Origin of the sequence: Paraburkholderia sp. BR10937 (assembly GCF_040965695.1) — a bacterium.
Lineage (GTDB): Bacteria > Pseudomonadota > Gammaproteobacteria > Burkholderiales > Burkholderiaceae > Paraburkholderia.
In genome coordinates this window covers 1-57,671 of sequence record NZ_JBFRCL010000026.1, presented here as the reverse complement: position 1 = coordinate 57,671, position 57,671 = coordinate 1, and the positions used below count along the sequence as shown (strand labels likewise).

At 66.2% G+C, this 57,671-nt stretch carries 48 protein-coding genes and 1 riboswitch (1 of these 49 running past the window's edge); of the genes, 26 read left to right on the top strand and 22 right to left on the bottom strand.

The features are described 5' to 3' along the window. The 3 genes from AB4Y44_RS21895 to hrpA all read right to left on the bottom strand — a co-directional run. Positions 1-506 carry the 5' portion of a sterol desaturase family protein gene (locus AB4Y44_RS21895; protein ID WP_368700880.1) on the bottom strand. 553 nt of this gene lie to the left of the window's left edge, so the window shows 506 of its 1,059 coding nt (coding positions 1-506); it begins with the start codon at positions 504-506; the stop codon falls past the left edge of the window. A gap of 17 nt (positions 507-523) precedes the next feature. Further along, entirely contained in the window at positions 524-1,549 is a 1,026-nt protein-coding gene (locus tag AB4Y44_RS21890; RefSeq protein ID WP_368700879.1) for a beta-propeller fold lactonase family protein, read from the bottom strand. A 145-nt stretch (positions 1,550-1,694) separates the two neighbouring features. Continuing rightward, positions 1,695-6,260, bottom strand: coding sequence for an ATP-dependent RNA helicase HrpA (gene hrpA, locus AB4Y44_RS21885; RefSeq protein WP_368700878.1), 4,566 nt, complete (start codon positions 6,258-6,260; stop codon positions 1,695-1,697). Between the two features lie 23 nt (positions 6,261-6,283). Between hrpA and argA the strand changes: the two genes are divergently transcribed. From argA to proP, 3 genes are all read left to right on the top strand, one after another. Continuing rightward, a complete protein-coding gene (gene argA, locus AB4Y44_RS21880) occupies positions 6,284-7,675 on the top strand; it encodes an amino-acid N-acetyltransferase (RefSeq protein ID WP_133181507.1) in 1,392 nt (463 codons plus the stop codon). 42 nt (positions 7,676-7,717) lie between these two features. Then, positions 7,718-7,993 carry an oxidative damage protection protein gene (locus AB4Y44_RS21875; RefSeq protein WP_028204208.1) on the top strand — a complete coding sequence of 92 codons (276 nt, stop codon included), beginning with the start codon at positions 7,718-7,720 and terminating at the stop codon, positions 7,991-7,993. 671 nt (positions 7,994-8,664) lie between these two features. After that, complete coding sequence (proP, locus tag AB4Y44_RS21870) at positions 8,665-10,122, top strand: glycine betaine/L-proline transporter ProP (RefSeq protein WP_342923664.1); 1,458 nt, start codon at positions 8,665-8,667, stop codon at positions 10,120-10,122. A gap of 65 nt (positions 10,123-10,187) precedes the next feature. Here the strand turns inward: proP and AB4Y44_RS21865 are convergent, their stop codons facing one another. The 5 genes from AB4Y44_RS21865 to AB4Y44_RS21845 all read right to left on the bottom strand — a co-directional run bounded on the left by AB4Y44_RS21865 (position 10,188) and on the right by AB4Y44_RS21845 (position 13,917). Then, the gene (locus AB4Y44_RS21865) at positions 10,188-10,676 is read right to left on the bottom strand and encodes a metallophosphoesterase family protein (protein WP_342923663.1); all 489 of its coding nucleotides are present in this window, start codon (positions 10,674-10,676) and stop codon (positions 10,188-10,190) included. Positions 10,677-10,717: 41 nt separating this feature from the next. Further along, positions 10,718-11,092: a cupin domain-containing protein gene (locus AB4Y44_RS21860; RefSeq protein ID WP_342923662.1), complete on the bottom strand. Its 375-nt coding sequence runs from the start codon at positions 11,090-11,092 to the stop codon at positions 10,718-10,720. A gap of 10 nt (positions 11,093-11,102) precedes the next feature. Then, complete coding sequence (locus AB4Y44_RS21855; RefSeq protein ID WP_342923661.1) at positions 11,103-12,506, bottom strand: FAD-containing oxidoreductase; 1,404 nt, start codon at positions 12,504-12,506, stop codon at positions 11,103-11,105. A 346-nt stretch (positions 12,507-12,852) separates the two neighbouring features. Next, positions 12,853-13,062, bottom strand: coding sequence for a hypothetical protein (locus tag AB4Y44_RS21850; protein WP_342923660.1), 210 nt, complete (start codon positions 13,060-13,062; stop codon positions 12,853-12,855). Between the two features lie 240 nt (positions 13,063-13,302). Further along, on the bottom strand, positions 13,303-13,917 hold the full coding sequence (locus AB4Y44_RS21845) for a glutathione S-transferase family protein (protein ID WP_368700877.1): 615 nt from the start codon (positions 13,915-13,917) through the stop codon (positions 13,303-13,305). A gap of 433 nt (positions 13,918-14,350) precedes the next feature. Between AB4Y44_RS21845 and AB4Y44_RS21840 the strand changes: the two genes are divergently transcribed. The 9 genes from AB4Y44_RS21840 (at position 14,351) to AB4Y44_RS21800 (ending at position 23,686) form a co-directional block, all read left to right on the top strand. Further along, positions 14,351-14,599 carry a hypothetical protein gene (locus AB4Y44_RS21840; protein WP_042264780.1) on the top strand — a complete coding sequence of 83 codons (249 nt, stop codon included), beginning with the start codon at positions 14,351-14,353 and terminating at the stop codon, positions 14,597-14,599. 464 nt (positions 14,600-15,063) lie between these two features. Beyond that, complete coding sequence (locus tag AB4Y44_RS21835) at positions 15,064-15,336, top strand: hypothetical protein (protein WP_028204216.1); 273 nt, start codon at positions 15,064-15,066, stop codon at positions 15,334-15,336. Between the two features lie 1,017 nt (positions 15,337-16,353). Next, on the top strand, positions 16,354-17,421 hold the full coding sequence (locus tag AB4Y44_RS21830) for a LacI family DNA-binding transcriptional regulator (RefSeq protein ID WP_368700876.1): 1,068 nt from the start codon (positions 16,354-16,356) through the stop codon (positions 17,419-17,421). 187 nt (positions 17,422-17,608) lie between these two features. Further along, a complete protein-coding gene (locus AB4Y44_RS21825; protein ID WP_368700908.1) occupies positions 17,609-18,652 on the top strand; it encodes an ABC transporter substrate-binding protein in 1,044 nt (347 codons plus the stop codon). Between the two features lie 20 nt (positions 18,653-18,672). Continuing rightward, entirely contained in the window at positions 18,673-19,497 is an 825-nt protein-coding gene (locus AB4Y44_RS21820; RefSeq protein WP_133181524.1) for an ABC transporter permease, read from the top strand. A gap of 70 nt (positions 19,498-19,567) precedes the next feature. Then, positions 19,568-20,470 (top strand): ABC transporter permease, encoded by a 903-nt coding sequence (locus tag AB4Y44_RS21815; RefSeq protein ID WP_368700907.1) that lies wholly within the window; start codon positions 19,568-19,570, stop codon positions 20,468-20,470. Then, the gene (locus tag AB4Y44_RS21810) at positions 20,467-21,507 is read left to right on the top strand and encodes an ABC transporter ATP-binding protein (RefSeq protein WP_368700875.1); all 1,041 of its coding nucleotides are present in this window, start codon (positions 20,467-20,469) and stop codon (positions 21,505-21,507) included. Before AB4Y44_RS21815 ends, AB4Y44_RS21810 begins: the two co-directional genes overlap by 4 nt. A 22-nt stretch (positions 21,508-21,529) precedes the next feature. After that, positions 21,530-22,357 carry a phosphodiesterase gene (locus AB4Y44_RS21805; protein ID WP_368700874.1) on the top strand — a complete coding sequence of 276 codons (828 nt, stop codon included), beginning with the start codon at positions 21,530-21,532 and terminating at the stop codon, positions 22,355-22,357. Between the two features lie 114 nt (positions 22,358-22,471). Further along, positions 22,472-23,686 (top strand): MFS transporter, encoded by a 1,215-nt coding sequence (locus AB4Y44_RS21800; RefSeq protein ID WP_368700873.1) that lies wholly within the window; start codon positions 22,472-22,474, stop codon positions 23,684-23,686. A gap of 17 nt (positions 23,687-23,703) precedes the next feature. Here AB4Y44_RS21800 and AB4Y44_RS21795 read toward each other — a convergent pair whose 3' ends face one another. After that, positions 23,704-24,243: a DUF892 family protein gene (locus AB4Y44_RS21795; RefSeq protein ID WP_342923654.1), complete on the bottom strand. Its 540-nt coding sequence runs from the start codon at positions 24,241-24,243 to the stop codon at positions 23,704-23,706. Between the two features lie 56 nt (positions 24,244-24,299). Beyond that, the gene (locus tag AB4Y44_RS21790) at positions 24,300-24,461 is read right to left on the bottom strand and encodes a DUF1328 family protein (RefSeq protein WP_028204224.1); all 162 of its coding nucleotides are present in this window, start codon (positions 24,459-24,461) and stop codon (positions 24,300-24,302) included. A gap of 170 nt (positions 24,462-24,631) precedes the next feature. Between AB4Y44_RS21790 and AB4Y44_RS21785 the strand changes: the two genes are divergently transcribed. Then, positions 24,632-24,769, top strand: coding sequence for an entericidin A/B family lipoprotein (locus tag AB4Y44_RS21785; protein ID WP_042264962.1), 138 nt, complete (start codon positions 24,632-24,634; stop codon positions 24,767-24,769). 157 nt (positions 24,770-24,926) lie between these two features. Here AB4Y44_RS21785 and AB4Y44_RS21780 read toward each other — a convergent pair whose 3' ends face one another. Beyond that, complete coding sequence (locus tag AB4Y44_RS21780; protein ID WP_368700872.1) at positions 24,927-25,820, bottom strand: EamA family transporter; 894 nt, start codon at positions 25,818-25,820, stop codon at positions 24,927-24,929. 795 nt (positions 25,821-26,615) lie between these two features. Here AB4Y44_RS21780 and AB4Y44_RS21775 point away from each other — a divergent pair. From AB4Y44_RS21775 to AB4Y44_RS21755, 5 genes are all read left to right on the top strand, one after another. Continuing rightward, on the top strand, positions 26,616-27,023 hold the full coding sequence (locus AB4Y44_RS21775) for a GreA/GreB family elongation factor (protein WP_342923652.1): 408 nt from the start codon (positions 26,616-26,618) through the stop codon (positions 27,021-27,023). 97 nt (positions 27,024-27,120) lie between these two features. Continuing rightward, a riboswitch (TPP riboswitch) is annotated at positions 27,121-27,250 on the top strand. A gap of 104 nt (positions 27,251-27,354) precedes the next feature. After that, positions 27,355-29,286, top strand: coding sequence for a phosphomethylpyrimidine synthase ThiC (thiC, locus tag AB4Y44_RS21770; protein ID WP_368700871.1), 1,932 nt, complete (start codon positions 27,355-27,357; stop codon positions 29,284-29,286). A gap of 212 nt (positions 29,287-29,498) precedes the next feature. Then, a complete protein-coding gene (locus tag AB4Y44_RS21765; RefSeq protein ID WP_368700870.1) occupies positions 29,499-29,720 on the top strand; it encodes a glycine zipper 2TM domain-containing protein in 222 nt (73 codons plus the stop codon). A gap of 329 nt (positions 29,721-30,049) precedes the next feature. Then, positions 30,050-30,430 (top strand): hypothetical protein, encoded by a 381-nt coding sequence (locus tag AB4Y44_RS21760; RefSeq protein WP_368700869.1) that lies wholly within the window; start codon positions 30,050-30,052, stop codon positions 30,428-30,430. Between the two features lie 232 nt (positions 30,431-30,662). Then, a complete protein-coding gene (locus AB4Y44_RS21755; RefSeq protein WP_368700868.1) occupies positions 30,663-32,261 on the top strand; it encodes an L-lactate permease in 1,599 nt (532 codons plus the stop codon). A gap of 110 nt (positions 32,262-32,371) precedes the next feature. Here AB4Y44_RS21755 and bamC read toward each other — a convergent pair whose 3' ends face one another. Then, complete coding sequence (bamC, locus tag AB4Y44_RS21750) at positions 32,372-33,610, bottom strand: outer membrane protein assembly factor BamC (protein ID WP_342923647.1); 1,239 nt, start codon at positions 33,608-33,610, stop codon at positions 32,372-32,374. A 388-nt stretch (positions 33,611-33,998) separates the two neighbouring features. Here bamC and AB4Y44_RS21745 point away from each other — a divergent pair, with 388 nt between their 5' ends. Both AB4Y44_RS21745 and AB4Y44_RS21740 read left to right on the top strand, forming a co-directional pair. Further along, complete coding sequence (locus tag AB4Y44_RS21745; protein ID WP_368700867.1) at positions 33,999-34,472, top strand: DUF2844 domain-containing protein; 474 nt, start codon at positions 33,999-34,001, stop codon at positions 34,470-34,472. After that, entirely contained in the window at positions 34,469-35,752 is a 1,284-nt protein-coding gene (locus tag AB4Y44_RS21740; protein WP_368700866.1) for a DUF3443 family protein, read from the top strand. The genes AB4Y44_RS21745 and AB4Y44_RS21740 overlap by 4 nt, the downstream gene beginning before the upstream one ends. A 131-nt stretch (positions 35,753-35,883) precedes the next feature. Here the strand turns inward: AB4Y44_RS21740 and AB4Y44_RS21735 are convergent, their stop codons facing one another. Continuing rightward, a complete protein-coding gene (locus AB4Y44_RS21735) occupies positions 35,884-36,462 on the bottom strand; it encodes a hypothetical protein (protein ID WP_342923644.1) in 579 nt (192 codons plus the stop codon). Between the two features lie 120 nt (positions 36,463-36,582). Here AB4Y44_RS21735 and AB4Y44_RS21730 point away from each other — a divergent pair, with 120 nt between their 5' ends. Beyond that, positions 36,583-38,334: a VRR-NUC domain-containing protein gene (locus AB4Y44_RS21730; RefSeq protein ID WP_368700865.1), complete on the top strand. Its 1,752-nt coding sequence runs from the start codon at positions 36,583-36,585 to the stop codon at positions 38,332-38,334. Beyond that, positions 38,331-40,610: an ATP-dependent DNA helicase gene (locus tag AB4Y44_RS21725; protein ID WP_368700864.1), complete on the top strand. Its 2,280-nt coding sequence runs from the start codon at positions 38,331-38,333 to the stop codon at positions 40,608-40,610. Before AB4Y44_RS21730 ends, AB4Y44_RS21725 begins: the two co-directional genes overlap by 4 nt. Before the next feature lie 73 nt (positions 40,611-40,683). Here the strand turns inward: AB4Y44_RS21725 and AB4Y44_RS21720 are convergent, their stop codons facing one another. Beyond that, positions 40,684-43,536 carry an AAA family ATPase gene (locus AB4Y44_RS21720; RefSeq protein WP_368700863.1) on the bottom strand — a complete coding sequence of 951 codons (2,853 nt, stop codon included), beginning with the start codon at positions 43,534-43,536 and terminating at the stop codon, positions 40,684-40,686. Here AB4Y44_RS21720 and AB4Y44_RS21715 point away from each other — a divergent pair. Beyond that, a complete protein-coding gene (locus AB4Y44_RS21715) occupies positions 43,535-43,729 on the top strand; it encodes a hypothetical protein (RefSeq protein WP_368700862.1) in 195 nt (64 codons plus the stop codon). The two genes, AB4Y44_RS21720 and AB4Y44_RS21715, sit on opposite strands and share 2 nt — an antisense overlap. A 295-nt stretch (positions 43,730-44,024) precedes the next feature. Here the strand turns inward: AB4Y44_RS21715 and AB4Y44_RS21710 are convergent, their stop codons facing one another. The 5 genes from AB4Y44_RS21710 to xylA form a co-directional block, all read right to left on the bottom strand. After that, positions 44,025-45,224 (bottom strand): sugar ABC transporter permease, encoded by a 1,200-nt coding sequence (locus tag AB4Y44_RS21710; RefSeq protein ID WP_368700861.1) that lies wholly within the window; start codon positions 45,222-45,224, stop codon positions 44,025-44,027. After that, entirely contained in the window at positions 45,221-46,774 is a 1,554-nt protein-coding gene (xylG, locus tag AB4Y44_RS21705) for a D-xylose ABC transporter ATP-binding protein (RefSeq protein WP_368700860.1), read from the bottom strand. The genes AB4Y44_RS21710 and xylG overlap by 4 nt, the downstream gene beginning before the upstream one ends. 81 nt (positions 46,775-46,855) lie before the next feature. Continuing rightward, the gene (gene xylF, locus AB4Y44_RS21700) at positions 46,856-47,884 is read right to left on the bottom strand and encodes a D-xylose ABC transporter substrate-binding protein (protein ID WP_133181567.1); all 1,029 of its coding nucleotides are present in this window, start codon (positions 47,882-47,884) and stop codon (positions 46,856-46,858) included. A 195-nt stretch (positions 47,885-48,079) separates the two neighbouring features. Continuing rightward, a complete protein-coding gene (xylB, locus tag AB4Y44_RS21695; protein WP_368700859.1) occupies positions 48,080-49,570 on the bottom strand; it encodes a xylulokinase in 1,491 nt (496 codons plus the stop codon). Positions 49,571-49,675: 105 nt separating this feature from the next. Further along, on the bottom strand, positions 49,676-50,998 hold the full coding sequence (xylA, locus tag AB4Y44_RS21690; RefSeq protein WP_368700858.1) for a xylose isomerase: 1,323 nt from the start codon (positions 50,996-50,998) through the stop codon (positions 49,676-49,678). Positions 50,999-51,308: 310 nt separating this feature from the next. Between xylA and AB4Y44_RS21685 the strand changes: the two genes are divergently transcribed. Together AB4Y44_RS21685 and AB4Y44_RS21680 are read left to right on the top strand one after the other, a co-directional pair. Then, complete coding sequence (locus AB4Y44_RS21685; protein WP_069268209.1) at positions 51,309-52,520, top strand: DNA-binding transcriptional regulator; 1,212 nt, start codon at positions 51,309-51,311, stop codon at positions 52,518-52,520. A 58-nt stretch (positions 52,521-52,578) separates the two neighbouring features. After that, positions 52,579-53,679, top strand: a complete 1,101-nt coding sequence (locus AB4Y44_RS21680; protein WP_368700857.1) for an aldose epimerase family protein — start codon at positions 52,579-52,581, stop codon at positions 53,677-53,679. A gap of 16 nt (positions 53,680-53,695) precedes the next feature. Here the strand turns inward: AB4Y44_RS21680 and AB4Y44_RS21675 are convergent, their stop codons facing one another. The 3 genes from AB4Y44_RS21675 to AB4Y44_RS21665 all read right to left on the bottom strand — a co-directional run bounded on the left by AB4Y44_RS21675 (position 53,696) and on the right by AB4Y44_RS21665 (position 55,739). Then, complete coding sequence (locus AB4Y44_RS21675) at positions 53,696-54,556, bottom strand: 3-hydroxybutyryl-CoA dehydrogenase (RefSeq protein WP_368700856.1); 861 nt, start codon at positions 54,554-54,556, stop codon at positions 53,696-53,698. 185 nt (positions 54,557-54,741) lie between these two features. Next, entirely contained in the window at positions 54,742-55,062 is a 321-nt protein-coding gene (locus AB4Y44_RS21670) for a DUF190 domain-containing protein (RefSeq protein ID WP_342923633.1), read from the bottom strand. 107 nt (positions 55,063-55,169) lie between these two features. Continuing rightward, positions 55,170-55,739, bottom strand: coding sequence for an acyloxyacyl hydrolase (locus AB4Y44_RS21665; RefSeq protein ID WP_342923632.1), 570 nt, complete (start codon positions 55,737-55,739; stop codon positions 55,170-55,172). 637 nt (positions 55,740-56,376) lie between these two features. Between AB4Y44_RS21665 and AB4Y44_RS21660 the strand changes: the two genes are divergently transcribed. After that, positions 56,377-57,671 (top strand): MFS transporter (locus AB4Y44_RS21660; protein WP_368700855.1); only part of this gene is annotated, 1,295 nt, incomplete at its 3' end.

Below are 57,671 nucleotides of genomic sequence, written 5' to 3'. Positions count from 1 at the left end.
AGCCGGTGATACCAGTAGCTGAAGAAGTCGAGCACCACGAGGTAGATCGCGAACGCCACGAGCGGCTGCGTGGTCACGCCCGGCCAGAGATTGTCGAGGTCCACCGTCTTCGCGCCCATGAGCCGCAGCGCGCCCTGCGCACGGTCGAAGAACGGCTGCATCGTAAAGAAGAACAGCAGGTTCAGAATGCCGAGGCGCGTGACCCACGTGTAGAGCGCATCGACGCCCACGCCCTTGCGGTCGCGCCACTTCTCCGCGGGCACGAGCGCTTCGAGCGGGCGCAGCAGCGCGTACATCAGGCCCACTTCGAGCAGGCCCACGATCACCCAGTACAGCGCGTCGTAGGTGTCTTCGTCCACGTTCATCATGCCGATGCGGAAGAGCAGCGGCTGAATGACGTCGATGTAGAGGAGCGTTTGCAGCCAGGAGACGAGGTCGTCTGCCGACGCGACCACGGACTGCCCCGCGTGCGCGACGACGGCCAGCAACGACGCCACCATATCCATGCGCGCGCCCCGCTGCCTTAAGCCCCGTTCGGCGCCGTGACGGGCGCGCGATCGTAGAAGTAGATGCCATGCGGCGAGCGGCCCACGGCGATGGTCTTGATGAGCTTCCTCGTTTGCATGTCGATGAGGCCGATGTGCTTCGCGAAACGGAACGTCACCCACAGGTAGCGCTTGTCGGCGGTCAGCTCCATGTCGTCGGGGCCGGGCATCAGGCCGCTGATCTCGCCGGTCTTTTCGAGCGTGTCCTCGTCGATGATGCTGATGACGTTCGCCACGCGGCTCGACACCAGCACGTGGTGGCCGTCGACGAGCGAGCGGAAGTTGTGCGCGGCCTTGCCCACCTGGATCGTCTTGACGATCTTCTGGTTGCGCCAGTCCACCACCGCCACGTAGTCGGCGCCCGTCATGCCGACGAGCAGGTACTTGTCGCCGGGCGTGAGCCACAGGCCAGCCGGTGCGGCGCCGACCTTCATCTTCCAGAGCACCTTCTGCGTCGGCAGATCGACCGCGGCGATTTCGCCCGACACCTGCAGCGAAACGAACACGGTGCGGCTGTCGTTCGTGAACGCCAGGTGGCTCGGCATGGCCGAGAGCGGCAGGCGTTTGGCGAGCGTGATGTTGCTGCCGCCCGCGTAGTTGTAGATGTCGAGGCGGTCGAGGCGCAGGCCCGTGGTCACGAACCACTTGCGGTCGGGCGAGAAGCCGAGCTGGTACGGGTCTTCGACGTTTTCGACCCAGCGCTGCGGCTTGCCGGTTTTCGGATCGACGAACAGGAGGTTGTTCGACACCGAGTTCGCGACGATCAGCGAGGTGTTGTCCGGCGTGGGAAAGAGGTGATGCGGTTCCTTGCCCGTGGGCACGGTGCCGACGACTTCGTGCGTCTTGTCGTCGATGAGGCTCAGCGTGGCTTCGCCCGAATTCAGGACGATGATGTTGTTCGCGTAAGCGGCCGTGGAGGCAAAGGTGGCAACCGTCGCTGCGCAGGCGAGCGCAAACATTGCGGCCTTGGCGGCGACGCGGCTAAAAGTGTTGTTGTTCGGCATGAAGAATCGTTCCCGGGCAGATTCGTGATTGTAGAACGTCTACCCGCACGCAAGGTTGACGTAGGGCCCTTGAAATATGCAAGGGGCGCAATCAAGCGCCCCTTTTTCGAACCATTCGTACAACTGTTATGGCCCGCAATGCGCTTTATCGCTGCATCGATTCCCATACCTTGTGGAGGCGCTTGACCGAGACCGGCATCGGCGTGCGCAATTCCTGCGCGAAGAGCGAGATGCGCAGCTCTTCGAGCAGCCAGCGGAACTCCGAAAGACGCGGATCGAACACGCCGCCGCGCTGCGAGAGCGCGCGCTGATACTGCTGCGCGAGCGGCTGGAATTCGGCGGCCTGACGCGCGTCGCGTGCGGGGTCCGCGCGCAGCTTGTCAATGCGCAGCGCGACGCCCTTCAGGTAGCGCGGGAAATGCACGAGCTGCGCATAGGGCGTCTCCAGAATGAAGCGCTTGCTGATGAGCGCGTCGACCTGCGCCTGCATGTCCGCTGCGGGCGCGCCAAAGGCCTTGGCCTGCACGAGCTTCTTGGCCAGCGACGCATATTCGGCAAGGATCTGCCCCACCAGACGCGCGATTTCCTGCGCGAGCAGCGAGAGACGTCCGCGGCCTTCGTCCTTGCGTGCGTGGAAGCTCGCGTCGTCGTCGGGCAGCGGGTCTTGCAGGCAGGCGCGGTCGAGCGCGAGTTCGACCAGCTGGTCGCGCAGCTCCTCCTGCGTGGCGCGCGCCATGAACTGCATCGCCATCTCGCGCAGACCCGGCAGGTTCTTCTCCAGGTAGCGGATCGGCTCGCGCAGCTGAAGCGCGAAGAGCCGCCGCAGCCCCGCACGATGGATGCGCGCGGCCTCCTCCGGCGAATCGAACACTTCGACGTCGCAATGCGTGCCCCGATCGACGAGCGCCGGATAGCCGAACAGCGTCTGTCCGCCGCGGCGGATTTCCAGCAGCTCGGGCAGCTTGCCGAAATTCCACGTCGTGAGGTTTTCGTAGAGCGCCGTGGCAGGCGCGGCGGCGCCCGGCGAGGGTGTGTGCGGCGCATTGCTCTTCTGCGGCGCGTTGCCGGTCGCATCGCGCTCGACCTGAGCGTTCTGCGGTGCCTCACCGCCCTGCGCGCGCGTTTCCAGCGCCGCGAGCGCCGTCGCGCTCGCGAGCTTCTGGAATTGCTGCTGCGCCTGCGCGCCGAGTTCCGCGCGCAGTTGGGCGAGGTTGCGGCCCATCGCGAGCTGGCGACCGTGCTCGTCGATCACCTTGAAGTTCATGAAGAGGTGCGCGGGCAGCGTTTCCAGCTTGAAGTCGGCTGACTTCAGGGCGATCTGCTTTTGCTCACGCACGTCGGCAATCAGCGCTTCCATGAGCCCGCCCGCGCCGAACCGCTCGCCGCCCACGCGCTCCACGAAGCCGGCCGCGTATTCGGGCAGCGGCACGCAGTGGCGGCGCAGCTTCTGCGGCAGCGACTTCAGCAGCAGTTGCGCCTTCTCCTTGAGCATGCCCGGCACGAGCCATTCGCAGCGGCGCGCATCGACCTGGTTGAGCGCGTAGAGCGGCACCGCGAGCGTCACGCCGTCGCGCGGCGAGCCCGGCTCGAAGTGATACGTGAGCGCCATCGCCACGCCCGACATCGTCATGCGCTTCGGGAACAGCTCCGTCGTCACGCCCGCCGCTTCGTGGCGCATCAGGTCGTCGCGAGAGAGATACAGCAGACGCAGCTTGTCCTCGGGCTCGCCGCCGTTCCTCACCTCGTCGCGATACCAGCGCTCGAACGCCGCGCCCGAGTAAATGCCTTCGGGAATCGCCTGATCGTAGAAGCCGTAGATCAGTTCGTCGTCGACCAGCACGTCCTGGCGGCGCGACTTGTGTTCCAGTTGCTCGATATCGGCGAGCAGCTTGCGGTTGTGCGCGAAGAACGCGAACTTCGTGTCGAACTCGCCTTCGACGAGCGCGCCGCGAATGAAGAGTTCGCGCGCACGCGCCGCGTCCTGCCTGCCGAACGCCACGCGCCGGCGTTGATAGACCGGCAGGCCGTACAGCACGCCGCGCTCGAACGCGCTCACCTGCGCCGCGCGTTTTTCCCAATGCGGCTCGGAGAGCGATGTCTTCAGCAAATGCGCGCCGACCTTCTCGAGCCACTCGGGTTCGATCTTCGCGATGCAGCGCGCGTAGAGGCGGCTCGTCTCGACGAGTTCCGCGGCCACCACCCAGCGCCCCGCCTTCTTCACGAGCGCCGAGCCCGGCCACAGATGGAACTTGATGCCCCGCGCGCCGAGGTAGTGCGGCTCGTCGTCGGCCTTCAGGCCGATATTGCCGAGCAGGCCCGTGAGCAGCGCGTGATGGATCTGCTCGTAGGTTGCATCGGCTTCGTTGATGCGCCAGCCATGCTCGCGCACCACCGTCAGCAATTGCGAATGCACGTCGCGCCACTCGCGCAGACGCAAGTGGGACAGGAAATTCGCGCGGCACGCATCGAGCAGCTGGCGGTTGGACTTCTTGTGCGCGACGGCCTCTTCGAACCAGCCCCAGATCTTGAGCCACTGGAGAAACTCGGAGCGCTCGTCGGCAAAACGGCGATGCGCCTGATCCGCCTGCTCCTGCGCCTCGATCGGCCGGTCGCGCGGATCCTGCACCGACAGCGCGCTCGCGATGATGAGCACTTCGCGCAGCGCCTGCTCGTCGCGTGCGCCGAGAATCATGCGGCCCACGCGCGGATCGAGCGGCAGGCGCGCGAGTTCGCGGCCGAGCGGCGTGAGCGCGTTGTCGTCGTCCACGGCGCCGAGTTCGTTGAGCAGCTGGTAGCCGTCGGCGATCGCGCGGCCCGGCGGCGGCTCGATGAACGGGAACGTCTCGATCGCCGTGAGATGCAGCGATTTCATGCGCAGAATCACGGCGGCGAGCGACGAGCGCAGGATTTCCGGATCGGAAAAGCGCGGCCGTGCGATGAAATCCGCTTCCTCATAAAGCCGGATGCAGATGCCGTCCGCGACGCGTCCGCAACGGCCCGCGCGCTGGTTCGCCGCCGCCTGCGCAATCGACTCGATCTGCAGCTGCTCGACCTTGTTGCGATACGAATAGCGCTTCACGCGCGCGAGGCCCGTATCGACCACGTAGCGGATGCCCGGCACCGTGAGCGACGTTTCGGCCACATTGGTCGCGAGCACGATGCGGCGCGCGTTCGACGGCTTGAAGACGCGCTCCTGCTCCTGCGCGGACAGCCGCGCGAACAGCGGCAGGATTTCCGTGTGCGGCGGATGATGCTTGCGCAGCGCTTCGGCGGCGTCGCGAATCTCGCGCTCGCCGGGCAGGAACACGAGCACGTCGCCGGAGCCTTCGCGGCAGAGTTCGTCGACCGCATCGACGATGGCTTCCATCAGGTCGCGATCGGTGTCGCGTTGCGACTTCGCACCTTTTTCGCGGCCCGTCGTGCCCTGCGCGTTCTTCACCGCCGGACTGTCTTCCTGCACCGGCCGATAGCGCACTTCGACGGGATACAGCCGGCCGCTCACCTCGATCACCGGCGCGGGCTTTTCCTCGCTGCCGAAGTGGCGCGCGAAGCGATCGGCGTCGATGGTCGCCGACGTCACGATCAGCTTGAGGTCGGGCCGGCGCGGCAGAATCTCCTTCAGATAGCCGAGCAGGAAGTCGATGTTCAGGCTGCGCTCGTGCGCCTCGTCGATGATGATCGTGTCGTAGGCCTTGAGCAGCGGATCGGTTTGCGTCTCCGCGAGCAAAATGCCGTCGGTCATGAGCTTGACCGAGGCGCCCGGCGAGAGATTGTCGGTGAAGCGCACCTTGTAGCCGACCACTTCGCCGAACGGCGTATTGAGTTCGTCGGCGATGCGCCGCGCCGTGGCCGAAGCCGCGATCCGGCGCGGCTGCGTATGGCCGATCAAACCCGTACCGCCCGCGCCGAAGCCGCGGCCCAACGCGAGCGCGATCTTCGGCAACTGCGTGGTCTTGCCCGAGCCCGTTTCGCCGCTCACGATCACGACCTGATTCTGTGCAATCGCACGCGCGATTTCTTCGCGGCGGCAGGAGACCGGCAGCGCTTCGGGGAACGTGATCGGCGGGACCTTGTTCGGCTCGACGTTCGTGCGTGGTGCACGCTCCTGGCGTTCGGCGCGCGACGGGCGTTCACGTTCGCGTTCACTGCCTTGGCGCGGCGCGTGTTCTGACTTCGGCTTCGCGGGTCGATGCTGATTCGGCGGGTTCTGCGGTTTCGCCTGCTTCGGAGGTTGCTGCGCGCGCGGCGGTTGATTGCGCGGCGCCTCCGCGCGCGCGCCGTGCGATTCGCTCGGGCGATCTCGTGACTCGTTGCGCTGCGCCGGGCGTCGATCGTCGCGTGGCTTGCCCGGCTGCGCGGCGCCGCGCTGTGTGCGCGGTTCGTCTCGCGATGGCAATTGTGACTGCGTCTGCGACGCTGCCTTCGTTTCGCTTACCTGCTCGGCGCGCTGATCCGGGCGCTGCTCCGCGCTCGGCGGCGTCTGCTGTTGCGCCTGTGGTTGCTTCTGCTCCGCACGCTTGTCCTGCACGCGCGCACCGCCCAGCGCGCCGCCGCCCATCAGCGCGGCAAGCTTGTCCGTCGACGCGAGTTTTTGCCCGTCGCCATACTTCTGCGCCGCGCTTTTCGCTTTCGCGCCGTCCTGCGCCGTTTCCTTCCCGGCCGGGGTGTTGCTGCCCTGCGCCGAGGCAGGTCTTTTGGGTACATTCGACATGGGGGCGCATTATAATCCCGGGCATGAATTCCCAAACCGACCTCGTCCCCGCCACCGCCAGCGCGCCGGCCTCCGCCGCCGCTGCGGATTCCGACTCGCAGATCATGGCGCAGCACGCGCAGTTCGTCGACTGGATGCGATCGGTCGCGCCCTACATCCACGCGTTCCAGGGCAAGACTTTCGTCGTCGGTTTCGGCGGCGAGGTCGTGCACCAGAACCTGCTCAACGCGCTCGTCGCCGACATCGCGCTCCTGCAGGCCATGGGCATCCAGATCGTGCTCGTGCACGGTTCGCGCCCGCAGGTCGAGGAGCAGATGAGCCTGCACGGCGTCGAGTCCGAGTTCTCGCACGGCATGCGCATCACCAATGCCCGCGCGCTCGAATCGGCGAAGGAAGCGGCCGGTGAAGTGCGTCTCGACATCGAGGCCGCGATCAGCCAGGGTCTGCCGAACACGCCGATGGCGCACGCTCACATCAGCGTGGTGTCGGGCAACTTCGTGACGGCGCGGCCGGTCGGCATTCTCGACGGCGTGGACTTCCAGCACACGGGCGTGGTGCGCAAGATCGACGCCGATTCGATCCGCCACTCGCTCGCGAGCCGCAAGCTCGTGCTGCTTTCGCCGCTCGGTTTTTCGCCCACGGGCGAGGCGTTCAATCTGTCGATGGAAGACGTCGCGTCGGCGGCGGCCATCGCGCTGCGCGCCGACAAGATCATTTTCCTCACGGAAACGCAGGGCCTGATCGACGAGGAAGGCGAGCTGATCCGCGAAATGTCGCTCGACGACGCCTACAAGCTGCAGGAAGGCGGCACCGTGCTCGGCGACGAGGGCTTCTACCTGAAGCACTCCATTCGCGCCTGCCGCGGCGGCGTGGGCCGCGCGCACATCATTCCCTACGCGCTCGACGGCAGCGTGCTGCTCGAACTGTTCCTGCACGACGGCGTGGGCACCATGATCTCGTACGAGAATCTGGAGAGCCTGCGCGAAGCCACGCCTGACGACGTCGGCGGCATTCTCACGCTGATCGAGCCGCTCGAAACCGACGGCACGCTCGTGCGGCGCGGGCGTCACCAGATCGAGCGCGACATCGACCACTTCTCGGTGATCGAGCACGATGGCGTGCTGTTCGGCTGCGCGGCGCTCTACGCGTATTCGCAGGAGCGCATCGGCGAAATGGCGTGCCTCACGGTCTCGCCCGAAGCACAGGGCTCCGGCGACGGCGAACGCCTCTTGCGCCGCATCGAGCAGCGTGCACGGGCACGCGGCCTCACGCGCATTTTCGTGCTCACCACGCGCACCGAACACTGGTTCCTGAAGCGCGGCTTCGTCAAGGCAACGGTCGACGACCTGCCCGAAGACCGCCGCCGCCTCTATAACTGGCAGCGCAAATCGCTCGTGCTGATGAAACAGCTCTGAGCGCGCCGCCACCCACACATACGACTACAGGAGAAGCACAGCATGGCCCGTATGATCCAATGCGCGAAGCTCGGCAAGGAAGCCGAAGGCCTCGACTTTCCGCCGCTGCCGGGTGAGCTCGGCAAGCGCATCTACGAAAACGTCTCGAAAGAGGCATGGCAGCAGTGGCTCAAGCAGCAGACCATGCTCATCAACGAGAATCGCCTGAACATGGCCGATCCGCGCGCGCGCCAGTACCTGATGAAGCAGACCGAGAAGTTCTTCTTCGGCGAAGGCGCCGACCAGGCTTCGGGCTACGTGCCGCCGACCGAAGGCTAAGGCCTTCCGCTGCGCACCGGGATCTGTCCCTGAGCGCACGAACACAGCAGATCGCCCCGCAAAAACCGCGCCCCCGGCGCGGTTTTTTTATGCGCTTCATGCGCTTTCCAGGGCGCGGAAACGGTTCCATCGAAACGAAGCAATCCCCCGCCCCATGGGGCTTCCAGCCCGCGCACCGAATCCCCGCAGATGCCGGGGTTTGCGTGATCTTCCGTTATCGTGCTAACATGTGGGCTCGTTCAACAGGCATTAGCCATCAATTGCATTCGGCAGGCGGCCCAAGCGGCACCCCGGCACCCAAAACGCCACTATCCCGAATGCGCATATGACAAAAGGAACGCACCGCCACGCGGGCTTCTTTTTCGTTTCAGCGGCGTTTGACCAGGCAACCCGAGGTACCTCGTGCCGGTCCAGCGTCCTCATGCGACCTGCCCCCCATCCACGGCCACGCAGGCGCAACGTTAAACACAATTTGTCCGAGTGTCGTTTCGCGACACTTCAGCATTGCTTTCGTGCGCCGCTCGCCTTGTGCGATGCACCATCGGCCCGCCCTCGTCCTTGACGCAACGTGGCGTGCCGTGCGCGAATTGTCGCCGCTATCGCGAAACGGTACTCTCCGGCAACCGTGGCGGGCCCACGTGGGTTCGTCGCAGTCATTGGAGATGCAGACCTTGACCGCTTCCACTTCCGGCGCGTCGGCCCAGACCGACCTCACCCTCGACGACATCACGATCGTCGATAAAAGCCTTCTCAAACGCGCCGTCGGCGCCATGGCACTCGGCAATGCCATGGAATGGTTCGACTTCGGCGTGTACAGCTACATCGCCGTCACGCTCGGCCAGGTGTTCTTCCCGTCGAGCAGCCCTTCGGCGCAGCTCATCGCCACGTTCGGCACGTTCGCGGCCGCGTTCCTCGTGCGCCCGATCGGCGGCATGGTGTTCGGGCCGCTCGGCGACCGCATCGGCCGCCAGCGCGTGCTCGCGATGACGATGATCATGATGGCCTGCGGCACCTTCGCCATCGGCCTGATTCCCTCGTACAAGTCGATCGGCATTGCCGCGCCGGCGCTGCTGCTCGTGGCGCGTCTGGTTCAGGGCTTCTCGACCGGCGGCGAATACGGCGGCGCGGCGACCTTCATCGCCGAATTCGCCACCGACAAGCGCCGCGGCTTCATGGGCAGCTTCCTCGAGTTCGGCACGCTGATCGGCTATGTGTTCGGCGCGGGCACGGTTGCCGTGCTGACCGCCGTGCTCTCGCACCAGCAGCTGCTCGACTGGGGCTGGCGCGTGCCGTTCATGATCGCGGGCCCGCTCGGCCTCGTGGGCCTCTATATCCGCATGAAGCTCGAGGAAACGCCCGCGTTCAAGCGCGAAGCGGAACTGCGCGAAGCCGAAGAGCACACGCGCCCGAAGCTCACGCTGCATTCGCTCCTCACGCAGCATCTGCGCCCGTTCCTGCTGTGCGTGGGTCTCGTGCTGATCTTCAACGTGACCGACTACATGGCGCTGTCGTACCTGCCGAGCTACCTCTCGGCGACGCTGCACTTCAACGAGACGCACGGCCTCTTCCTCGTGCTGATCGTGATGGTGCTGATGATGCCGATGACGCTCGCGTTCGGCCGCCTGTCCGACGCCGTGGGCCGCAAGCCCGTGATGCTCGCGGGCTGCGTGGGCCTGATCCTGCTGTCGATCCCCTCGCTCACGCTGATCCAGACGGGCGCGCTCGTGCCGGTGTTTTTCGGCCTCCTGATTCTCGGCGCGCTGCTCTCGTGCTTCACGGGCGTGATGCCCTCGGCGCTGCCGGCGCTGTTCCCGACCGCGATCCGCTATGGCGCGCTCGCCATCGGCTTCAACGTCTCGGTGTCGCTGTTCGGCGGGACCACGCCGCTCGTGGCGGCATGGCTCGTCGAGCACACGCAGAATCTCATGATGCCCGCGTACTACCTGATGGGCGCGGCGGTGATCGGCATCGTCTCGGTGCTGGCGCTGCATGAAACGGCGCGCCGCCCGCTGCCGGGCTCGGCGCCGAGCGTGAGCACCAAGGCGGAAGCGCACGCGGTGCTGCGCGGGGTGCGACTCGCGCGCGAACTCGACGAGGAATACGCCGTCGCCAACGCCGTGCGCGCCTGATACGGCACCACTGAAACGCAAAAAGGCCAGCTTCGTGCTGGCCTTTTTCTTGCGCGCGCTGAGTGCTATTCGACGAGCTTGACGTGTTCGACGTCCAGTGCGCCCTTGCTGCCGATCGTCAGCATCGCCGCCGAGATCGGCAACTTGAAGCGGCGCGGCCCCGCGCTGCCGGGGTTCACGTACAGCACGCCCTCGCGCGTTTCGAGCGCGGGTTTGTGCGAATGCCCGCTCACGACCACGGCAATGCCATCGGCTGCGGGATCGCCCTGCAGGTCGGGCAATTCGTGGACCACGGCAAGCCGGACCCCAGCCAGCGCGACGGTGGTCTGCACCGGCAACGCCTCGGCCCACGCGCCATGATCGTTGTTGCCGCGCACGGCGGTGAGCGGCGCGATGGCCGCGAGCGTGTCGAGCACGCGCTGATCGCAGATGTCGCCCGCATGCACGATGGCGTCCGCGCCCTCGACGAAGGCGAGCAGTTCCGGACGCAGCAGATTGTGCGTGTCGGACACCAGGGCAATACGTAGCGGAGGTAGCGGATGTTTCGCGGACATGGCGTTGCGTTTCGGTTGCATCCTGCCGATTATCGCCGCGCTCACGCCTCGCCGTCGCCTTCCTCAGGCGCTGCGCCGATATACACCGCGAGCCACACGCTCGGCACGGTCGGATCGGTCCACGACACGCGATGACGGCGATGCGCCGGGATGTGCACGTAGTCGCCCGGCAGCAGGCGTCGCGGCGGCTGTGCCGGGTCCTCGAATTCCAGCGTCGCCGCGCCGGCAAGAAGCGCCACCCATTCCTCGCGCGCGTCGTCGTACCAGAAGCCCGGCGGGCTCGCCTGCCCCGTGGAGACGATGCGCTCGATCAGCACCCCGTCACGCGAAACGAGCGTGTCGAAGCGCTCTTCCTCGGCGTTTGCGTCGATGCCTGCGAAGAGATTCCCAAATGCAACCGTGTTCGGTTCGTTCATGCCAATGCGCTCATTCAAGAGGTTTCAGGCCGTCGAGCAAGGTTGGCACCAGCTCGCTCACGGTCGGGTGGATGTGCATCGCGTATTGCAGCGTCGTGTACGGCGCGTCGGCCGTCATCGTATCGATGAACGTGTGGATCGCCTCGTCGCCCTCGATGCCGAAAATCGCCGCGCCGAGAATCCGTTGCGTCTGCGGGTCCACCAGCGCCTTCATGAAGCCGTCCGTCTCGCCGCGTTCGCGCGCGCGGCCCACACGCGACATCGGCATGGTGGCGATCAGCGCGGGATTGCCGCGCTCGCGTACTTCGCGCTCGCTCATGCCGACGCGCGCGAGCGGCGGATCGACGAACACCGCGTAGGCGGGAATGCGGGTGTCGGCGCTGCGCGCCTTCCCGTCCAGCAGATTCGCCGCGACGATCTGAAAGTCGTCGTATGAAGTGTGCGTGAACGCGCCGCGGCCGTTCACATCGCCAAGCGCCCAGATGCCCTGCACGTGCGTGCGCAATTGCCCGTCCACGGCGATGAGCCCGTGGGCGTCGCGCTCGATCCCGGCGGCGTCCAGCCCCAGATCGTCCGTGTTCGGCAGGCGCCCGGTCGCAAAGAGCAGATGCGAAACATCGAGCGGACCGCTGTCGAGCGCGATGCGCACGCCCACCTGGCCATCCAGCGGCGCAACGCTGCGCGGCTCGGCGCCGAAACGAAATTCCACGCCTTCGCGGGCGAGCACGTCCTGTACCGCGCGCGAATAATCCTCGTCCTCCCGCGCGAGCACGCGCTGCCCGCGCACGAGCACCGTGACGCGGCTGCCGAAGCGGCGGAACATCTGCGCGAATTCGAGCGCCACGTAGCTGCCGCCGCAGATCGCCAGATGCTCGGGTAGTTGCTCCAGCGCGAGCAGCGTCGAGTTGGTCTCGTAGCGAATCGTGTCGACGCCGGGAATGGCAGGAATCAGCGCGCGCGTGCCCGTGTTGATGAAGATCTCGGGCGCTTCGAGATCGACCTGCGCGCCGTCGTGCGCAGCCACGCGCACCGTGTGTGCGCCCGTGAAGCGCGCGTGCCCCTTGAACACGGTGACGTTCGGCGCATGGCGCAGCCACTGCTCGACGCCATCGCGCGACGCCCCGATGATGCGCTCCTTGCGCGCCTTCACGAACGCGAGATCGACGCGAACGTCGCCCGGCTGCGCGCCCTTGCCAATCTGCACGCCGAAGTCCGCCGCATGGCGCGCGACGTGCGCGGCACGCGCGCAGGCGACATACGCCTTGGTCGGCGTGCAGCCCACGTTCACGCAGGTCCCGCCGAATGACGCGCGCTCGATCACCGCGGTCTTGCGGCCGCTCTTGCCAAGCCGCACCGCGAGAGGCGGGCCGCTCTGCCCCGTGCCGATCACGATCGCATCGAAACGTTGTGCCATGCCGCTCTCCTTTGCCGTTGACGCGAGTTGAGCCGCGAGTCGCGAAAGGCGGCCGATCGCGCCATCTTACGCGCGACGAATGGCCATCGCCCGCAGCGTGATTCTGCGATTCGGGTACGCATCGGCGTGTCTTCCCAAGCGGAACGAGCGCGCAAAAAAAAGAGCCGCCTCGCACGTCGAGGCGGCTCACAGGGTGACGTCACAACAGCAAACGGGCGAAGCCGCTGCGCGTCAGGGGGATCGTGGAACGCCAGGCGCGCTTGCGTCGGGCGTTCGGTGAATCTGTGACTGGAGATTCAGTCGTTAGAGTTTGGGGAAGCTGACTGCGCGTGCAATCAGCACACAATCAGTGCACACAATCGGTGGCCGCGGATTCTCCGTGGCCCGCGTTCCAGAGTTCGCGCGAGCGCAGGAATGCGGCGCGCGCGCCGCGCGTCGCCATCATCAGTCCGACTTGCCCCATGTTGAAGTCGTGCGACACCATCAGCTGCATCAGGTCCACCATCGGCAGGACCAATGCTGGCTGATATAACTGTCGTTCGATAAAGGATTTCATGACCGCTCCCGCTGCATGCCCCGCGTCCTCCTGACGCAAGGTCATTCGATGGTTGTGATTGTAGGAATGCAGCGTGCGCTGATAAATGGGCCGCCAGCGAAGTCACTTGTCGAAAATCGCAAACAATCGACCCGAATGCGGATGCAGGGGGTGCGGCGGCGGGCCCACCGGGCCCGCCCGGCATCGCGCGCGGCCGCGCCACGCGGTGCTTTGCGCGAATCCCGGCCGTGCGGACGCGCTTCAGTCGAGCGGCGTGGCAACGAATTCCGGCAGCGTCTCGGCGCGTGTGGAAAGCGCGGCAATCGCCGGATATCGGGCGGGATCAGCGCAGCCGGGCAGCATGAACTGGTTGAAACGCCACGCAACGGCCGCGGTGATGTCGGCCTGGGTGATGCGGCCCGCGCACAGCCAGCCGTCGCGGCCCGCAACGAGTTGGTCGAGTACGGCCCAGGCCGCGTGCATCTGGGCGTTCACGCGTTCGAACCACGGCTCGTGCTGGCGCTCGGCGGGGCGCAACTGGCGTTCATAGACCTGCTGCACCGTCTTTTCCATGGCCGCGAGCGCGAAACCGTTCACGCGCAGCGCGAAGGTCCGCTCCTGGGTCTCCTCCGGCATGAGCCGCCGCGCGGCGGGCACTTTGCGGTCCAGACAGTCGAGGATCAGCGTCGAGTCGATCAACTGGGTGCCGTCGTCGTCGATGAAGGTCGGCGCCTTCACGACGGGATTGATCTGAGCAAATTCATCGTACTGCCGAAATACCGAAATGCTGCGGTGCTCGAACTCGAGCCCAAGCACATGGAGCGAAATCGCGACGCGACGCACATAGGGGGAGTCCATCATGCCGATCAACTGCATGGGTTCACCTCGCACAAAAAAAAGGGATCGGACGTCGATCTTGCAGGAAGCCCCACCGCATTTCAAGACACGTTGAGCCCACCCGGATCGGCGTCATGCCGACGCGGCGCGTTGTGCAAAAACACACCGTGTCGATGTGCCACGTCGGGCTCGCCGCACAACGGGGCTACATTTGTTAGCAGACGTCGAATCTGACGCGTCGCGGCATTGTTGCGACGCAGCGCCCCGCCCTGCGTACCGGCGCTTTTTTATCGTGCCGCGCTGCTCAAGGCGCAGCGGTGCGCGCGGTGCAAGCGCAGGACGCCGAAGCATCACGCAGACCGCATGAAAGCGGGTTTTTGCGCGCCACATGTGCTGCAGTGCATCGCCGGGAAACTCCTGGATTCGGACGCCGAACGGCTGAGATAGTCTCAATGCACAAGGAGACGAAATCATGAGACAGGCATTCAATGTTGGTGTTGTCATCGTCCTCGCCCTCCTCCTCGCGAATCGTGCCATGACACGTGTGCAGGCTCACGAGGCTGGCTCGCTCACCTGTGCCCAGGGCTCCGCACTCGTCAAGGCCGAAGCACTCGTGCGCGGATTCGGCGAACGCGGCGCGAGCGCCCAGAGCGAAAACTTCCTCTCTTCCTGTCTCGTTTCGGGCCAGGGTCAAGTCGGCGACCTGATCGCCCACGACTGAGCGCCCTGCGCGCCGCGACCGCCGAGGCGCATTTCGCGGCGCGGGCACCGTTCAACGGCGAGGCGCGTGGCACCAGGCTCGCTTGCGGCGCCCGGTGCGCGCTCGTGACGAACCTGCCCAATGCCGTACATCATCCAGGCCGGACAGGCTCACACGCCCGCCGCTGCGGACCACTGCGTCCGCGGCCGCCCCGATTACCGGCCCGAATTCAACGCCTGGCTGCGCATCGCACCCGGGCGTCGCCCCGGGCGCCTTTACCGGTAAATTCACGCGCTGCCTGCTGGAAACCGGCTCGCCCGTGGCCGCCATGTGGGCGAAGTTCGCCGCCACACTCCCCGAAATCGATACCCGCGCTGGGGCGGCTCGGTCGCTCCCGCCCGACGACGCCAGCGCCAAGGCGCACCGATGCGGGTTGCCAATGTCCCGGGTTGGCGGCGAGAATGCTCGCGGACCACGGAGAATCTATGAAAGGTTGCATCCTGTTGTTTGGAGTCAGCATGCTGGCGGCGTGCACATCGGTGACGGCCGTCAATTCGAGACAGGATGGCCATCTCACCGTCACGAGCCGCGCGCGCTGGGATCTGGTTTCGTGGAACCACGTGCGCGCAGCCGGGCTCAGCGAAGCCGAAGACTACTGCGAGAAACAGAAGAAGCAGTTGCACACGGTCGAGATCCACAGCGAAGGCCTGCGCGGCGTGACGTCCCAGACAGTAGAAGTCATCTTCGACTGCATCTGATGGGGGGCCGCACAGTCTTCTCGCTCATCCGCGCCAAACGGGCGTTGCAGCCCGTTAGCGCGCTGTTGCAGACGAAATTGCTCGCGATAGCGCAATAGTTTGTTGTCGTTCACCCTGATACTCAAAACGCATGACAGCGCTAAACTGACGATACATTTTGTTACGTTTAGGGCCGAGTCACATGTTGACCGCATTCTTCATCGCTTGCCCCTTCGGCATCGCAGCATTGTTCGGGTTCGCAAGGCTGATCAATCCGCTGACCGGGAAGATCGGTAATCGTTGAGTGCGCAAGCGCCTTCTTGCGGCGCAGCGCTCCACTGATCCTCGCGCCGTCATTCTGCGCGGCCGCTCCTGATTTTTCCCGCCCTCCGCCGTTTTTCCCTTCGCCGTATAAGCCAGATCCCTTCGTGCGCCCGCGCGGATTTAGCCATGCAAATGAAAAACCCGCGAAGCCTGAAGCTATCGCGGGTTTCGGGAATCCAGCGGAAATCGCTGGAACAACAACATCTGGTGCCGGGGACCGGACTCGAACCGGCAAGCCGTTAGGCGGCGGATTTTCGTCACACCACGTCTTTCGACGCCTCGCGTCCCGCCTGGACGCGCGTTCGTGCGCTGGACTATGCCTTCGCCGTCGCCCAGCGCAGCGTATCTCACGCCGCGCTCAGCCTTAGGCGCCCCCCGTCTAGTCTCTACACCTTCCTGATCGCCGCTTTGCGCGGCAGCCGGCTTGGCTCGGCGTTGCCTCGGCGCCTCGCGCGCAACGCGCTTCCAGGCCCAGGGGGTTCGCCGAATTTGAGGGGTTCTGCACCGGCCGTTTCCGGTCGGGCACTCAATCGTTTCTTAAGTCCGCTATGTTTACCAATTTCATCACCCCGGCAGGGCGGACGCGATTCTACCATTGCCCGGCGCGCGTCCCAAAGGCGTGACGGGGGACGGCACTCGTCATCTGCCGGTCATACGCGTTTTTCATAATCGGCCCCATCGAAAACGTTTACATAGGACGCCGGGGCCGCTCGCATGACACCAACCATCAAGGATGTCGCCGCACACGCCGGATTTTCGATCGCCACCGTGTCGCGCGCGATCAATGCGCCTCACACCGTCAACCCCGTCACGCTCGCGCGGGTGCGCGAAGCGATCGACGCGCTGAAGTTCCGCCCGAACCCGCTCGGCCGCCAGTTGCGCGGCGAGCGCACGCGTCTGATCGGCGTGGTGCTGCCCACGCTCGCCAATCCGGTGTTCGCCGAGTGCCTGCAAGGCATCGACGAACTTGCCGCTGCGCAGGGCTTTCGCCTTATGCTGATGACCACGCAGTACGACGCCGAACGCGAGCGCCATGCGATCGAGACGTTGCGCGCACAACGTGTCGAGGGCCTGATCCTGACCGTCGCCGACGCCGACACGCACCCGCTGCTCGACGAACTCGACGCGGACGGCCCGCTCTACGTGCTGATGCACAACGACACGAAGCGCCGCCCGTCGGTGTCGGTGGACAACCACCAGGCCGCCTGCGACGGCGTGCGCATGCTCATCGCGCACGGCCATCGCCGCATCCTCATGCTGGCCGGCACGCTGGCCGCCTCCGACCGCGCGCGCCAGCGCCATGCCGGCTATGCCCTCGCGATGCAGCAAGCCGGTCTCACGCCGGCGCCGGCCCTCGAAGTCGATTTCAACGCGCAAGAACTCGCGCCTTCGGTGCTCGCGCATCTGACGAGCGGGCCCGCGCGCCCCACGGCCCTGTTCTGCAGTAACGACCTGCTGGCCATGGTCGTGATGCGCGGACTGCGCCGCGCCCGCCTGCGCGTGCCGCAGGACATGTCGATTCTCGGCTTCGACGGCCTCGCGATGAGCGAACTGCTCGCGCCGCCGCTCGCGAGCATCGGCACGCCGAATCGCGACATCGGCTGCGAAGCGTGGCAATGCCTGATGGCGCGCATCGGCGGCCAGTACGCGGGGCCGCTCGCCAATACGCTGGCGCACACCTTGCGCACAGGCGGCACCATCGCGGCGATCGCGCACGCGCCGCTCGGCGCGCGTGGGAGCGCGATCGATCGAGACCTCGAACTCGGCGGCGCGCTCTCGTGAGTCAGTGGCACGTCTGAAGAACAAACTGAACCAGCCAAACAATCCGGGCCGTGCACGCACGCGGCCCTCATCCACCAGAACGCTCTCGCAACCGACCTGGAGACCTGCCGTGACCAGCCGACTCGCCTTTGCCGGCCCGCTTTCGCTTGTGCCCGTGCGCGCCGCCCTACGCGCGCTAGCCGCGCCCGTGCGGCGCCTGACCCGCTTAACGCGCCTCTCCCGCGCGCTGCCGCTCGCTGCGAGCGCCGCCGCCCTCGCAGCCGGTCTTGCCGCGCCGCTTGCGGCGCAGGCCGATCAGACCGCCATCTGCTACAACTGCCCGCCCGAATGGGCCGACTGGGCGAGCCAGATTCAGGCGATCCAGAAAGAGACCGGTATTCGCGTGCCGTTCGACAACAAGAACTCCGGCCAATCCATCGCACAACTGATGGCCGAGCAGAAGAGCCCGGTCGCCGACGTCGTCTACCTCGGCGTGTCTTCGGCATTTCAGGCGAAGGACAAGGGCGTGATCACGCCGTACAAGCCCGCACACTGGAACGACATTCCCGCCGACCTGAAGGACCCGCAAGGCTACTGGTTCGCCATCCACTCGGGCACGCTCGGCTTCTTCGTCAACAAGGACGCGCTCGAAGGCAAACCGGTGCCGCGTTCGTGGGCCGATCTCCTCAAGCCCGAGTACAAGGGCATGGTCGGCTACCTCGATCCGTCGAGCGCCTTCGTCGGCTATGCGGGCGCAGTAGCCGTGAATCTCGCCTTGGGCGGCACGCTCGACAACTTCCAGCCCGCGTTCGAATGGTTCGGCAAGCTCAAGGCCAACCAGCCTGTCGTGCCGAAGCAGACCGCCTACGCACGCGTGCTGTCGGGAGAGATTCCGATCCTGCTCGACTACGACTTCGACGCCTACCGCGCCAGGTACAAGGACCACGCAAACGTCGAGTTCGTGATTCCCAAGGAAGGCACGATTTCGGTGCCCTACGTGATGAGCCTCGTGAAGAACGGCCCACACGAAGCGAACGGCAAGAAGGTGCTCGATTTCGTGCTCTCCGACGAAGGCCAGAAGCTCTGGGCCAATGCCTATCTGCGCCCGGTGCGCGCAAGCGCGCTCTCGCCGGAAGCGGCTTCGAAGTTCCTGCCCGCGAGCGACTATGCACGCGCAAAACCCGTGGACTTCGCGAAGATGGCGGCGCAGCAGCAGGCGTTCGGCGAACGCTATCTGCAGATCATGCACTGATACTCCAGCCGACCACTTCCATGCATGACCTCACTTTTCCGCTGCGCTGGCGTGTGGCGCTCATCGCGCCCGCGCTCGCAGTGTTCCTCGCCTTCTGGCTGCTGCCGATGATCGCGCTCGTGCAGGTGAGCGCCGACGGGCACTTCGTCGAAACGTATCGCGCACTGCTGACGAATGGACGTTACATGAGGAGCCTTGGCGCGACCATCGCGCTTTCGGCCGCCGTGACCGCGGCGACGCTCGTGATCTCGACGATCTGCGGCCTTCTGCTCGCGCGGCGCACGTTCGCCGGGCGCCGCGCGCTCGTCGCGTTGCTCACGTTTCCGCTGGCGTTTCCGGGCGTGGTGGTTGGCTTCATGGTCATCATGCTCGCCGGCCGCCAGGGGCTCATCGGCGCGCTTTCGCTGCGGCTCACCGGCGAGCGCTGGGTGTTCGCGTACTCGATGGCGGGACTCTTCGCGGGCTATCTGTACTTTTCGATCCCCCGCGTGATCGTGACCGTGATGGCCTGCGCAAGCCAGCTCGACGGCTCGCTCGAAGAGGCCGCGCGATCGCTTGGCGCGTCGTCGTGGCGCGTGCTGTGCGACGTGATCCTGCCCGCGCTCGCGCCGGGCCTCGTCGCCGCAGGAGCAATCTGCTTCGCGACCGCGATGGGCGCGTTCGGCACGGCCTTCACGCTCGCCACCGACATCGACGTCCTGCCGATGACGATCTATACCGAGTTCACGCTCAACGCGAACATGGTCACGGCGGCCGGCCTCTCGATCGTGCTCGGTCTAGTGACGTGGGCGGTGCTCACGCTCGCGCGCAGCGTGACGGGCGCGGCCGTCGCGGCCACGGCATGAGCACACGGTGGTTTTCGAGGACTCCAGAATGAATTCGGTCGTCAAACCCACCGCTTCGGCGGCGCAGCACATGCACGAAGCGCCCGGCCAGCCGCCCGCCGCGCGGCGGCGCCTGGCGCTCCCCTCGGCGCGCGCCTGGATTACGTGCGCGCAATGGCTCGTCACGCTCGCCACCTGCGCGTTTCTCATCGTGCCCGTGGTGATGTCGATCCTCGCGGGCCTGACCGTCAACTATTTTCGCGGTGTGGCGAGCGGCCTCACGCTGCGCTGGCTCGACCAGGTCTGGACACAGTATCACACGAGCGTCTTTCTCTCGCTCGAAGTGGCGGCCGCCACGCTCGTCATCACGCTCGTAACCGGCGTGCCCGCGGGCTATGCGCTCGCGCGCAGCCGCACGCGCCTCTCGCGTCTGATCGAGGAATTGCTCGTGCTGCCCGTGGCCCTGCCCGGCCTCGCTTCGGCGCTCGCCCTGCTCGTGGTGTACGGCGGCTTCAGCGCCTTTCGCATGAGCGCGGCATTCATCGTGGTCGGCCACGTGGTGTTCACACTGCCGTTCATGGTGCGGCCCGTGGCGGCCGTGTGCGCGTCGGCGGACCTGCGCACGCTCGAAGAAGGCGCGGCGAGCCTCGGCGCGAGCTTCTGGCAGCGCTTCACGACCATCGTGCTGCCCAACGCGCGGCCCGGCATCGTGGCGGGCGCGCTCGCGGTGCTCACGCTCTCGATCGGCGAATTCAACCTCACGTGGATGCTGCACACGCCCGACACCAAAACGCTGCCAGTCGGCCTCGCGGACACTTACGCGTCGCTGCGCATCGAAGTAGGCAGCGCCTACACGATCCTGTTCTTCCTCATGACGATGCCGCTGCTCGTGGCGATGCAATGGCTCGGCGTGGACGTGCCCGGCTCCTCGGGAAAGCCATCTGGCAAGCAGCGCCTCGCAGGCCGGCAAAATAACAACAAGGATTCCGAATGAAACTCGAACCGATCCCGATCACGCTCACGCGCTGCGCGAAGACGTTTCGCGGCACGCGCGTGCTCGAACCGCTCGACCTCGCGATCGGCGCCGGCGAAACGCTCGTGCTGCTCGGCCCTTCGGGCTGTGGCAAGACCACCACGCTGCGCATGATCGCGGGTCTGGAAACGCCCGACGCCGGCGGCCGCGTGGCCTTCGGCGACGAGGACGTGACCGCGCTGCCCATCGAGCGGCGCAAGGTAGGCATGGTGTTCCAGAACTACGCCCTCTTTCCGAACCTCGACGTGCGCGGCAACATCGGCTATGGCCTGAAGATCCAGCGCGTTCCCGCCGCCGACGCGCGCGCACGCGTGGACGAGCTGCTCGCGATGATGCGTCTCGAAGCGCACGCAGCCAAGCCGATCAACCAGCTTTCGGGCGGCCAGCGCCAGCGCGTGGCGCTCGCACGCGCGCTCGCGCCGCGCCCGCGTGTGCTGCTGCTGGACGAGCCGCTCACCGCGCTCGATGCGCGCCTGCGCGACACCTTGCGCAGCGAGATGAACCGGCTGTTGCGCGAGCTGGGCGTGACGACGGTCTATGTCACGCACGATCAGGCCGAGGCGATGGAGCTGGGCGACCGCATCGTCGTGATGAGCGCGGGCCGCATCGAGCAAATCGGCACGCCGCGCGAGATCTACTTCCAGCCGGCGAGCCGTGCGGTCGCGCAATTCGTCGGCACGCTCAACCGGATCGCCGGAGAATGGCAAGGTGGCATGCTGCGCACGAGCGGCGGCGCCGTGCCGGCCAGCGCGTCCCAGACCAGCGGCGCCGCCGAACTGTATTTCCGCCCCGAAGACGCCGCGCTCGCCGACCCTGTCGGCGCGCAACTACGCGGCGTGATCGAACAGGCGACCTTTCTCGGCGAGCGCACGCGTCTCACGATCGGCGGCGCGGCACCCGATGCCCTGCTCGTCGACGTGGCGGGCCGCGTCGAGCTGGCGCGCGGCACGCCGGTCGGTATTTCGATCGCCCCTGAAGCGCTCATCGCGCTCGCGTAACTTTTACTCAATGAGGACTACCATGCTGCTCGCCCAGATCAGCGACCTGCACATCAAGCCACCGGGCGCGCTCGCCTATCGCCGCGTCGATACGGCCGCCAGCCTCGCGCGCACCATCGCGCGGTTGAACGCGCTCACGCCGCGCCCGGACGCGGTGCTCATGACCGGCGACCTCGTCGACCAGGGCTCGGTCGAGGAATACCGGCACCTCAAAACGCTGCTCGACACGCTCGAGATTCCATATTGGCTCCTGATCGGCAACCACGACGCGCGCGCGCCGCTGCGCGAAGTGTTCGCCGATCGTCCCGAACTGCGCGAAGGCGGCGACTTCGTCCAGTACGCCGTGGACCTCGGCCCGCTGCGCGTGATCGCGCTCGACTCGATGCAGCCCGGGCAAAGCGCGGGCACGCTCTGCGCCGCGCGCCTCGCGTGGCTCGCACAGCAGCTCGACGCGGCGCGCGGCAAGCCCGTGGTCGTCGCGCTCCATCACCCGCCGTTCGACTGCGGCATCGGTCATATGGATGCGATCCGGCTCGACGACAGCGCCGCGCGGGCGCTCGAAGCGCTCGTGGCGCAGCATCCCAACGTCGAGCGCGTGCTGTGCGGCCACGTGCACCGGCCCATGTTCGTGCGCTTCGGCGGCACGATCGCTACGGCCGTGCCCGCGCCGGCCCACCAGGTCACGCTCGACCTCGCGCCCGACGCGCCCTCCACCTTCACGCTGGAGCCGCCCGCCTTCGCGCTGCATCGCTACGATCCGCAGGGCGGGATCGTCACGCACCATGGCTACGTCGACACATTCGACGGCCCTTATCCGTTCTACGAGCCCTCGGGCGAGCTGATTGCCTGAGTGAGTGACTGGCGGCGCATTCCCCGCGCCGCCAGCGCGATTGTGCGCGCTCCGGTATGATCGGCACGCTCGAAGCCTGCCTTCCGTATCACCGGGCGCCGCCCGCATTCGCACATGTCCACACCTGATTCCGCAAACGCTGGCGCAGGCCAGTCGCTGCGCGGCCTGCTGCTCCTGCTCGCGACCATCGCGGGCGTCACGGTCGCGAACATCTATTTCAACCAGCCGCTGCTCGACGATTTCCGCCAGAGCTTCCCGGCCAGCGCCGCGTGGATCGGCGCCGTGCCGGCCGGCACCCAGCTCGGCTACGCGGCCGGCATGCTGCTGCTCGCGCCGCTCGGCGACCGCTACGACCGCCGCCGCATCATCCTGCTGCAAACCGCCGGCCTGTGCGTCGCGCTGCTCGTGGCGGCCACCGCGCCTTCGCTTGCCGTGCTGGTCGGCGCGAGCCTCGCGATCGGCATCCTCGCCACCATCGCGCAGCAGGCCGTGCCGTTTTCCGCGGAACTCGCACCGCCCGAGGCGCGCGGCCACGCGGTGGGCACCGTGATGAGCGGCCTCTTGCTCGGCATCCTGCTCGCGCGTACGGCGGCCGGTTTCGTTGGTCAGTACTTCGGCTGGCGCGCGGTATTCGGCGCGTCGATCGTCGCGCTACTCGCGCTTGCGCTCGTCATCGTGAAGAAGCTGCCGAAGAGCCAGCCAACCTCGACGCTCGGCTACGGCAAGCTGCTCGGCTCGATGTGGCATCTCGTGCTGGAGCTGCCCGGACTGCGTGAAGCGTCGGCGACCGGCGCTTGCCTCTTCGCCGCGTTCAGCCTCTTCTGGCCCGTGCTCACGCTGCTGCTCGCGGGCGAGCCGTTCCATCTCGGGCCGCAGGCGGCGGGCCTGTTCGGCATCGTCGGCGCGGCGGGCGCGCTGGCCGCGCCGATGGCGGGCCGCTCCGCCGACAAGCGCGGACCGCGCGCGGTCATCACGATGTCGATCGTGCTGATGGCGCTCGCGTTCGTCATCTTCGCGTTCTCCGGCACGAGCCTGATCGGCCTCGTGATCGGCGTGATCGTGCTCGACGTGGGCGTGCAGGCCGCGCAGATCTCGAATCAGTCGCGCATCTACGCGCTGCGCCCCGAGGCGCGCAGCCGCGTGAATACGGTGTTCATGGTCTGCTACTTCATTGGCGGCGCAACCGGTTCCGCCGTGGGCGTGACCGCGTGGCACGCATTCGGCTGGATCGGCGTGTGCGTGGCGGGCATCGCGTTCACGGCGCTCGCCGGCTGGATTCACCATGCAACGCGCCCGCGCATGGGCACGGGCGCGCAGACGTCTTCCTGAGGCGTGAACGGCAAGCGCTATTTACGGAACAGCAAGTCCGTCATATCGTCGGCATGCTCTTCCTCCGTCGCGAGGATCTGCTCGAAGATGCGCCGCGTGGTGGTGTCTTCATGACCGAGATAATTGATGATCGCGCGATAGCTCTCGATGGCGATGCGCTCCGCGACCAGATTCTCGCGGATCATGTCCTTCAGGTCGGCCCCTTCCTTGTATTCCGAGTGCGAGCGCTCCACCAGCGTCGCCGGCGAGAAGTCGGGCTCGCCGCCTAGCTGCACGATGCGGGCCGCGAGCATGTCGGCGTGCTGCTGTTCCTCGGTCGCGTGCTGGAGAAACTCGGCGGCCACCGACTCGGACTCGATGCCCTTCGCCATGAAATGGTGCCGCTTGTAGCGCAGCACGCACACGAGCTCGGTGGCGAGCGAATCGTTGAGCAGCTTGAGCACGGTCTGGCGATTCGCGGGGTAGTCCGGCGTGACCGGCCCCTGATCGAGATTGCGGCGCGCCTCATCGCGCACGCGCTTGAGATCGAACTCAAACGAAGCGTGTGTCTTCGACATCTGACTCTCCTTCGAACATGGCATGCATGAGTGGGTTGGGCTTTGCATTGCGCGCGTCATCGATGCATCACGCCTAGCAGCAGCGTGACCACAAAGACCACGAGGAAGATGTAGAACAGGATCTTGGCGATTTCGGCCGCGCCCGCAGCGATTCCCGTAAAGCCGAACACGGCGGCGATAATCGCGATGATGAAAAACACGATGGCGTAGTGAAGCATGGCGTAGTCCTCCTTGTGGGCGGATGTGCTGCGCTATGTCGCGCCTGCATCGGCGCTAGCGCAAGCAGCGGACCCGACGCATGCGCACACGCCGGCGCATGGCGGCACAAATGACCGGGCACGCGACATGCTGGAGAGTGATCTCCTTTGACACCGTGGAGGACTTCCTCATGAAACGCCTGATTGCCCTCTTTCTCGTTACCGCTTCGCTGGCAGCGCTCTCGGCCTGCAATACGATGGCGGGTGCCGGCGAGGACGTTTCCGCAGGCGGCCACGCCCTCACGAATTCCGCGGAGAAGGCGAAATAGTGTCTGGCAGACGGTAAAGGCGCCGCGATGACGGCTAACGCTCGAAAGCGGCTGCCGGTCATCGGTGAACGATGAAGGCGCGGCCGCTGCGCGCCTCACATGCGCAGCGGCCGCGCGCGCAACGCGACGCGATGATGCGAAACGCGTCAGGAGGAACTCAGGACGTGCGACGGCGGTCGTCGAACAGGAACGACAAACCTACGCTGCCGAGAATCAGCACGGTCGCGACAACGGTGGCACTCGTGACCGGCTCGCCGAGCAGCAGCGCGCCGAGCGCGACGGCCACGACGGGATTCACGTACATGCAGCTACTCGCGACGAGCGGGCTGGTATGGCGGATCAGATAGCCATACGCGACATAGGCGGCCATCGTGCCGATGAAAAGCAGGTAGAGGAACGCCACGAGCGGCAGGAAATGCAGCTCGCCCATGCGTTCGCCGCTGATCCACGCGACCGCCGTCGAAATGGCGCCGCCGAGGCCGATCTGCAGCGCCGTCGCGAGGAAGAGATCGGTCGGCAACGTAAGCTTGCCCGCCAGATGCGCGCCGATTGCCCAGAAGAGCGCGCCGCACAGAATCGCGAGGCTGCCGCCCGCCGAGCCGGACGCGGCGCCGCCGTGGCTCAGGACGGCAATGCCGACGAGGCCGAGCGCGACCGCGGCCCATTCGCCTTTCGCCACGCGCCGCCCGGTGATCGCCGAGATCATGGTCGCGAAGAGCGGCACCGTGGCGACCATCACGGCCGCCTTGCCGGTGCCCACGGTACGCATGCCGTAGGCGAGCATGCCGCTCGACAGGCCCACGAGCAGCGTGCCCACCACGCCCGCGTTGCGCACTTCGAGCAGCGTTGGCATGACGGGCCGCCGGCGCATGGCGAAGACGAACAGGCCGATGCCGGCGAGCAGATTGCGCAAGCCGGAAAGTAGCAGCGGCGGGAACGAATCGAGCGCGACTTTCACGCCGAGATACGTCGAGCCCCAGACGAAGTAGACGACGGCGAGCGAGAGCGCGACGCGTCCGGTGCGCGATTGCGGGAGCCGTACGGCGCGCACGAAACGCCATAGCGCGGCTGCAACCTGCCGGGCCCCGGCGAATAAAGATTGAGTGTTCACGTGGAAAGGCAAACGGGGAGGCATCGTCATTTCACCGCGGCAGGTGAAAGGCAGGACCGCGGGCGCCCCGGCAGCAAAGTGGCGGGACGGGTGAAGCTCGACGGCATGGTGCAGATGCGCAAGAACGCGAAAAAAGACGGAGTACGAAGGACACCCGGGACGGGCGAAGCGCATTATGCAACAACGCCGGGCGTTGCGGATGCTTTCAGGATGCTTTATGCGCGGCGATTCGTTGCGTGCGCGTCACAATGGGAGCGGCGCAAGCCATGACAGTCGATCGCGCACCATATCGACGTTCGCTGACCGCGTCACGCCACGCCGGTTGGATCGTGCTAGCATGACACAACCTTTCGTTTAACTTTCATTAACTGGATTTCATACACGCCGCTCGCCATGCTTTCGCTCGTTTCGCGTCCCGTATTCGCCTTGCCGCCGCGCCGTTTGCGTGGTGCGCCAGCGCGTGCACGCGCAATGCGCGAGCGAACGGCGCCGTGGCTTCTCGACACCCGAGCGCGCACCCAGCCGCCCCTTTCCGCCCCGCTCTGCGCCGCCCGGCGCCCGCACTGAACCCGTCTCCCCCAATCCATCGGAGCCGTTCGGTCGGGCTCCGGGCCGATCCGTTACGCCCCGTTACGCCCCGTTACGCCCTGCTGCGGCCCGCGCCCGATTGCGCGATTTCGCCCGCCGGCCCTCGCCGTTACCTCGAATCTTTTCTGGATCGCAAGGAAAACTGCCATGTCGAAGAAAATCCGTTACTTCACCGAACTCGATGTTGCCCGCCTCGAAAGATGCGCCGCCGAACCCGGCGCCGCCCCCGCGCGCCAGGCCATGCTCGACGAGCTGCTCGAACACGCCGTGATCGTGGAGGCGCGCGACATGGCCGCCAACGTCGTGACGATGAACTCGCAGGTCACGCTCGTCGATGAGCGCAACGGCGCCTCCCTCACATACACCGTCGTCTATCCGCATCAGGCGAACGTCGACGCCGGGCGCCTGAACGTGTTCTCGCCCGCGGGTCTCGCGCTCCTCGGCGCGAAGCGCGGCAACGCCGTGCGCTTCACGACGCCGGGCGGCGCGGTCGAAACGCTGAAGATCGAACGCATCCTGTTTCAGCCGGAAGCCTCACAGGATTTCACGCTGTAAGTTCCGCCGGCACGAAGCACCGCGCCACACCGCGCCTGGCACATCGCGCGCGAGATGGCACTTGCCAGATCGTCGCAGCGCGGTGTATCGTTTGGCCTTGCTTACGCGGGGGTCCTGCGTCATGCGCCGCATCGAACGAAAGTCGTGCAGCGTATTTCGCGGGTGAGAAATACCCTTTGAACCTGATCTGGATAATGCCAGCGCAGGGAAGCGTCCGGACTTCGCAACATCGCTCAGCGCCTCACCTCATCACAGCGAAGTCCGTCCACGTTCCGTCTCGTCTCCTGCTAAGCCGCTGTTCCCACTTTGCTTTGCATGGAGAGAGAGACGCATGAACGCGAATCCGAAGTTCATTTCCGCCAACGCGCACGTCGACGAAGCCGCGATCGCGCCGCTGCCCAATTCCCGCAAGGTCTACGTGACCGGTTCGCAGCCCGATATCCGCGTGCCGATGCGCGAGATCACGCAGGCGGATACGCCCACGGGCTTCGGCGGCGAGAAAAATCCGCCGATCTACGTCTACGACACCTCGGGCCCGTACACCGACCCTGAAGCGAAGATCGACATTCGCGAGGGCCTGCCTGCGCTGCGCCAGGGCTGGATCGAGAAGCGCGGCGACACCGAAGCGCTGCCGGGCCTCTCGTCCGAATACGGCCGCGAACGCGCCGCCGACCCCGCGACGGCCGAACTGCGCTTCCCCGGCCTGCACCGCACGCCGCGCCGCGCGAAGGCCGGCAAGAACGTCACGCAGATGCACTACGCGCGTCAGGGCATCATCACGCCCGAGATGGAATACATCGCGATTCGCGAGAACCAGCGCCGCGCCGAGTATCTGGAAAGCCTCAAGGCGAGCGGCCCGAACGGCGCGAAGCTCGCGGCGATGATGGGCCGCCAGCATCCGGGCCAGGCGTTCGGCGCAGCCGCCTTCGGCGAGAACGCTCTCAAGGAAATCACGCCCGAGTTCGTGCGCGACGAAATCGCCCGCGGCCGCGCGATCATTCCCGCGAACATCAATCACCCGGAAAGCGAGCCGATGATCATCGGCCGCAACTTCCTCGTGAAGATCAACGCGAACATCGGCAATTCGGCGGTCACCTCGTCGATCGGCGAAGAGGTCGACAAGATGACGTGGGCGATCCGCTGGGGCGGCGACACGGTCATGGACCTCTCGACCGGCAAGCACATTCACGAAACGCGCGAGTGGATCATCCGCAACTCGCCGGTGCCGATCGGCACGGTGCCGATCTACCAGGCGCTCGAAAAGGTCAATGGCAAGGCCGAAGACCTTACGTGGGAAATGTTCCGCGACACGCTCATCGAACAGGCCGAGCAAGGCGTGGACTACTTCACGATTCACGCGGGCGTGCGTCTGCAATACGTGCCGCTCACCGCGAACCGCATGACGGGCATCGTCTCGCGCGGCGGGTCGATCATGGCCAAGTGGTGTCTCGCACATCACAAGGAATCCTTCATTTATGAGCATTTCGAAGAGATCTGCGAAATCATGAAGGCCTACGACGTGAGCTTCTCGCTCGGCGACGGCCTGCGCCCCGGCTCGATCTACGACGCCAATGACGAAGCGCAGCTCGGCGAACTGAAGACGCTCGGCGAGCTCACGCAGATCGCGTGGAAGCACGACGTGCAGGTAATGATCGAAGGCCCGGGCCACGTGCCGATGCAGCTCATCAAGGAGAACATGGATCTCCAGCTCGACTGGTGCAAGGAAGCGCCCTTTTACACGCTCGGGCCGCTCACCACCGACATCGCGCCGGGCTACGACCACATCACGTCCGGCATTGGCGCCGCGATGATCGGCTGGTTCGGCACGGCCATGCTCTGCTACGTCACGCCGAAGGAACACCTGGGCCTGCCGAACAAGGACGACGTGAAGGAAGGCATCATCACGTACAAACTCGCGGCGCATGCGGCCGATCTCGCGAAGGGTCATCCGGGCGCGCAGGTGCGCGACAACGCATTATCGAAGGCGCGCTTCGAGTTCCGCTGGGAAGACCAGTTCAACCTCGGCCTCGATCCGGACAAGGCGCGCGAGTTCCACGACGAAACGCTGCCCAAGGACTCGGCCAAGGTCGCGCACTTCTGCTCGATGTGCGGCCCGCACTTCTGCTCGATGAAGATCACCCAGGACGTGCGCGACTTCGCGGCGAAGCAAGGCGTGAGCGACGACGAGGCCCTCAAGAAGGGCATGGAAGTGAAGGCGGTCGAGTTCATCAAGCAAGGCGCCGAAATCTATCAGCGCCAGTAAGCGCTGACTTCGGGCCGACTCAGGGCTCACTTCGCCCCGGCGGGCGCTCGTCGTCCGCCGAAACATTTTCTAACGACTCCCACAACTCTCTGACAAGCGCACACACCCGGATACGGGTCGCGTGGCTAGGATGAGGGTATCGAAGGCGCAGCGTGCGTGCCAGCGCACGCCGCACCGCACACTCGAACGCATCATGCGTGGGGAGTCGAAAAATGCATACGTTCAAACGTGCACGCACGCTACTCACGGTGGCGACACTCGTCGCCGTGCTGGGCAGTCTTGGCGCTTGCGACAACATGTCGAGACGCGACCGCGATACGGTGATTGGCGCGGGCGTGGGTGGCGTGGCCGGCGCGGCAATTGGCGGCAATGCGCTCTCCACCGTGGGCGGCGCGGCGGTGGGTGGCGTGATCGGCAATCAGGTTGGCAAGTAAGTAGCAAACAGGCACTAGCGCCAGTACGAATCGACGATGCGGCTGCACAACTGGCTGCACGATCGAAGCGACGGCACAGAACAGAAACGACACGACAGGCAACACGCCATCCGAGGCGTGCATCAGGGAAGGATGCGCGGCGCAGACCCTCACGGGCTGCGCCGCGTTTGCTTGGGTCGCTGGCGCCGCAGCCGCAGCACTGCGCGAAATATTCGGTTAACGACGCATCGCGCAAAGCGTGCTCGCACGGCGTAAGCTCGAACGAATCAGACGGCCCGGGCCTGATGGCGTTTATCCTGCGCGGCCGTTCGCCACTCGCGGAGCCCGCCATGAAACGTCCGTCTGTGCTCGTGATCGCCGCCGCGAGCGCGCTCCCCGCGCTTTCCGGCTGCTACTACTACGCCCCCTACGGCTACCCGCCCTACTACTACGGCACCGTGCCCGTCGCGGCCACCCAGCAGGAAACCGCGGTCGCGCAAACGGCGCCGAACCCGGCTCCTGCCGCCGTGCCCGACTCACAGTATCCAGGACCGCTCTATCCCTCGCCGCCCGTTGCGATCGCGGTGCCTGCGTGGCCGGCCTATCCCGCTTATCCCGCCGCGTATCCCGCGTACTACCCTTACCCCGCGTATGGCTGGGGCTGGGGCGCGCCTGCCGTCTCGTTCGGCTTCGGCTACTGGGGCGGCGGCGGTGGGCACTGGCATCACTGACGCTCACGCTGTGCGCCACGCCGCCAAATGCGCCGCAAAACAGTGCCGGACCGTACTTTCCCTCCTTGACGCTCCCGCGTCGTTTTCTATCCTCCAAGTGGGCTTGCGGGGGATTGAAGTACCGCCTTAACTCGGCCGCTTGGCCGCGCACTGAACTCCACAGCCGACGACGCGCCCCGGCGCATGCTGCCGCACTGCTGCGCCGATAACGAACCAGCATAAAGGAGACGTGATGTTCCACCAGCTGTTGACCCCTATCGGCAATTCGCTGCTCTTTTCGTTTCTGATCGCCGTGCTGCCGATTCTCACCGTGCTCGCCCTGCTCGGCTGGGCGCGGCGGCCCGCATGGCAAGCCTCGCTCGCGGGGCTCGTAGTCGGTCTGATCGTCGCGATCGCCGGCTGGCAGTTTCCGGTCAATCTCGCGATCAGCTCGGTGCTCGCGGGCGTGGTGTTCGCGCTCTGGCCGGTGATGTGGATCGTCGTCACGGCGATTCTGCTCTACAACATCGCGCTGCGCTCGGGCCGCTTCGCGGCCTTTCGCATGTGGCTGCTCGACAATCTGCCCAACGACCGGCGCATCGTGCTCGTCGTGGTCGGCTTCTCGTTCGGCGCGTTGTTCGAAGGGATTTCCGGCTTCGGCACGCCTATCGCCATCACGAGTTCGCTGCTCATCATGCTCGGCTTCCCGACGCTCGAAGCCCTGACCTTCACGCTCATCTTCAACACGGCGCCTGTCGCGTTCGGCGCGCTCGGCGTGCCGATCACCGTGCTCGGCGCGGTCACGCACCTGCCCGCCGATCTGCTCGGCCAGATGGTCGGCCGCCAGTTGCCGTTCTTCGCGTTGCTGCTGCCGTTCTACGTCATCGCGATCTACGCGGGCGTGGGCGGCATGCTGCGCATCTGGCCGGTGCTGCTCGTCTCGGGCGGCAGCTTCGCCCTCACGCAGTTCGTCACCGCCAACTTCATCAACTACAGCCTCACCGACGTGCTTTCGTCGCTCGTCTCCCTGATCCTCACCATCCTGTTCCTGCGCGTGTGGAAGCCCGCGCCCGATCCGCGCTTTGCCATCAAGGTCGATCGCGCGAAGGAAGCGCGCGGCGCCGTGACGGGCGCGCAGGGCTGGTATCCGTGGATCATCGTCGCGGCCGTCGTGATCATCTGGACCGTCGCGAAGGTCTTCACGATCGGCGGGGTGAAAGTGCCGTGGCCGGGCCTCGACAAGGCCGTGTACATCACGCTTTACGGCACGCCCTATGGCGCGATCTGGGACTTCCAGCCGCTCGCCACCGGCACGGCGATTCTCGTCGCGGCGATCATCACCGCGTTCGTCGTGCGCCTGAAGCCCGCCGATTTCGGCGTCGCGATCGTCGATACCTGGGTGCAGACGCGCATCGCCATCCTCACGGTCGCGACCATCGTCGGGCTCGCGTTCCTCATGAACTACTCGGGGCTCACCTATACGCTGGGTCTTGCGGTGTCTTCGGTCGGCGCGTTCTTCCCGCTCGTTTCGGCCTTCCTCGGCTGGGTCGCGGTGTTCCTCTCGGGCAGCGACACCTCGGGCAATGCGTTGTTCGGCAACCTGCAGGTGGTGGCCGCGAAACAGCTCAACCTCAACCCCATCCTGATGGCGGCGACCAACTCGTCGGGCGGCGTCATGGGCAAGATGATCTCGCCGCAGAACATCGCGACGGGCGTCGCCACTACGGACCTCAAGGGGCAGGAAGGCATTGTGTTCGCGAAGACGTTCAAGCACTCGATCCTGTTGACGGTGTTGCTCGGCATCCTCGTGTGGCTGCAGCAGAACGTGCTCACCTGGATGATTCCGCACTGAGTACGGCTCGCACGCGGGCATGAAAAACCCGCCTGCGCGGCGATGCGCAGGCGGGTTTTTCTTTTGCGGCTTGAGCCAGACAACGCTGGCTCAAGCGTGCGGCGCAGTGCTTAGTGCAGTTCGTCGACCACGAGGCTCATTATCTCCTGCGCCGGACGCGACGAGTCGATCTGGCCGCTGTCGTCCACGATCGCGACGCGCGTCTGGTTATCCGTCACGGCGCGCACGTTGAGCTTGTACTGCTTCGCGATCTTTTCCTTGCGGCCGTGGAAGATCTGGTTCCAGAAGCCCTGTTCGTCCGAGCTGTGGTCCTTCGGATCGACATAGCGCACGTAGTAGATGCCCTTCGTGCGGTCGCGATCGTCCACGGTGAAGTTGGCGCGATCGAGCGCGATGCCTACGCGCACCCACGCGCGGTCGTACGGCTCGCCGAGCGTGAGCTCCGACGAGGTGTACTGGCCCGACGTGCCCTGCGCGTTCGACGAGCCGCTGCCCGATTGCTGGCCCACGGCTGCGACGTTCTGCGCGGCCATGGCGGCCGCAGCGGCGTCCGGAGCCTTCGACTTCGCGTCGGTGCCCTTGCTGTTGGCCTTGGCGTCGGCTTCGGCCGCGACCTGCGCGTCGGGCACACCCGGCTTCGCGTTCGCGAGCGTCATCATGAGGCGCTTGAGGTATTCGGCTTCGAGCGCGGGATCGTTGGGCTTCGGCACCCACTTGCTGGTGTCGTTGTTGGTGCCCGAGAGTTGTTCGCTCAGACCCTTCTGGCTGATGAACACATAGGTGCCGCCGGTTGGCGACGTTTCGAGGCGCGTGCGGTACTTGTTGCGCTCGGCGGTCACGTACGAGTTGCCCGTGGCCCACGAGAGCGTATTGCGAATGAGACCGTCGCTGATCTTCGGATGGGTTTCGTTCCAGTCCGTTTCCATCACGCCCTTGTCGCGCTGGTCGACCACGAGCAGGAAGCCCTGTTCCTGCCAGAAGCGGCGCACTTGCGCCCAGACCTGGTCGGGCGTGCGGCTGTCGATGACGAGCCAGCTCTCCGTGCCGTCACGCTGGATATGCATGCCCGGCACCTGCGGAACCACCTGGGCCTCGTCGGACTGCGGCGCGGCGGCCTGGGTCTGCTTGAGGGAAGACAGCGAGGTTTCGCCGCCCTGCGGCGCGAGCGAGCGCTGGTCGGACGCTTCGTCGAGCATGTTCGGCGGCACAGCGAGCGAGGACTGCTTCGCCTTGGCGTCACTACGGTAATCGATCTTGCCCGGCGTCGGCGAGCTGCAGCCGGCGACCAGCCCGCCCGCCATCAGAAGCGCGAGTGCGCGTGCGGCAAGACGTTGATGAAAATCACTCATGTTCGGGTAATCCCTTCGGCTACGCCACGGCCAGTTTCCGTGGATCAACCAAACATTTTACCGGTCCGGCGGCCCGCTGTGCAAAAACCACGGGGTGGCACGCGATCCACGCCCGGTATCCGCCGCGGCGACGCGCGCCGAACCGCGGTCGCGGCATTCCAAACCGACCGCGCCGTAACATTCATCCACATTCGATCCGGCGCGGAAATCCGGCTGAAAATCCACCAATTACCTTTTGGATCAATGCGTTAACTCCGCCCCACGCCAAAACGCTGCTTTGCGCTGTGCCGCCCTCCCAGTCTGGGACGTTCGCAAGAACGACCCTGGTGCTAATTTCATCTCGAAATCTCAAAAAAGAGATTCGTAAAAAGCAGGACCGGAGAGCGTCATGAAAACTTGCAGCCTCACCCAGGCGGGCCGCGCCGCAGCCTTCGCCTGCGCGCTCAGTTGCCTCGGCTTCGCCGCCGCGCCGGCCCGCGCCGCGCTCGGCGACGCCGCAGCCGTACCGGCCGGCGCCACCCAACGCAGCGTCGGTGGCGGCGCCGGCCGCGTCGTCAGCTACGTCGACGACAACGGCACGACCATCAACGCGTATCTAGGCAGCGCGACCGGGACGGTCTTCGCGTACACGTGGCAGGGGCCGGCTCAGCCCAACGTGGAGGCGCTGCTGGGCCGTTACGCAGCCGACTGGCGCAGCGCCGCCGCGGCGCTTCACGCCACGGGCCTCAACGGCCTGCACGCTGCGCGCGTGGACGGCACTCAGGTCGTGGTCGAGACGGGCGGCCACATGCGCGCCTACGTGGGGCGCGCGTGGCTGCCGGCCGCACTGCCCGCTGGCGTGAGCGTCGGAGATCTCCAATGAAAGCCCGCCTTCGGCGCCTCGCCCCCCAAGCCCTCCTCGCGCTCTTCCCGCTTTGCGCCGCGCTCACGGCTTGCGGTGGCGGCGATGCCGGACCAGCGTACGCGACCACCGGCGCCACGGCACCCGCCAGCGTCCCGCGTGTCGCAAGCGCGCCGTCGACCACCGGCACGGGCGGCACGAACGGCACGGTGCCGCAATCGACCACGCCCAATGTCGTGGCCGTCACGGTCGGCCCGACGCCCACCTCGACGCGCAACATGCTGATGACGAGCGTCACGGTCTGCGTGCCGGGCACCGCGGACTGCGCGAGCGTCGACCACGTCCAGGTCGATACCGGCTCGCAGGGCCTGCGCCTGCTCGCTTCGGCGCTGCCGGCGGGCTTCGCGCTGCCCGCCGTGCCAGCCGGCGCGGGGGCCGACATCGCCGGCGAATGCGCCGTGTTCGGCACGGGCTACACGTGGGGCGCGGTGCGCAGCGCCGACGTGAAGCTCGCGGGTGAAATCGCCGCCGCGCTGCCGATCCAGGTGATCGCCGACCCGGCCGTGCCCGCCGCGGCGCCGGCCGGCTGCGTCGGCAGCGGCCTCGCGATGAACAGCGCCGCCACGCTGCGCTCGAACGGCATCCTCGGCGTAGGGCCGTTCAGCGCCGATTGCGGCGTGTCCTGCGTCAGGGCGGCAGTCACGCCGTGGTACTACGCGTGCCCCGCGAGCGGCTGCACGGCGAGCACGCAACCGCTTGCGCAACAGGTCAGCAACCCGGTGGCGGGCTTCGCCACCGACAACAACGGCGTGATCATCGACTTGCCGGCGCTGGCCGACAGCGGCGCGTCCGGGCTGAGCGGGTCGATGATCTTCGGCATCGGCACGCAGGCGAACAACGCGCTCGGCAGCGCAACCGTACTGCGCGCGAACTCGGGCACCGGCTATGTGAAGACGACGACATCGGACGGCACCGTCTACTCGCTGAGCTATCTCGACACGGGCTCGAACGCGCTGTACTTCAACAGCCCGACGATGACGCGCTGCGGCTTCTGGTATTGCCCGAGTTCGCCTGTCAGCCTCGGCGCGACGATAGCCGGCATCGACGGCGTGGGCGCTCCCGTGACCTTCGCGGTCGCGACGACGCTGCTTGCCACCGGCAACTGGGCCTTCAGCAATCTCGCTGGCTACAACGGTCGCGCGTTCGGCTGGGGACTGCCGTTCTTCTTCGGAAGGCGTGTGTTCACGGCGATCGCGTCGCAGGCCACGCCTGCAGGCAGCGGACCATTCTTCGCGTTCTGAGCGCGCCGGCGGCCGCCTACGTCTCATCAGTCACAAACGACGAAGGCCTCATGCGAGGCCTTCATGAGCGCGGATTGCGCCAACGACGGGGGCCGCCGCAGCCGCGCCACGGCGAGCAGCGTGCGTTCGTTTCAGTCGTTCGCGGCGTTCGGGTCGGGCGTGGTCTTCGCGAGCTTCGGCGGCGCGAGCCAGCGGAACGTCGCGAGGCCCGACTCGTTGAAGGTGCACTCCGCAGCCGCCGGCGTGACCACGGCCTTCTTGAAGCCGAGCTTTGCGGCCAGCAGCGCGACCGGCGTAGTCGGCTTGCCCTCCGCCGCGCCGCCCTGGGCGACCGGAGCGGTGGGCACCGAAATCGTGCCGGGCAGCGCTGCCGCCTGCACCGTCGGCGCCGTAACCGTGGTCGCCTCGTTGGCGCCCTGCGCCGCGGTGGACGACGCCGCCGATGCGGCCGAAACCGCCGAGGCAGACGGCGCCGATGCTGCCACGGCGGCCGACGCCGCGCCGTTCTCGAGGCGCCCTTCGATCACCACGCGCGCGCCACGATACGTCGTCGCGCTATGCGTGACTTTGAGGTCGCCGAGCGTCGTTTCGGCAAGGCGATTACGCATCGCCTCTTCGCAGGCGCTGGTGTTGCGGTACTGCGCCGCGCATCCCGCGAGCAGGGTGACGGCGGCCGCGAGGCCGGCTAAGCATGCGTTACGTTTGTTCATCGCTCATCCGATTTTCAGGCTGCGGCAATTGTAGCGTACGGGGCGGCGAATCCCTGACGGCGCTCGCGCCCACGTGCGACCCTGCTATCATCGCTGCTGTATATCCGTACAGTGCCGCGCGTGCTTCCCGACTCTCCCGATCCGTTCTACTACCTCGCCAACTTCGAGCGTGCGCTAGCGTGGCTCGACGCGCGCTGCGCCGACCTGTTCGACGACGCCGAGCGCCGCTTCGCCGACGATTTCGCCCAGATGCCGCAGGCGTCGCGCGCGCTCTTCGTGCGCATGCTGATGCGCAAGGGACCCCATTTCCGCGCAAGCCGTCTCGCGTACGACGAGATCGGCTGCCCGCGCGCGGCGGCGGCACCGCTCGTCGCGGCGGGCTGGCTCGACGGCGCACCCGCGCTCGATCTCGACGCGCTCGCCGCGCTGGTCACGAAAGCGGAGTTGCAGGCGCTCGCCCCGCGCCTCGGCATCGCGCTCGAAGCGCGCGCCACGCGCGCGGCAACGCTCGCGGCGCTCCATGCGCACTATGCCGCCGCGCGCGAGCCGCGCGACTGGCATGCGTGGTTCCCGGCCTCGCCCGACACCGTGCTGCGGTTCGCGAGCGCCCCGCTCTGCGAGCGCCTGCGCCTCATGTTCTTCGGCAACCTGCATCAGGACTGGTCGGAATTCGTGCTCGCCGACCTCGGCGTCTTTCGCTACGAAAACGTGCCCTTCGATCGTGCCTCGCGTGCGTTCCAGCGCCGCGAGGACATCGACGCGTATCTGGCGCTGCGCGATTGCCGCGACGGACTCGAGAGCGGCGCCGAGACCGGGGACTTCGACCCTGCCGGCGCCATCACCGCAACACTCGTAGCACTAGACGCGCTGGCCCCGCGAACGCAAGCGAACGCTTGGCTGCGCGCTCGCCACGACAAGCTGCGTCACGCCGCGGGGCTCGCCGCCGAGCGCGCGGGCGAACCCGAACTCGCGTGGCGCGCTTATCTCGACTGCGGTCATCCTGAATCGCGCTACCGCCGCGTACGCGTGCTCGAACAACTGAACCGCCGCGAGGAAGCGCTGGCGCTCGCGCAGACCATTGCCGATGCGCCCGCAAACGAGGAGGAAGCGCAGCGCGCGGCACGCACGCTCGGGCGTCTCGCGCGCACGCGGGCGAAGTCGAAGACGAGCGCCGGGCCGGGGTTCGCGCAGCTCGAACTCGCGCTGCCCGCGGCACCTGGCGCACTGCGCGTCGAGGAAGCCGCCCGCATCGCGCTCGCCACGCCGCAAGCGCCCGTGTTCTATGTCGAGAACACGCTGATCAACGCGCTCTTCGGCCTGCTCTGCTGGCCCGCGCTGTTCGCGCCGCTGCCGGGTGCGTTCTTCCACCCGTTCCAGCGCGGCCCTGCCGACCTGCACGCCGCCGACTTCGTCGCACGCCGTGCTTCGCAGTTCGAAGCCTGTCTCGCCGAACTCGAAACGCACGCCTACCGCGACTCGATTCTGCGGCGCTACGCGGAAAAATCCGGCACCCAGTCACCGTTCGTCGCCTGGCCCGCATTGAGCGACGAACTGCTCGCGCTCGCCCTCGACTGCTTCCCCGCCGCCCATCTGCGCCTGTGGTTCGAGCGGCTGCTGCGCGAACCCGTTGCCAACCGTTCGGGGCTGCCCGATCTCGTGCGCTTCTGGCCGCACGAGCGGCGCTACGAACTGATCGAGGTGAAAGGCCCCGGCGACCGTTTGCAGGACAACCAGCGCCGTTGGCTTGCCTATTGCGTGCAGCACGGCATACCGGTTTCCGTGTTGCAGGTGCGCTGGCCCCACCTGCCCGACGCAGCAAACGAAGCCGATGAAGGCAACGACAGCGTCGCCCAGGCGCCGCGCGAGCCATGAGCTACACCGTCGCCGTGCGCACGCTGTGCGAGTTCACCGCGAAGCGCGGCGACCTCGACTTGCGCTTCACGCCCTCGCCCGACGCCAGCGACGGCCGCGCCGGCCACGCGGCCATCGCCGCGCGCCGCCCGCCCGGCTACGAGACCGAGATCGCGCTTTCCGGCACGTTCGAATCACTCACCGTGCGCGGCCGCGCCGACGGCTACGATCCCGCGCGGCGCAGGCTCGAAGAATTCAAGACCTATCGCGGCGACCTCGATGCGATGCGCGAGAATCAGCGCGCGCTGCACTGGGCGCAGTTGCGTGTCTACGGCGCGCTCCTGTGCGACAAGCTCGGCCTCGACGCGCTCGAACTCGCGCTCGTCTACTATGACATCGGTTCGGGCCGCGAGACGGCGCTCGTCGAGCATGCGAGCGCGCCGGAATTGCGCGCCGCGTTCGAAACGCAATGCCGCCGATTCGTCGCATGGGCCGAGCAGGAAAGCGCCCACCGCGCCGCGCGCGACGCCGCGCTCGCCGCGCTGCGCCTGCCGCATCCGCAGTTTCGGCACGGCCAGCGCGATCTTGCCGAAGCGGTCTGGCGCGCGGCGACACAGGGACGCTGTCTGCTCGCACAGGCGCCCACCGGTATCGGCAAGACCATCGGCACGCTCTTTCCGCAGTTGAAGGCGTGCCCGCGCGCAGCGATCGACAAGGTCGTGTTTCTGAGCGCGAAAAGCTCCGGGCGTCAGTTGGCACTCGATGCGCTCGCCACACTGACAAGTGAGCAAGACGATGCACAACGACCGAAGGTGCCCGTGCGCGTGCTCGAACTCGTTGCGCGCGAGAAGTCTTGCGAGCATCCCGAAGCGGCATGTCATGGCGAATCGTGCCCACTCGCGCGCGGCTTCTACGACCGTCTGCCGGCCGCGCGTGCCGCGGCGCTCGAACGCGCGCGGCTCGATCGCGCGGCACTGCGCGAGGTGGCGAGCGAGCATGCCGTGTGCCCCTACTACCTTGGGCAGGAACTCGCGCGCTGGAGCGACGTGATCGTCGGCGACTACAACTACTGGTTCGACGCGAGCGCCATGCTGTTCATGCTCGCCGCGCACACCCAGTGGCGCGCGAGCGTGCTCGTGGACGAAGCCCACAACCTCCCCGAGCGCGCCCGCGCGATGTATTCGGCGGAACTCGTGCAAACGCGCGTCGACACCGTGCGCCGCGCCGCGAGCGCACCGCTCAAGCGCGCACTCGCGCGCCTGCAGAAACACTGGAACGCACAGAACGCCGTCCAGCCGGGCGCCTGGCGCGCGAGCGACACCTTGCCCGAGGGCCTCGTTGCCGCGCTCGGCGACGTGATCGGGGCGATCGGCGACCAGCTCGCCGAACCCGCGCTCGTGCGTGACCCCGAACTCGAGCGCTTCTATTTCGACGCCCTGCACTTCACGCGCATTGCCGAACGCTTCGATACGCATTCGCTCTTCGACGTCACGCCGCTGGCGCAGCAGAACGCGCGCCGCCCGCGTTCCACGCTCGCGATCCGCAACATCGTGCCGGCCGATGCCTTGCGAACGCGCATCGCCACGGCGCACAGCATCACGCTCTTTTCAGCGACGCTCTCGCCCACGCATTACTACAGCGACATGCTCGGCCTGCCCGCCAACACGGTGAGCATCGACATCGACACGCCGTTTCGCGCCGAGCAGCTCGACGTCCACATCGCCCGCCATATCTCGACGCGTTACAAGGACCGCGAACGTTCGCTCGAAGCGCTGGTTGGGCGCGTGGCCGCGCAATTTGCCGAACGCCCCGGCAACTATCTGTGTTTTTTCAGCAGCTACGACTATCTTCGGCAAGCCGCCGATGCGTTTGCGGCGCGCCACCCGGACGTGGCGATCTGGCTCCAGTCGCGCACCATGGACGAGGCGGGCCAGCAGGCCTTCTTCGCGCGCTTCGTGGAAGGCGGCTGCGGCATCGGTTTCGCCGTGCTGGGCGGCGCGTTCGGCGAAGGTATCGATCTGCCGGGCACGCGCCTCATCGGCACGTTCATCGCGACGCTCGGCATGCCGCAGGTGAATGCCGTGAACGAGGCGATGCGCGCACGCATGGATACGCTCTACGGCGACGGCTTCGACTACACCTACCTGATCCCTGGCCTGCGCAAGGTCGTGCAGGCCGCCGGGCGCGTGATCCGCACCGAGCACGATCGCGGCGTCGTGCACCTGCTGGACGACCGCTTCGCGCAGCCCGGCGTGCGCGCGCTGCTGCCCACGTGGTGGCGCATCGCCGCCAGTTAATCTGGATTCCGTATCAATCAGAAGGGAATAAAGCTGGCGCACGTTCCGGTGCGCCAGCCATCGCTCTACTCGATCAAGCAGGCTTCGCCTTGCCCCCGCCCTTGCCGCTCTTCTTCGGCGGCGGCGGCGGTGGATCGCCTTCCATGTCGTCGGCGGCCATTTCGCTCGCGATCTCATCGACAGGCGGCATCGCCGCTTTTTTCGCCTTCTTCGCCGGCTTGCTCTCCTTCACGTCAGGCGGCACCGCCACCTTGCTGATCGTGACGTCGTCGTCCGTCTTGTCGTAGCCGATCTCGACGGTATCGCCGGACTGCAGCGCGTCGCCGAGTATCTCTTTGGCCAGACGCGTTTCCACTTCCTGGCGAATCTGCCGCTTGAGTTCGCGCGCGCCGAACTCCGGCTGATAGCCGGCCTCCACGAGATGATCGACGAGCGTCTGACCCATCAAGAGCGTGATGCCCTGCGCGGCCGCCGTGCGTGTGACGCGCTCGAGCTGGATCTGCACGATCGCGCGGATGTTGTCGCGCGAAAGCGCATGAAACACGATGATTTCATCGATGCGATTGAGGAACTCGGGCCGGAAATGGCCCTTGAGCACCTTCATGAGTTCGGCGCGGATCGTCTTGTCGTCAAGACGCGACTTTTCGGGGCGCTCGAGGTTGTCCATGATGATTGAGGCGCCGAGGTTGCTCGTGGCGATCAGGATCGTGTTGCTGAAATCGACCACGCGACCTTTGCCGTCGGTTAGCCGCCCGTCGTCGAACACCTGCAGCAGCACGTTGTAGACGTCGGCGTGCGCCTTCTCGATCTCGTCGAGCAGAATCACGCTGTACGGGCGGCGCCGCACGCGCTCGGTAAGCTGGCCGCCCTCGTCGTAGCCCACGTAGCCCGGTGGCGCGCCGATGAGCCGCGCCACCGCATGACGCTCCATGTACTCGCTCATATCGATGCGGATGATGGCCTGCTCGTCGCCGAACACGGTTTCCGCCAGCGCCTTGGCAAGTTCGGTCTTGCCCACGCCGGTCGGCCCGAGGAACAGGAAGGTCGCGATCGGCCGGTTCGACTGACCGAGACCCGCGCGCGACAGGCGCACGGCGTCGCTCACGGCGACCACGGCGTCCTCCTGGCCCACCACGCGCTCGCGCAGCGTCTCTTCCATCTTGAGCAGCTTCTGGCGCTCCTCCTGGGTGAGATCCGCGACCGGAATGCCGGTGAGCCGCGACACGACTTCGGCAATCGACGCCACGGTGACTTCGAGCGTTTCCGAACCCGTCTTGCGCTGCCACGCCTCGGTCAGCTCTTCGAGCTTTTCCTGCTTTTCGTTGATGCGCTCCTCGAAACCCTTGGCCTCGTCAAAGCGCTTGCGCGACGCCGCGTAGTCCTGCTCCCGCTTGAGCTGGGCGATCTCCGCTTCGAGTTCCTGCATCTCGGCGGGACGCGAGGTCGAACCGATGCGCACGCGCGCCGCCGCCTGATCGATGAGATCGATCGCCTTGTCGGGCAAGAAGCGCGACGTGATATAGCGATCCGATAGCTCGGCGGCAGCCACGAAGGCGTCGTCGGCGAAGGTCACCTGATGGTGGGCTTCGAGCTTGTCGCGCAGGCCGCGCAGGATCACGATGGTTTGCTCGACCGTGGGCTCCGGCACGAGCACGGGCTGAAAGCGCCGCTCGAGCGCCGCGTCCTTCTCGATGTACTTTTGATACTCGTTCAGCGTCGTCGCGCCGATGAGACTCAACTCGCCGCGCGCCAGCGCGGGCTTCAGCACGTTGGCAATGTCGAGCCCGCCTTCGCCGCCGCCCTGCCCCGCGCCGACGATCGTGTGCAATTCGTCGATGAAGAGAATCAACTCGTCGTGCTTCGCGCTCACTTCGTCGATCAGCTGCTTCGCGCGTTCCTCGAACTCGCCGCGGTATTTCGCACCCGCGACCATCGAATTGATGTTCACCTCCACGAGCCGCTTGCCGCGCAGCACCTCGGGCACGTCGCCATTGACGATGCGCTGAGCGAGCCCTTCCACGATGGCGGTCTTGCCCACGCCCGGCTCGCCGATCAGCACCGGGTTGTTCTTCTTGCGCCGCGCGAGCACCTCGATCGTGCTCTCGATTTCCTGCGCGCGGCCCAGCACCGGATCGAGCTTGCCTTGCCGCGCCATGGCCGTCAGGTCGCGGCCGAACTTGTCGAGCGTGGGCGTGCCCGTAGGCGCATCGACGCGGCCGTCTTCCGCGCCCTTGCCCACCACCTTCACGACCTTCTGGCGCAGCGCCTCGGGCGTCACGCCGTACTTCTTGAGCAGCGCGCCCGCAATGCTGTCGGGCACCGCGGCGAGACCGATCAGCAGATGCTCGGGGCCGACGTACGAGTGGCCGAGATCGCGCGATGCCTGAAACGCGAATTGAAACGCTTTTTTCAGGCGCGGCGAGATCGTCATCTTGTCGATGGGCGCGTCGGGCGAAGCCGTGCCCTTTTGCGCATGCTGATCGATATAGCCTTTGATGTCCTGTGGCGAGAGCTTCAGCTCCTTCAGGAGTGCTGCGCAAACATCGGTGTCCGCCAGTACGTACAGCAGGTGTTCCGTATCGAGTTCGTTGCGCTGCAGTTCATGGGCTTTTTCCGCGGCGCGCTGCAGGATTTCGAGCGTCTGCTCGCTGAACGCATCGGTCGCATCGACGGATTCGCGCGGCACCTCGGCGGCGAGGTCGTGCCCCTCGTCGTCGTGCTCGTCCTCGCCGCCTTGCCCGCCGAAAAAGCGCGACAGGCCGCTGCCGCCCAGCAGCGAATCGAACGGATTGAGCATGCTTTGGTGACGCATCAGTTGGCGGTAGTCGTAGTCGCAGATCGACATGGACTTGCGCTGCCCGTTCTGCACGACAGTCACGCGCGCGACTGCAGGCCGGGAATTACAGATTTCGCAAAGAGTGGGCATGGTCGGCTTGTCTCCGGAGGATCGGAATCGCGCCGCCGAAGTTGGCAAAACGCTGGCACAACCTCGCGGCATGATTCGGTGCAACGCGAGCGCTCATGCAGCGGTTGCACCAGCAAAGCGACAAATCGGCAAGCACGCGCTGGAACACGGCGACGCGGTGCTGTGGCTGACGATGACCTTGCGGACGACATGAATCGCACCTATCGCGTGCGCATGCCGCCATGCACAGGTGCAAACGATTGTGGCAGGAAACGATCGCCGGCGCGTCGAACCTGCGCCGCTCGGTGCGAGATGCTTGAGCGGCCACAGCAAAGAAAAAGGGCGGGACATGCGTCCCGCCCTGAGAGCGCGCTCGGGGCGCGCGAGGAGAGCAACTGCACGTGGCAGTCATCCGCGAGAGATCCGTCGCGGTGTCACGCGCGATGCAAGAACACGGTCATGATTTTCATGGCGCCTGCAGGTTTGCAATCGTGTCTGCTACGCGTTGCTCAGCGGCGGTTCGAGCCCGACACCACGTCGATCCACACGGCAAGCACGAGAATGCCGCCCTTCACAATCATCTGCCAATACGCGTCCACGTCGAGCATCGACATGCCGTTGTCGAGGCTCGCCATCACGAGTGCGCCGATCAGCGCGCCATACACGGTGCCGGAACCGCCGCGCATCGACGTGCCGCCGATAAAGCAGGCCGCGATCGCGTCAAGCTCGCCCATCGTGCCCGCCGACGGCGAACCCGCCGCGAGACGCGCCGTATTGACGATGCCCGCGAACGCACACATGAGACCCATCAGTGCGAAGATGGCGAGCTTCACGCGGTTCGTGTTGACGCCCGAAAGACGCGTGGCTTCGAGGTTCGAGCCCACCGCATAAATGCGACGTCCGAACACGGTTTGCGTGGCGATCCATGTGAAGATACCGAGCAGCGCGAGCAGCAGCAGCACGGGCACCGGAATGCCGCCATAGCTGTCGAGCATCAGCACGAAGGCAAGCAGGATCGCGCCCGCACCGACGATCTTCACACCGTCTTGCCAGAGCGGCACGACGCTCAGCTGATAGCGCCGGCGATTCGCCCGCTGGCGCACCGTAAGCACGGCGAGCAGCACGAACAGCGCGAACGCCAGCACGTCGCCCGCCACGCGCGGCAGATAGCCCTGGCCGAGAAACACGAAGTGATCGGACACCGGCGCGATGGTCGAGCCGCCCGTGATGCCGAGCAGCACGCCGCGAAACGCGAGCATGCCGCCGAGACCCACGATGAACGACGGCACGCGGCGGTACGTCGACCACCAGCCGTTGAAGAGTCCGACGAGCACGCCAAGCACGAGCACCGCCGGCACGGTCACGCCGATCGGCCAGCCGCGATTCACGTCGAGAATCGCCGCGACACCGCCGAGCAGGCCGAGCAGCGAGCCCACCGAAAGGTCGATCTCGCCCGCGATGATGACGAACACCATGCCGCACGCGAGCATGCCGGTAATCGACATCTGCCGCAGCAGGTTAGACACGTTGCGCGGCGTGACGAACGCGCCGTGCGTGAGCAGCGAAAAGAACAGCCAGATCACGGCTACTGCGAGCAGCAGCGCGAGGATCTTGTAGCGCGCAAAAAGTTGCTGGAAACGCATGGCGAAGCCATTGCCGCCTTGCGGCAGGTCTTCGCGTGCGCCTTGGGTCGTGACGTCGGGGGTCATACTGCACTCGCTGTATCGGGTTGGGCGCGCACGCTCTGGATCGCCGCGCCAAGAATGTCTTCCTGCGTGAGGTCGTCATTGACGAAGTCGCCGCGCAACTCGCCCTCGCCGATTACGAGCACGCGGTCGCTGATGCCCAGCACTTCGGGCAGTTCGGACGACACCATCACGATCGCCACGCCGCGTTTGGCCAGCTGGAAGATCAGCTTGTAGATCTCGTACTTCGCGCCGACGTCCACGCCGCGCGTCGGCTCGTCGAGGATCAGCACCTTCGGATCGGTGAGCAGCATCTTGGTGAGCACCGCCTTCTGCTGGTTGCCGCCCGAGAGGCTCGCAATCGACAGCATCGGGTTTGCCGCGCGCACCGAAAGACGCTGCATCTCCGTGCGGATCGTATCGAGTTCGGCGGCCGTGTCGATGCGTCCGTGCCGCGAAAAACGTTGCAGCACCGAGAGCGTGATGTTGTGACCCACGCCCAGTTGCGGCACGATGCCGTGACGCTTGCGGTCCTCGGGCACCATGGCGATGCCCGCCTTGATCGCGTCGAGCGGCGAACGAATTTTCAGCGGCTTGCCTTCGAGCAGGACCGTTGCCGTGCAGGTGCCCGCATACGCGCCGAAGATCGCCTGCATCGTTTCCGTGCGGCCTGCGCCGACGAGCCCGGCCACGCCCACGATCTCACCGCGCCGCACCGAGAAAGAGACGTCGTCCACGCGCTTGCGGCGCGGGTTCGTCACGTCGTAGCAGGTCACGTTGCGGGCCTCGAACACGACCCCGCCGATGTCATGCGGCTCGCGCGGAAAGAGATTGCGGATCTCGCGCCCCACCATCTGCGCAATGATCCGGTCGGTGGTGAGCGTCGCCATCGGCTCGGTGGCCACGTGACGGCCGTCGCGAATCACGCTCACCGTGTCGCACACGGCTTCGACCTCGTCGAGCTTGTGCGAAATGTAGACGCACGCCACGCCCCGGCGCTTCAGGTCGCGCACGATGTCGAGCAGGATCTTCGTTTCGGCTGCCGTGAGAGAAGACGACGGCTCGTCGAGAATCAGCAGCTTCGCCCGCTTGTTGAGCGCCTTCGCGATCTCGATGAGCTGTTGATGGCCGCCGCCATAGTTCATCACCGGCTGCGCCACGTTGACGGCGTCGATGTTCAGTTCGCGCAGCAATTCGTCGGCGCGCTGGTACATCGCCGCGTAATTCATGCGCCCGCCCGGGAGCGTGATTTCGTTGCCGAGAAAGATGTTCTCGGCCACCGACAGCTCGGGCACGAGCATCAGCTCCTGGTGGATGATGACGATGCCCGCGCGTTCGGTGTCGCGCACGCTCTGCGCTTCGAGCGGCGCGCCTTCCCAACGGATCTCGCCACTCCAGGTGCCGTGCGGGTACACGCCCGAGAGCACTTTCATGAGCGTGGATTTGCCGGCGCCGTTCTCGCCGCACAGGCCCACGCATTCGCCGGGCCGCACCGTGAGGTCGATGCCATCGAGCGCTTTCACGCCCGCAAAGGACTTGACGATGCCGCGCATCGTCAGCAAGGGTTCGGTCATACGCTGGTTACTCGCTGCGATGGCCCGCGCGCGACACGATGGAAACACTCGTGGCGCGCGCGGGCCGTCAGGCCAAAAGCGTTACTGGCTTGCCAGTTGCGCCTGCGTGTAGAAGCCGTCCTTCACGACGACGTCCACGTTGCTCTTCGTGAGCAGCGTCGGCTGCAGCAGCACCGTATCGACCTTCTTCTTGCCGTTGTCGTACTGCGCGTTGTACGCCGGCTTCTGGCCCTTCGCGAGATCGACGGCGAGCTTCGCGGCTTCGCTCGCGATGAGCTTGAGCGGCTTGTAGACCGTCATGGTCTGCGTGCCCGCCACCACGCGCTTGACTGCCGCGAGGTCCGCGTCCTGGCCCGACACCGGCACCTTGCCCGCGAGGTGCTGCGCGGCGAGCGCCTGGATCGCGCCTCCCGCCGTACCGTCGTTCGAGGCGACGACTGCGTCGATCTTGTTGTTGTTCGCGGTGAGCGCGTCTTCCATGATGCGCAGCGCCGTCGAAGCGCTCCACTCCGGCACCCACTGCTGGCCGACCACCTTGATGTCGCCGCGGTCGATGGCAGGCTTGAGGACCTTCAGCTGTCCTTCACGCAGCATCTTCGCGTTGTTGTCGGTCGGCGCGCCGCCCAGCAGGAAGTAGTTGCCCTTGGGCTGCGCGTCGTAGACGCCTTTCGCCTGGAGCTCGCCCACCTTCTCGTTGTCGAACGAGATGTACGCATCGATATCGGCGTCGAGAATCAGACGGTCATACGAAACGACCTTGATGCCGGCCTTCTTCGCTTCGGCCACGACATTGGTGAGCGCCTTCGAGTTGAACGGCACGATCACGATCACATCCACGCCGCGCGAGATGAGGTTTTCGATCTGCGAGACCTGACGCTCTTCGCTCGCGTCGGCCGACTGCACCGACACCTTTGCGCCCATCTTCTCCGCGGCCGCGACGAAGTAGTCGCGGTCGCGCGACCAGCGCTCGACACGCAGGTCGTCGATACAGAAGCCGATCTCGGGATGATCCTTGCTCGCGTGCGCGAGCGGTGCGGCAAGCGACAGGCTCGCGAGCACGGCCCCGCATACGAGCGAACTCAGAACCGAACGACGTTTGGCGAAATTCATGTCTCCATACTCCTCTTGATGCCGGTGCGCAGGCGCGCGCGAACGCGTCGCCGCCGCGGCGATGGTTTTCAGGGTGTTGCCGATATCATTGCGGAACACACGCGAAACGGCACAGCGTGCGGTATAACCGTAGGACGACTAATCAGCTGCACGACTACACCGGCCGTGCAGTTTTTTCTTCGCCGGCGCCGTTAGTCAGGCGCCGGTGGCGAAAACCGGTTCGAGCGCGCGATACAGCGCGCTAAAGGTTGGACGGCGCGCCTCGCGATACCAGGCGTGGCGTGCGGCGTCAGGTTCGCGCACCGCCAGCACGGGCGGCTGCGGGCACACTTCGTCGAGCGTCGCGCTGGGTTCGAGCGCGAGATGCGCGAGGCGCGCGGCGCCCAGCGCCGGCCCCACCTCGCCGCCTGCGCGCAACGTGAGCGCGCGACCGCTGATGTCGGCGAGCATCTGCGTCCACCACGCGCTGCGCGAGCCGCCGCCAATTACCGTGATCGTGTCCGGCACGAGCCCCGCCGCATGCAACGCATCCATGCCGTCGAGCAGCGCGAAACCTACGCCTTCGAGGGTTGCGTTGGCGAGATCAGCTCGCGATGTCTGCGGGGTCATGCCGTAGAACACGCCCTTCGCGTTGACGTTGTTGTGCGGCGTGCGCTCGCCGCTCAGATACGGCAGGAACCACGGCCGGCGCGCGTCGCGCTCGGCGTTCGAGTTTGCCTCGGCGTCGGCGAGCAGCGCGGCAACGCTTTCGTAACCCGTCAGCTGCGCCGTGAAGTCGAGGCAGCTGGCCGCGTTGAGCATCACGGACATCAGGTGCCACGTGTGCGGCAATGCATGGCAGAAGCTGTGCACCGCGGAATCGGGATTGGCGAGAAAGCCGTCCGAGACGGCGAAATACACGCCCGACGTGCCGAGCGACAGCATCGCGTCGCCGGGCCGCACGATGCCCACGCCTACGGCGCCCGCCGCGTTGTCGCCGCCGCCCGCCACGACCGGAATTTCGCGCAGGCCGAATTGGCGCGCGAGTTCGGGCCGCAGCGTGCCGGTCACCTGGTTGCCTTCGAACACCTCCGGCATTTGGGCGCGCGTGAGGCCGCACGCTGCAAGCAAGGTATCGCTATAGTCGCGCTTCGCAATGTCAAGCCACAGCGTGCCGGCGGCATCGGACGGGTCGGTGGCGAACACGCCCGTGAGCAGCCAGCGCAAATAGTCCTTCGGTAACAGCACGTGCGCGATGCGCGCGAAAATCTCAGGCTCGTGCTTGCGCACCCACAACAGCTTCGGCGCCGTGAAGCCCGGCATCGCGAGATTGCCCGCGATGGCGTGCAACTGCGGTACGGCGCGTTCCAGCTCGAGACATTCGGTATCCGAACGACCGTCGTTCCACAGAATGGCGGGACGAAGCACCTCGCCCTGCGCGTCGAGCAGCGTCGCGCCGTGCATCTGGCCGGTCAGGCCGAGCGCTTCGATGCGCGCCGGGTCGATGCCGCGCCCGCGCGCCTCGTCGATGAGCGCGCGCAACGCGCTCTGCGTGGCGAGCCACCAGTCTTGCGGCGCCTGTTCGGACCAGCGCGGCTGCGGCCGGCTCACGGTGAGCGGCGCGCTCGCGCTGCCGAGCACATCGCCCGCGCGGTCGAGCAGCACGGCCTTTACGCCCGACGTGCCGAGGTCGATACCGATGAACATGTCTCCGTCCTGATTTTTTGCGTCAGTTTGCCTTCAACGGCAAACGGCGCAATTGCGAATTTGACGGCGCGCGCTAATGTTTTTTTCGCGCGCGCCGTGGCACCGCTAGCGCTGGCCGTAGATGGCCTGGTTCACGACATTCTCGAGCCGCTCCTGCTGGCCGCTCGCGTGCTGCGGGTTCATGCCGTGCGAGAGTGCGTCGGCGGCAAGCGACGAGAGCGAATAGCCACCCGCGAGAATCTTGCGGCCAAACTCGCTGTCCCAGCCCGCGTAACGCTGACTGCGGAACTGCTCGAGCCGGTCGTTTTCCACGAGCGCCGCACCGCGCTCGAGCGCCAGCGCGAGCACGTCGATCGCGCCCACGTGGCCATAGAACATGTCTTCCGGATCGCTGCTCGCGCGGCGCACCTTCGCGTCGAAGTTCATGCCGCCCGTGCTGAAGCCGCCGTGGCGCAGGATCTCGTAGAACGCGAGCGTCAGTTCTTCGACGCTGTTCGGGAACTGGTCCGTATCCCAGCCGTTTTGCGGGTCGCCGCGATTCGCATCGACGCTGCCGAACACGCCCAGCGCGAACGCCGTGGCGATTTCGTGATGGAACGAGTGGCCCGCGAGCGTCGCGTGGTTGGCCTCGATATTCACGCGGATTTCGTTTTGCAGACCGTATTGCGTGAGGAAGCCGTGCACCGTCGCAACGTCGTAGTCGTACTGGTGCTTGGTCGGCTCCTGCGGTTTCGGCTCGATCAGTAGCGTGCCCGTGAAGCCGGTGCGGTGCTTGTGTTCGACCACCATCGAAAGGAAGCGTGCGAACTGCTCGCGCTCGCGCTTGAGGTCGGTATTGAGCAGCGTGTCATAGCCTTCGCGGCCGCCCCACAGCACGTAGTTCTCGCCGCCCAGCTTGCGCGTCGCGTCGAGCGCATGACAAACCTGCGTGGCCGCGTAGGCGAAGACTTCGGGGTTGGGGTTGGTGGCGGCGCCGCCGGCGTAGCGCGGATTCGAAAACAGGTTGGCGGTGCCCCAGAGCAGCTTCACACCGCTCGCCTGCTGGCGCTCGCCGAGGTAGTCGACCATGCGCTTGAAGTTTTCGGTGTAGTCCTTCAGGTCCTTGCCTTCCGGAGCGACATCGGTGTCGTGGAACGTGTAATAAGGCGTGCCTAGCTTCGTGAAAAACTCGAACGCCGCGTCGGCCTTCTGGTGCGCGCGCTCCATGGCGTCGCCGGGCTGCTGCCACGGGCGGTGAAACGCGCCCTGCCCGAAGATATCGTTGCCGGGCCAGACGAACGAATGCCAGTAACACACGGCGATGCGCAGATGCTCTTCGAGCGTCTTGCCGAGCACCTTTTTGGTACGGTCGTAGTGATGGTACGCAAGCGGGTTGTCCGACTGCGGGCCTTCATATCGAATGGCGGGAATATGTTCGAAATACGACATGATGTCTCCAATGTTGTTGCAGCGCAGCGGCGCAGCGTGCATCCCTCTGTGTGACGCCATACTGCCCGCGACGCGCAAAGCGCGGCAATTGCGAAATTGCGTGAGACCCTTAACGTTTCCTGCCGACGGGTGCGTCCGGCGTGCCCGCGAACCCGAATGTGGGCCTAAAATAACCGGACGCTTAAAACGACGCGCCGCAGGCGCCAGAGACATCGTAGCGCGGTGCACCTTGATGCGCACCGCGCCCGAACTGGAGACATGGCGGTTTTCCGCCGGCGCTGCGCGCCGGGCGACCAGCCGCCGACACGACATGACCCGTGCCCCCGCTTCCCAGACGCCCCACCGCATCGCGCTGCTGTTCAACGCGAATAAGGTGTACGACCGCGAGATCATTGCGGGGATTGGCCACTATCTGCGCTCCACGCGCGTCGCGTGGGACCTCTTTCTCGAAGAGGACTTCCGCTGCCGCCTCGCGGGCATCGAGCGCTTCGACGGGGACGGCATCATCGCCGACTTCGACGACCCCGACGTGGCCGACGCCCTGCGCGGCTGCCCGCTGCCGGTGGTCGCCGTGGGCTCGTCATTCGAAGACGCGGCCCAGTACCCGGCCGACGTGCCCTATATCGCGACCGACAACCGCAAACTGGTCTCGCTCGCGTGGACACATCTGATCGGTGCAGGCCTGCCGAATCTCGCGATGTACAGCCTGCCCGTCGCGCAGGAAAACCGCTGGGCACAGGAGCGCGAACTGGCGTTCCAGGCGCTCGCCCGCGAAGAAGGGGTACAGGCGCCGATCTACCGGGGCCAGGCCACCAGCGCCAGCGCCTGGAACCAGGCCATCGAGCAGTTGAGCGTCTGGCTGCACAGCCTGCCCAAGCCCGTGGGCGTGATCGCCGTGACCGACGCACGGGCGCGGCATTTGCTGCAGGCGTGTCTGATTCACGGCATTGCCGTGCCCGAGCAGGTGGCGATCATCGGCATCGACAACGATCCGCTCACCCGCACGCTCACGCGCATTCCGCTCTCGTCGGTCATCCAGGGCACGGAGGAAATGGGCAAGACCGCCGCCCACCTGCTGCACCAGATGCTGCGCGGCGCACGTTTTCCGGGTCAACGCATTCTGGTTCCGCCCGTCGGCATCAACGTGCTCGAATCGACCCGCCACGAACCGCTGTCGAGCCCGCATGTCATGCGGGCGCGCCACTTCATCCGCCAGTACGCCTGCCAGGGCATCAAGACCGAGCAGGTGGCCGACTACGTGGGCGTATCGCGCTCGTCACTGGAAGACTACTTCCGGCGTGAACTGCAATGCACGGTCCACCAGGAAATCCTGCGCCACAAGCTCGACGCCGCCAAGGCGATGCTCGCGAGCCGCGACGCCTCGAGTGCGGAGGTGGCGATCCGCTGCGGATTCACGTCGCTGCAGTACATGTATGCCGTATTCCGGCGAGAACTGGGATGCACGCCGCGCGAATATCAGGACAGTGTCGCGAACGCTTCGGGCCCTCGCCTGTCCACTTGATGAAGCGGCTTCGGCCATCCCGGACAATCACGCTTTCTTCATACGTTCTCTTCACCTCATGAACACTCTTGCTGCCCATCTGACTTCCGAACCGTGGGGCGCCCTGCCCGGCGGCGACGCCGTGCGGCTCTATACGCTGCGCAACGCGCAGGGCATGAAGGTGACAGTCAGCGACCTCGGCGCGACGCTCGTTTCATGGCTCGCGCCCGATCGCGCCGGCCGCCTCGCGGACGTCATGCTCGGCCACGACACGCCCGCGGACTATCTCGCCGCCACCACGTACATGGGCGGCCTGGTCGGGCGCTGGGCCAACCGCATCGCCGGTGCGCATTTCACGCTGGACGGCATCGACTATCCGCTCGATCGCAACGAGAACGGCAATCTGCTGCACGGCGGCGCGAACGGCTTTCATCGGCAGATGTGGCAGGTGGAAGAGGATCGGGGCTCGCTGGTGCTGCGGCTCGAATCGCCCGAAGGCGACGGCGGCTTTCCGGGCAACGTGAGCGTGCAGGTGCGCTACACGCTCGACGACGACGGCACGCTGACGCTCGATTACGAGGGCGTGACCGACGCGCCTACGCCGCTGAATCTCACGAGCCACGGCTACTTCAATCTCTCCGGCGAGGCGAGCCCGGACATTCGCGGCCACGTGCTGACGATCGACGCGGACGCTTTCCTCGAAGTCGATCCGCAGTTGATTCCCGTGCGCATCGCGGACGTCTCGGGCAGCGCCTTCGACTTCCGCCATGGCGCGCCGCTCGGTGCGCGGCTCGACTGGCCGCACGCGCAACTCGAGCGCGCACGCGGTTTCGACCACTGCTACGTGCTGCGCGCGCCCGAGAGCACGGCGGGCACGCTGCACGCCGCGCCGGGTCGCTGGCCCGTGCGGCCGGTGGCGCGCGTCTACGAGCCGGGCAGCGGGCGCGAGCTTGCCGTCGCGACCGACCAGCGCGGCCTGCAGCTCTATACGGGGAATTATCTGGAGGGGCAGCCGGGACGCCGCGGCGCGACCTGCGCGCGCTATGCGGGGCTGTGCCTCGAAGCGGGCGGCTTCCCGAACCAGATCAACATGGAAGCGCCCGCCTGCGACGAAGTGGTGCTGCAGCCCGGCAAGACCTATCGGCAGGTCACGCAATACCGCGTGAGCGTGCTCGCCTGATGCCGGGCGCCAGGCCTTACGACACCTTGTCGTACTGATACACGCCGCGGCCGGTCTTGCGGCCGAGTTGGCCCGCCGCGACCATCTCGCGCAGCAGCGGGCACGCACGATACTTCGAGTCGCCGAAGTCCTTCAGGAACACATCCATCACCGACAGACACACGTCGAGGCCGATCAGGTCCGCCAGCGCGAGCGGGCCGATCGGATGATTGGCGCCGAGCTTCATGCCGGCGTCGATTTCCTCGGCGCTCGCAATGCCTTCCGCGAACACGAAAAACGCTTCGTTGATCATCGGCACCAGAATGCGGTTCACCACGAAGCCGGGCGCGTTCTTCACGGCGATCGGCGTCTTCTCGAGGCGCAGCGCCATTTCGCGCACCGACTCGGCCACCTCCGGGCGCGTCTGCAGGCCGCGGATCACTTCGACGAGCGGCATCATCGGCACGGGGTTGAAGAAGTGCATGCCGATGAAGCGCGACGGGTCGGCGAGCGTGGTCGCGAGCGCCGTGATCGAGATCGACGAGGTGTTCGACGCGACGATCGCGTCGGGGCGGGCCGCGGCTTCGATCTGCTTGAGAATGCGCGTCTTGAGCTCGGCGTTCTCGGTCGCCGCTTCGATCACGAGATCGACGCTCGCGAGGCGCTGATAGTCGGTGCTCGTTTCGATGCGTGCGAGCGCGGCGTCGCGCGCGCCGGCTTCGAGCTTGCCCTTCGAGACGAGCCGCTCGAGGCTATGGGCGAGCGTGGCGACACCCTTGGCGAGCGCCGCATCGGTGACGTCGATCAGCACCGCCTTGAGCCCCGCCACCGCCACCGCCTGGGCAATGCCGTTGCCCATCGTGCCTGCACCCACGATTCCTACCGATTCGATTGCCATGCCTCGTCCTCACTCCTTGTCTGCGACCCCGGCGTGTCGCTATGGAAAATGCCGGTCGTGCGGCGCAACCCGTGGTGCACCGCACCAATACCCACAGTGTAACGGGTTGCGGGAATCGACCGGCACTCGCGTGACGGGAGGGCCTGCGGTGAAGTGCCAGCGCGGCGGCCTGAAGGGCCTGGCGCTCAGGCGCCGCCAAGCCGGCCGTACTCGATTGGCGTGCGCGTATAGAAGAGCTCGACGCCGCCCGCTTCGAGTGTGACGAGGAGCGCATCGATGGAGGGTTCGTCAGCGACGATCAGCACCACAGCGGGCTCGTCGGCCAGATCGAAGAAGTGGGCGGCGTGCATCTTCCCGTGGGCGTCGAGGCCTTCGTAGCCTTCCAGCACGGTGATGCCGAAGACGCCCTGGGCCCGCGCGGCGTCGATGATCCACGCGACTGCCGACTTGTGGCCCTTCTTGTGCTTGCGGCTCGTGTAGAGCGTGAGTTGACTGCCTGCGGGCATGGGCACCTCCATGCAGCCGGAAATAGCGTCATCAGGCGCCGCGCGACAGGCGGCATGAAAAAAGTCTAGCACGCGCGCTGATACGCGCCGGCACGCCCGCTGCCGCCCTAGAAGTTGTACTGGAAGTAGATCTGACTGAAGTTCGTACCCGGATTCGGCTCCTTGATATCGGCGTTCGACAAGTGCTGGAAACGGAACCCGGCCTGATAGTTGCCGTGCTCGCCGAACTGCGCGCCGACGCCGATCATGTCGACGAACTGGAACGACGTCGACGTCGCGCGATCGGGCGTCTGCCGGACGTGCGAGAGAAAGTGAAAGCCCACGCCCGCCTCGATGAACGGCTTGAACCAGCCGCTGTCCTTGATGAAGCGAAAAACGGGCGTCACGCCGTATTCCCAGATATGCGAGTAAACGGCATCCGGCGCGTTCAGCTTCCAGTAGGCGACATGCGCCTCGCCAACCAGCGTGAAGTGATAGCCGCCGAGATGCCACCACTGCAGGCCCGGATCCCACACGAGGCCGAGATCGAGCTTTTTCACGTCGTGGTCCGCTACGCCCGCGCCGAGTTGCACGCCGAACGTGTTGTCCGCCTGCGCGCCAGCCGCGCCGAAGGCGCAAAGCGCGGCGAGCGCCCCACGCACTGCATGAGCGCGCCAGACGAATCTTCTTTCTCTCATATCTTTCCCCGATTCGCTCGATTCAGCACGACGCCATGCATCGGGCCCTACCACGCTTTGCGCGGATTCGGCACCAGCGCAAATGCCATACAAAATGCACTACGCGCTTGTCATCTGGAAAGAACAAATACCATCAGGCTCCAATGTTCACTAATGACTGGCGCACATATGAGAGCGAAGTTTAGCGTCGAAAAATCGGGCACGCTCGCTGGCGTGCCAACGGACCGTGCCCGTGCTGGGCCTGCGGCTTGATAAAGACTGACTGACAGCTTTCAGTTTCGATTATCGAGTCTGACAAATGGTGCTGAACGATTATTTACGGAAGGATTTACGAAATATGGATTCACCGTGTTAACGAATCCGTCTCAATTACCGCCCGTCGATTTACCGGGTATTCACATTTCTGATTAACGATTTTCCGGTTGGCTGCCCATCCCGATAATCCTCAGCGCAAAGCCCGCATGACATCTGCACCCGGGTATTCCCGAGCATCGCGGAATACGCGGCGCAGCTGTACCCAAATTGAGGACAGACAGCGCGCGGGCCCCTCGCATAATCCGCGTGAATTGTGATCCGCGGCAAACAACAACCTCACAACCCTTGCCTCGCTCACGTCCCGGTGCTTAGGAGGAGACACATGAGCCCAATCCCGCAAGGGCATGCTTCGCGCGTGCCGCAAACGTCCGCGCAGGCGCAGTCGAACTGCGCAGCCGCCACCGAACAAGTCACGCGCAAGGTGTCGCGCCACTTGCTCGGCTTCCTGTTCCTGCTGTTCGTCGTCTCGTTCCTCGACCGCATCAACATCGGCTTCGCGGGCCTGACGATGATGAAGGACCTCGGCCTGTCGAGCACGCAGTTCGGCTTCGCCACCACCCTCTTCTATGTCGCCTATATCGCGTGCGGCATTCCGGGCAATCTCATGCTCGCGCGCGTCGGTGCGCGCCGCTGGATCAGCTTCATCATGATTGCGTGGGGCCTCGCCTCCACCGCGACGATGTTCGCGACCAACGCCACCACGCTCTACTGGCTGCGCATGTTGGTTGGCGTGACCGAGGCGGGCTTCCTGCCCGGCATGCTGCTCTATCTCACCTGCTGGTTCCCGAGCGCGTGGCGCGCCCGGGCCAACGCCCTCTTCATGATCGCGATGCCCGTGACGGCCGCGCTCGGCTCTGCGGTCTCGGGCTTCATCCTCAAGCTCGACGGCCATGCGGGACTCGCCGGCTGGCAATGGCTCTTCGTGCTCGAAGGGATGCCGGCCGCGCTGCTCGGCTGCGTGGCGTTCTTCTATCTTGACGACACGCCGCGCGCCGCGCGCTGGCTCAGCGCGCAAGAGAAACGCACGCTCGAAGCCGCGCTCGCCGAGCCGGCCGATGCCCTCGCTGCGCCCACGACGCACGTAGCGCGCGAGCGCAGCCTCTGGCAGCAACTGCGCTCACCGGTAGTCTTGCGCTTCGCGGCGGCGTACTTCTGCCTCGTCAATACGCTCGCGATGGTCGCCGTGTGGGCACCGCTGATCGTGAAGGGCTTCAGCGCCGGGGCCAGCAACGTTACCGTGGGCCTCGTCGCGACGATTCCGCAGATCGTCACCATCGTCGCGATGATCGTGTGGGGGCGCCGCTCGGACCGGCGTCAGGAACGCAAATGGCACCTCGCCATGCCGATGCTGCTCTCCGGGCTCGGCTGCGTGCTGACGGCGCAAGGCGGCGCGCCGCTCGTGCAGCTGCTCGGCGTGTGCCTCGCATCGGCGGGGTCGTACACGGCGATGTCGATCTTCTGGACCACGCCCGATCAGGCATTCACGCCGCAGGCGCGCGCGGTGGGCATCGCCGTGATCAATGCGATCGGCAATATCAGTTCGGCGGCGAATCCGCTCGTGGTCGGCTGGCTCAAGGACGCGACGCACAGCTATGCCGCGGGGCTCATCTATTCCGC

Excerpts from the sequence above, each read along its gene's own strand:
- hrpA (WP_368700878.1), bottom strand. The coding sequence starts at position 6,260 with ATGTCGAATGTACCCAAAAGACCTGCCTCGGCGCAGGGCAGCAACACC.
- AB4Y44_RS21670 (WP_342923633.1), bottom strand. The coding sequence starts at position 55,062 with ATGCCCGCAGGCAGTCAACTCACGCTCTACACGAGCCGCAAGCACAAG.
- thiC (WP_368700871.1), top strand. The coding sequence starts at position 27,355 with ATGAACGCGAATCCGAAGTTCATTTCCGCCAACGCGCACGTCGACGAA.
- xylF (WP_133181567.1), bottom strand. The coding sequence starts at position 47,884 with ATGAATTTCGCCAAACGTCGTTCGGTTCTGAGTTCGCTCGTATGCGGG.
- AB4Y44_RS21830 (WP_368700876.1), top strand. The coding sequence starts at position 16,354 with ATGACACCAACCATCAAGGATGTCGCCGCACACGCCGGATTTTCGATC.
- AB4Y44_RS21795 (WP_342923654.1), bottom strand. The coding sequence starts at position 24,243 with ATGTCGAAGACACACGCTTCGTTTGAGTTCGATCTCAAGCGCGTGCGC.
- AB4Y44_RS21815 (WP_368700907.1), top strand. The coding sequence starts at position 19,568 with ATGCACGAAGCGCCCGGCCAGCCGCCCGCCGCGCGGCGGCGCCTGGCG.
- AB4Y44_RS21805 (WP_368700874.1), top strand. The coding sequence starts at position 21,530 with ATGCTGCTCGCCCAGATCAGCGACCTGCACATCAAGCCACCGGGCGCG.
- AB4Y44_RS21890 (WP_368700879.1), bottom strand. The coding sequence starts at position 1,549 with ATGCCGAACAACAACACTTTTAGCCGCGTCGCCGCCAAGGCCGCAATG.
- AB4Y44_RS21760 (WP_368700869.1), top strand. The coding sequence starts at position 30,050 with ATGAAACGTCCGTCTGTGCTCGTGATCGCCGCCGCGAGCGCGCTCCCC.
- AB4Y44_RS21765 (WP_368700870.1), top strand. The coding sequence starts at position 29,499 with ATGCATACGTTCAAACGTGCACGCACGCTACTCACGGTGGCGACACTC.
- AB4Y44_RS21835 (WP_028204216.1), top strand. The coding sequence starts at position 15,064 with ATGAAAGGTTGCATCCTGTTGTTTGGAGTCAGCATGCTGGCGGCGTGC.
- AB4Y44_RS21810 (WP_368700875.1), top strand. The coding sequence starts at position 20,467 with ATGAAACTCGAACCGATCCCGATCACGCTCACGCGCTGCGCGAAGACG.
- xylB (WP_368700859.1), bottom strand. The coding sequence starts at position 49,570 with ATGTTCATCGGTATCGACCTCGGCACGTCGGGCGTAAAGGCCGTGCTG.
- xylA (WP_368700858.1), bottom strand. The coding sequence starts at position 50,998 with ATGTCGTATTTCGAACATATTCCCGCCATTCGATATGAAGGCCCGCAG.
- AB4Y44_RS21710 (WP_368700861.1), bottom strand. The coding sequence starts at position 45,224 with ATGACCCCCGACGTCACGACCCAAGGCGCACGCGAAGACCTGCCGCAA.
- AB4Y44_RS21840 (WP_042264780.1), top strand. The coding sequence starts at position 14,351 with ATGAGACAGGCATTCAATGTTGGTGTTGTCATCGTCCTCGCCCTCCTC.
- AB4Y44_RS21820 (WP_133181524.1), top strand. The coding sequence starts at position 18,673 with ATGCATGACCTCACTTTTCCGCTGCGCTGGCGTGTGGCGCTCATCGCG.
- AB4Y44_RS21800 (WP_368700873.1), top strand. The coding sequence starts at position 22,472 with ATGTCCACACCTGATTCCGCAAACGCTGGCGCAGGCCAGTCGCTGCGC.
- AB4Y44_RS21720 (WP_368700863.1), bottom strand. The coding sequence starts at position 43,536 with ATGCCCACTCTTTGCGAAATCTGTAATTCCCGGCCTGCAGTCGCGCGC.
- AB4Y44_RS21715 (WP_368700862.1), top strand. The coding sequence starts at position 43,535 with ATGGTCGGCTTGTCTCCGGAGGATCGGAATCGCGCCGCCGAAGTTGGC.
- AB4Y44_RS21680 (WP_368700857.1), top strand. The coding sequence starts at position 52,579 with ATGAACACTCTTGCTGCCCATCTGACTTCCGAACCGTGGGGCGCCCTG.
- AB4Y44_RS21860 (WP_342923662.1), bottom strand. The coding sequence starts at position 11,092 with ATGAACGAACCGAACACGGTTGCATTTGGGAATCTCTTCGCAGGCATC.
- AB4Y44_RS21745 (WP_368700867.1), top strand. The coding sequence starts at position 33,999 with ATGAAAACTTGCAGCCTCACCCAGGCGGGCCGCGCCGCAGCCTTCGCC.
- AB4Y44_RS21740 (WP_368700866.1), top strand. The coding sequence starts at position 34,469 with ATGAAAGCCCGCCTTCGGCGCCTCGCCCCCCAAGCCCTCCTCGCGCTC.
- xylG (WP_368700860.1), bottom strand. The coding sequence starts at position 46,774 with ATGACCGAACCCTTGCTGACGATGCGCGGCATCGTCAAGTCCTTTGCG.
- AB4Y44_RS21845 (WP_368700877.1), bottom strand. The coding sequence starts at position 13,917 with ATGCAGTTGATCGGCATGATGGACTCCCCCTATGTGCGTCGCGTCGCG.
- AB4Y44_RS21755 (WP_368700868.1), top strand. The coding sequence starts at position 30,663 with ATGTTCCACCAGCTGTTGACCCCTATCGGCAATTCGCTGCTCTTTTCG.
- AB4Y44_RS21875 (WP_028204208.1), top strand. The coding sequence starts at position 7,718 with ATGGCCCGTATGATCCAATGCGCGAAGCTCGGCAAGGAAGCCGAAGGC.
- AB4Y44_RS21725 (WP_368700864.1), top strand. The coding sequence starts at position 38,331 with ATGAGCTACACCGTCGCCGTGCGCACGCTGTGCGAGTTCACCGCGAAG.
- AB4Y44_RS21775 (WP_342923652.1), top strand. The coding sequence starts at position 26,616 with ATGTCGAAGAAAATCCGTTACTTCACCGAACTCGATGTTGCCCGCCTC.
- AB4Y44_RS21790 (WP_028204224.1), bottom strand. The coding sequence starts at position 24,461 with ATGCTTCACTACGCCATCGTGTTTTTCATCATCGCGATTATCGCCGCC.
- argA (WP_133181507.1), top strand. The coding sequence starts at position 6,284 with ATGAATTCCCAAACCGACCTCGTCCCCGCCACCGCCAGCGCGCCGGCC.
- AB4Y44_RS21675 (WP_368700856.1), bottom strand. The coding sequence starts at position 54,556 with ATGGCAATCGAATCGGTAGGAATCGTGGGTGCAGGCACGATGGGCAAC.
- AB4Y44_RS21865 (WP_342923663.1), bottom strand. The coding sequence starts at position 10,676 with ATGTCCGCGAAACATCCGCTACCTCCGCTACGTATTGCCCTGGTGTCC.
- AB4Y44_RS21785 (WP_042264962.1), top strand. The coding sequence starts at position 24,632 with ATGAAACGCCTGATTGCCCTCTTTCTCGTTACCGCTTCGCTGGCAGCG.
- bamC (WP_342923647.1), bottom strand. The coding sequence starts at position 33,610 with ATGAGTGATTTTCATCAACGTCTTGCCGCACGCGCACTCGCGCTTCTG.
- AB4Y44_RS21855 (WP_342923661.1), bottom strand. The coding sequence starts at position 12,506 with ATGGCACAACGTTTCGATGCGATCGTGATCGGCACGGGGCAGAGCGGC.
- AB4Y44_RS21850 (WP_342923660.1), bottom strand. The coding sequence starts at position 13,062 with ATGAAATCCTTTATCGAACGACAGTTATATCAGCCAGCATTGGTCCTG.
- AB4Y44_RS21735 (WP_342923644.1), bottom strand. The coding sequence starts at position 36,462 with ATGAACAAACGTAACGCATGCTTAGCCGGCCTCGCGGCCGCCGTCACC.
- AB4Y44_RS21685 (WP_069268209.1), top strand. The coding sequence starts at position 51,309 with ATGACCCGTGCCCCCGCTTCCCAGACGCCCCACCGCATCGCGCTGCTG.
- AB4Y44_RS21665 (WP_342923632.1), bottom strand. The coding sequence starts at position 55,739 with ATGAGAGAAAGAAGATTCGTCTGGCGCGCTCATGCAGTGCGTGGGGCG.